Here is a 56,559-nt window from a genome sequence, read left to right on the forward strand (position 1 = left end):
TACTGATGTAAACGGAAACATTTCTTCTCAAACGGCGACGGTAACGGTTGAAGATAAAGTTGCGGCAGTTGTTGCTACAAAAGATATTACAGTTCAATTGGATGCTACAGGAAATGCGACAATTGCTCCTGCTGACGTAAACAATGGATCGACTGATGCTTGTGGAATTGATTTATTGGAATTAGACAAAACTTCATTTACTTGCGCCAATGTCGGAGCCAACACAGTTACTTTGACCGCTACTGATGTAAACGGAAACGTTTCTTCTCAAACGGCGACAGTAACAGTTGAAGATAAAGTTGCTCCAGTTGTTCTTACAAAAAACATTACAGTTCAACTTAATACTACAGGAAATGCATCGATCGTTGCGGGTGATATAAACGCTGGTGCAACGGATGCTTGCGGAATCGCTACTTTAAGTGTCTCGCCTAATGTATTTACTTGTGCGAATGTCGGAGCCAATACGGTTACTTTGAAAGCGACAGATGTAAACGGAAATGTTGCTACTCAAACAGCGACGGTAACTATTGAAGATAAAGTTGCTCCAATTGTTTTGACAAAAAACATCCCGGTTCAATTGGATGCTTCTGGAAATGCATCGATAACTGCAGCTCAAATAAATAATGGATCAACTGATAATTGCGGAATTGCTTCAATCAGTTTAAGTAAACTTACTTTTAGTTGTGCCAATGTAGGAGCTAATACGGTTATTCTGACTGTAAGAGATGTCAAAGGTAATGTAGCAACGGCTTCTGCGGTGGTAACGGTTGTTAATACATTTGGCGACAATGATTCTGATGGAATCAAAGACAATTGTGATGATGACGACGACAATGATGGAGTATTAGATGGTAATGACAACTGTTCTTTAATAGCGAATGCGAATCAAGCGGATAACGACCAAGACATTCTTGGTGATGTTTGTGATGATGATGATGACAATGATGGAATTCTAGACACGGTAGATAACTGTCCGATGACTTACAATCCCAATCAGGAAGATCGCGATCATGATGGTCTGGGGGATCTTTGTGATTTGATCGAGATTAATGTAGCAGAGGCTGTAACTCCAAACGGAGATGGAGTTAATGATACTTGGGTTATTTACAATATCGAAAATCATCCTAACTCAATGGTACGCGTTTTCAATCGTTGGGGAACAGAGGTTTTTTCTGCCAGAAATTACCAAAATGATTGGGATGGTCATAGCAAAAACAATAGCCAGTTGTTACCTGAAGGAAGTTCGTATTATTATCAAATCGATTTTGAAGGTGATGGTACAGTAGATAAAGAAGGTTGGATATACATAAACAGATAGTCGTAAAATAAGAAAACGAAAGACATGAAAATAGTTAAAAATATATTGGCAGGAGCACTGCTGCTTTTAAGTAGTGCCCTTTTCGCTCAGCAGGAAAGTACTTTTACCATGTACAGGTATCATATGAATATGATAAACCCAGCTTATGCGGGAGTGGATGGTGAAACGGTTGTTACGGGTTCGTTCCGAAGACAATGGACAGGAATCAAGGATGCGCCAGAATCTCAGGCAGTTTCTTTTGGTACAAATGTGGGGAGTAATTTAGGATTAGGGATTTCTATGGTTAGGGATAAAACGTTTATCGAAAAACAAACCATGTTAGGAATTGATTTTTCGTATAAGTTAAAAATGGATGAGACCATGGACTTATACTTGGGATTTAAAGCAGGAGGTAATTTTTACGATGTAAATACATCGGGACTTCAAACTTATTTGTCGCAATCTGATCCTGCCTTGGAATCTATGAATCATTTTAATCCCAATGTAGGTGTAGGGGCTTTGTTAAAAAACGAAAAATTCTTTGTTTCGCTTTCTGTACCCAGAATATTAAATACGGAAAGAGCTAAAAATGAGGATGGATATGCTTCTGTAGCAACTGACAGACCCCATATTTACATGAGTGGAGGATATGATTTTAACTTGAACTCAGATGCGTCTTTGGTATTAAAGCCTTCATTTATGCTAAGATATGTTAATGGCGCCCCAGTCTCTATCGATATTAACTCGATGATTCAGATTCAAAATAATTTTGAAATTGGAGCTATGTATCGAACTGATGAAGCCTTTGCGGGCATAGTTGATTTCACAATAAGCAAGCGCATGATGGTAGGTTATGCTTATGAGGTAAGTACCAGAACAGAATTGGCAAGCGCAAAAAACACAAATGAATTTTTTATTCGCTTTAAGTTTTAATAAGACTATCAAAAAAAAACTTTTGAAATAGTCTTTATTTTGTCAGTCTAATTTAAAAACAGAAGGGGGTTGTCTATTTATTAGGCAGCCTCTTTTTTTTGAACGGTTACCCAAGTTGTTTAAATTGGAGAGAAAGGGATAGTTAATGCTATTTTATTTTCTTCAAAATTTCTCGAGCTACTGCTTTATAGGCTGCCGAATGATTTGTGTAATTTTGTTCAAGAATAATTTGTAGTTCAGGATGAATCCAATCAAAATACTTTCCTAATACGTATAAGGTTCGGATAGAATAGCATTTTGAGGCCACTTTAGTGTCGTTTATTAACCAGTCAAAGCAGGTTTCCGTAATTTTTTGCAGATGATTTTCTGAAAGTTGTATTTCTTTGTTTTTGAAATGAGAAGTCACCAGAAGCTGACAAATTTTCGCCATCGGTCGAATCGCACTTTCGTCTTTTAGTTTTCCAATGTTTTCGCAATAAAAATCCATGTACGGTTGCAACCATTTTAACTTTTCATAAGATACAAATTCTAAAATCCAACAGGCTTTATGCGAATTTTTATCAGAAACAGTAAAACAAATTGTAATTAACTCGTCAAGAAAATTCGGATTCTCTAAAATATGGTGTGCTATTTTTAGTCGGGTTTCTCTGTACGCTTTAAGGGAATCAAGGTTTTTTTGTAATTCAGTAGGCATCTCTCTTATAATTTGATTTAAAAATACAAATTTAGGATCAAGTATCAATTGTCAAATCCGAATTCTGTATCTTTGCCCATTATTTTAAACACGAAAATAATGATACAACTTCTCGATAAACAATTTGTTCCGTTTATTTCTGCTAAAGAAATTGAATTTGCCATCGCAAAAATGGTGGCACAAGTTGAAGACGATTTTGCTGATGAAACACCGGTATTTGTTGGGGTATTGAATGGCGCTTTTATGGTAGTTTCTGATTTCATGAAACTGTATACAAAACCATGTGAAGTCTCGTTCATAAAAATGGCATCATATGAGGGAACTTCTACAACAAACGAAGTAAAACAATTAATAGGGCTGAACCAGGATTTGACCGGGCGCTCTGTTATTATAATAGAAGATATTGTAGATACCGGGAATACTTTAGTAGAATTGAAAGCATTATTCAAAAAACAAAATGTTAAACATTTCAAAATAGCGACACTTTTTTTCAAACCGGAAGCATACACAAAAGACATAAAAATAGATTATGTTGGGATTAGAATTCCAAATAAATTTATTGTTGGCTACGGCTTAGACTATAATGGACTAGGAAGAAATTTACCAGAAGTATATAAATTGAAAGAGTAAAAGTTAAGGGTTGAAAGCACATAACACCTAACAGAAAACACATAACAAAAAAACGCATAACACATAACTTTAAAAAATGACTAACATTGTTTTATTTGGAAAACCAGGAGCAGGTAAGGGAACTCAAGCAGAGTTTTTGAAGGAAAAATACAAATTAACACATATATCCACCGGTGATGTATTTCGTTTTAATTTAAAAAACGATACAGAACTAGGCAAACAAGCAAGAATATTCATGGATGCTGGCGATTTAGTGCCGGATGAATTGACAACAAAAATGCTAATTGATGAGGTAAATAAACATCCGGATACAAACGGAATTTTGTTTGACGGGTATCCAAGAACAATTTCACAGGCCGAAGCTTTAGACGCATTTCTTACTTCAATAGGTTCTCAAGTTGCTGCAACAATTGCGCTTGAAGCAGATGACGAAATTCTAGTGCAACGCTTATTGGAAAGAGGGAAAACAAGTGGTAGAGTTGACGATCAAGATGCAGAAAAAATCAGAAATCGCTATCAGGAATACAATGAAAAGACAGCTCCTTTAATGAATTATTATCAGGAGCAAGGGAAATTTCACGCAGTAAATGGAATAGGTTCCATTGCTGAAATTACCGAAAGAGTGAGCAATGTGATCGATGGATTAGAAGCAAAAGTTAAGGGTTAAGGGTTATGCGGGTGAAAAACGCATAACACATAACGCATAACACCTAACTAATAAAAAAAAAATTGGAAATACTAATTATATTTTTTCTAATACTATTAAATGGGGTTTTCTCTATGTCAGAAATCGCATTGATTTCGGCACGGAAAAACAGATTAGAGACCGCAGCAAAAAAAGGAAATAAAAGTGCTAAAATCGCATTGGATTTGGCCAATTCGCCAAACAAATTTTTGTCAACGGTACAAATAGGAATGACGCTTATAGGAATTCTTACCGGTATATATAGTGGTGCTAAAATAACTACCGATGTCGAAACCTTTGTTAGTGGATTCGAAATGCTAAAACCTTATGGACATCCTATTGCAGTAGGAATAGTAGTGGTAATTTTGACTTTTTTCTCCTTGGTTTTAGGGGAGTTGTTGCCAAAAAGAATTGGTTTGAATCATCCGGAATCTATTGCAAAAGCGGTTGCAATGCCTATGAAAATAGTTTCGATTATTACAGCTCCATTTATTTGGATGTTGACTCATTCGACCGACTTTTTGTTGGGTATTTTAAAAATAAAACCTACATCGGATGGTAAAGTTACCGAAGAAGAAATAAAAGCGATTATCAAAGAAGGGACAGAAGGTGGAGAAGTACAGGAAATAGAGCAAGATATTGTAGAGCGCGTTTTTCATATTGGAGACCGAAAAATAAACTCATTGATGACGCACAGGAAGTCGGTGGTTTTTTTACCTTTGCATTCTGATAAAGAACAGGTTAAGGAATTTATGCTCAAAGAATTACATTCTATTTACCCAGTTTACGGTAAAAATTATGATGATATTGTTGGAGTCGTTAATCTGAAAAATATTTTTGCCCATTTTGAAAACGAAAACTTCATTTTGGCTGATATAATGACCGAAGCTCCTTTTATGATGGAGCAAACTACCGCTTATATAGCCTTAGAAAACTTCAAAAAAACAGGTATTCATTATGCATTTGTCTCTGATGAGTATGGCGTTTTTCAAGGTGTAATCACTCTGAATGATATTCTGGAAGCCTTGGTTGGTGATGCTTCAGAATTTTATAAAGATGATTTCCAGCTGATTGAAAGAGAAGATGGAACATGGCTGGTTGACGGGCATTATTCACTGCATGATTTCTTGACTTATTTCGAATTAGACGAATTAAGGAATGATTACGAAGTAACCACGGTGAGTGGATTAATAATGACGGAACTGTCTCATATTCCAAAACAAGGAGAAAAATTGATTTGGCAAAAATTTGAGTTAGAAGTCATCGATATGGATGGAGTGAAGATTGATAAAGTGATGGTGAAAGCACTTAAATAATTAATAATAAAAATAGAGGACAGGAGACTGATAGCTTTTTGAATTTTTTCAATCTGAAATCCGAAATCTGAAATCTGAAATTAAAAAAAATGACTGAAGGGAATTTTGTAGATTACGTTAAAATATATGTTTCTTCCGGAAAAGGAGGAAAAGGATCTACGCATTTGCATAGAGAAAAGTTTATTGAAAAAGGTGGACCAGATGGGGGAGATGGTGGTCGTGGAGGACATGTTTATCTTGTAGGAAACAAAGGGCTTTGGACATTGTTTCATCTTAAATTTGCGCGTCATATTAAAGCTGGGAATGGTGGAGATGGTAGTGGTGACAGAAGTACAGGTGCTGATGGTGATGATAAATACATCGAAGTTCCGCTAGGAACGGTAGTAAAAGATAAAGAAACCGGAGAAATATTATTTGAAATTACCGAAGATGGTGAAAAACAAGTACTTTCTCGCGGAGGAAAAGGTGGTTTAGGAAACTGGCATTTTAGAAGTTCAACTAATCAAACACCTAGATATTCACAGCCTGGATTACCTGGCTCAGAAATGGATGTGATTTTAGAATTAAAAGTGTTGGCTGATGTAGGTTTGGTAGGTTTTCCTAATGCAGGAAAATCAACGCTATTGTCAGTATTGACTTCAGCTAAACCAAAAATTGCAGATTATCCTTTTACGACCTTAAAACCAAATCTTGGAATTGTAGCGTACAGAGATTTTCAATCTTTTGTAATTGCAGATATTCCCGGAATTATAGAAGGAGCTGCCGAAGGAAAAGGGTTGGGGCATTATTTCTTACGTCATATTGAACGTAATTCAACGTTACTTTTTCTAGTTCCTGTTGATACTCCGGACATCAAAGCGGAATATGATATTTTGGTAAACGAATTGACAAAATACAATCCGGAAATGCTCGACAAAGAGCGTTTGTTGGTCATTTCAAAATGCGATATGCTTGATGATGAGTTAAAAGCTGAGCTAAAAGTAGAACTAGATGTTGCTTTCAAAGACATTCCTTATATGTTTATTTCTTCTGTTGCGCAACAAGGTTTGACAGAGTTGAAAGACAAATTATGGAAAATGTTGAATGATTAACATTTTAAATTTTTATACAAACAGGTGTTCTGAAAAGAGCGCCTTTTTTTGTTTTTATAAGTGTTGTTTACTGTTATAAGTGTCAAATAAAAATTGCAAGGTTTCAGGGATGTTATTGGCTTGTATCTTCGGGTATTTTATAGCGGAATCAAGCCAATTCCCTATTATTAAATAAAAATCATCTCCAACATCATAAAGAACAGGAACACCCATTTTTTTGAGCGCTGCTGCATTGCATTCTTGTTCATAATGCTTCCGAATGGGAATCGAAAGTATTTTTTTTTCTAAATACAATGCCTCAGCAGGCGTTTCAAATCCTCCGCCGGTAATAATTCCTTCGCAATTGATGAGACTTTTATTGAAGTACTCTTGATTAACGGGGAAATAAGTAACGTTTTTTATCGTATGTTTGGTTTGCACATCATTCAAAAACCAATGAAAATGGAAGTTTGGAAGTTTGTTGAATGCTTTTTCTAAACAATCCTTTTGAAAAGAAGGTAGATAAACGGTAATATGGCCTTTGTTTTTTGGTACTGCATTTATGATTTCATCTTTAATAATTGGAGGAAGTATAAAGGAGTCGTATTTGTCAAAATGCAATCCAATATATTGTGGAGAGGGTGCATAATGTTTCAGAATCATTTCTCCCATAATGCTCTTTTTTTCAGGTCTGGGAGTCAAAGGGGATATAAAACTTGCCTGATGTCCAAATTGTATTGAATGTACCTTTTGTAATTTGCAAGCCAAAGAAGTAATCGAATCAAAATCATTGATGACCACGTCATAGTTTTTAAGCGGTAAAGAATTCGCGTCTTTATATATTTGTTTTGGTTTGATGTTTTTGGCAATATCCCAGTAATTCAAACCGCCACATTTACTATAATGCAGGCTGCAACCCTCGCTTTTGAATTTTATAGGTAAATTGACATCCAGACTGGCATTGTTACCACTCATGAAAAAATCAACTTCGCCAAATTTTTGCAGATAAGGATATAGTTGTATCGCTCTGCTGATGTGACCATTGCCCGTTGCCTGAATGGCATAAAATATTTTCATGTGATTTTATTTAGAAAGAAGGCATTTAAAATAGCTAGGATAAGATTTTGATAACAATATTATTGATGATTTTGTCTTCGTTGCTCCCATGATTTCCGGTAATGTAAATAAAACGGATTTTTTGATTTGACATTTTTATGATTTGTCTCAATACATTCATGTGTGATTCTGGAAAATAGCTTTTGCTAAAACTCCACATATCGATAATATCCCCATTTAAAACCAGCATTTTTGGTTGAATTGATTAAAATATAGCAGTAATTCTTTAGCTTGACAGCCGTATGTTCCTAAGTGTACATCGCTAAATACAACTAAAGGAATTTTTATCTTTTTTTTCATAATTTGTTTTGGCCAAATTAATCACTCTATGTTATGATACTGTTTCTTGTTTATTATTATTTCTCTCAGTATTATTTTGTTTGTTCACTTTTTTATGAATAAAAAAATCTGTTTAATACTTCAAAATTTCCTTATTTTTGGACAATGAAACAGATTCTTTATTTATTTTTATTCCTACCGGTTATGATGTGGGCACAATCTGATTTTGACAGAGCAGAAAAACTATATAAGGCTGATAAAATAGATCGGGCCGAGTTGGTCTTTGAATCTGTATTGAAAACAAATTCTTCAGATTTGAAAACAATAGAATATTTAGGAGATATTGCGGGTTATTATAAATCATGGGATAAAGCTGTTATTTATTACAAAAAGCTGAAAGTTTTAAAACCATCAGAGGCTAATTATCATTATAAATATGGTGGCGCTTTAGGGATGAAAGCCAAAGAATCGAATAAATTTAAGGCGCTTGGAATGATTGATGAAGTCAAAGGCTCTTTTGAAAAAGCCATAAGCCTTAATCCAAAACACATTGAATCGCGTTGGGCTTTGATAGAAATATACATTCAATTGCCAGGAATTGTAGGAGGAAGTGAGTCTAAAGCAATAAAATATTCAAATGAATTATTGCGATTGTCTCCAGTTGACGGTTATTTGTCAAGAGGTCATATTGAAGAATATTTTAAAAGATATAGAGTTGCGGAACAACAGTATAGAAAAGCTATACTTGCAGGAGGTTCAAAAACAAGTTATCAAAAGTTAGCTAACTTGTACAAGAACAAAATGAGGGAGCCTGAAAAAGCAAAAACAGTCTTAGAATCATATAATAATAAAGTTCAGGGGAGATTTAATTGATCTTGAATACAACAACCTTAAACCAAAATAATTAGAATGCGTACACATTTTATAGCTATTGGCGGAAGCGCCATGCACAATCTGGCTTTAGCACTACACAACAAAGGATATCAAGTTACAGGAAGTGACGATGCGATTTTTGAACCATCAAAATCAAGATTAGACAAAAAAGGGATTTTACCTCCAGCATTAGGCTGGTTTCCTGAAAAAATAACGTCAGCTATTGAAGCGGTAATTCTTGGGATGCATGCAAAAGCTGATAATCTTGAATTATTAAAAGCACAAGAATTAGGGTTGAAAATATACTCTTATCCTGAATTTCTTTACGAACAATCCAAAAACAAAACACGTGTTGTCATTGGCGGTTCTCATGGAAAAACGACGATAACTTCTATGATTTTACATGTGATGCATTACCACGATATAGCGGTTGATTATATGGTTGGCGCGCAACTGGAGGGTTTCGATACGATGGTGCATCTTACGGAAGAGAATGATTTTATCGTTTTGGAAGGGGATGAATATTTGTCTTCGCCAATTGACCGAAGACCCAAATTTCATTTGTATCAACCAAATATTGCCCTAATTTCAGGGATTGCGTGGGATCATATTAATGTTTTTCCAACGTATGAGAATTACGTAGAACAGTTTGAAATTTTTATTGGTAAAATTACCAATGGTGGGATCCTCGTTTATAACGAAGATGATGCTGAAGTAAAAAGAGTGTCCGAAGCTGCTACGAACCCAATTCGAAAACTAGCATATCATACTCCAAAATATGCTGTTAATGATGGTGTGACACTTCTAGAAACACCCGAAGGTGATATGCCAATTGAAGTTTTTGGAGCACATAATCTTAATAATTTGGCTGGTGCCAAATGGATTTGTCAAAATATGGGAGTTGATGAAGCTGATTTTTATGAAGCTATTGCCAGTTTTAAAGGCGCATCAAAACGATTGGAAAAAATTGCTGAAAGCAAAACAAAAGTGGCCTATAAAGATTTTGCCCATTCACCAAGTAAAGTTGCCGCAACTACAAAAGCGGTAAAAGAGCAATATCCAAACAGAACTTTGGTGGCTTGTTTAGAATTGCATACCTATAGCAGTTTGAATGCAGAATTCCTGAAAGAATATGAAGGAGCATTAGAGTATGCCGATAAAGCGGTAGTTTTCTATTCGCCCGATGCAGTAAAAATCAAACAGCTTGAAGAAGTTACGTACGAACAAATTGCTAAATCTTTTAATCGTGAAGATTTAATTATTTATACCAATCCAAAAGATTTCAAAGACTATTTATTCAACTTGAATCTTGAAAATTCGGCTTTGTTGTTGATGAGTTCCGGTAATTATGGCGGATTGAACTTTGATGAAGTAAAAGAATTGGTAAAGTAAAAAGTGATATGAATGACACTATAAGAATTTCTAAAACTACAAGTGAAAATCCGGACTTCATTACTCTCATCACAGCATTAGATAAAAGTTTGTGGGAGCGTTATCCGGAATTAAAAACAAATTATTGGGGTAATAATATCATTGAATTAAATCTGAATGTTGTTGTTATTTATTTGGAGGACAAAGCAGTGGCTTGTGGTTGCTTTAAAAAATACGATAAAAATGCAATTGAAATAAAGCGTATGTTTGTTTCTTCTGAAGCTCGAGGAATGGGTTTGGCTCAAAAGATTTTGCAAGAATTAGAACTTTGGGCACATGATTTAGGATATTCGTTTTCTGTTTTGGAAACATTACACAAACAAAAGGAAGCCATCGCTTTATATCAAAAAACAGGATATAGTATAGTTGATAATTACGAACCTTATGTGGGTTTAGAAAATAGTATTTGCATGCGAAAACAAATTTAAACACAAAATCAATGGCTGAAAATTTCTTTTTCCCTATAACGAATTGGTCTGAAGATGACAAGCCGCGTGAAAAACTAATGCTGAAAGGCAAAAGTATTTTGAGTGACGCTGAATTGATTGCCATTTTGATTGGTTCAGGAAGCAGAAACGAATCGGCGGTTGATTTGAGTAAAAGGATTTTAGCAAGCGTAGAGAATAATTTGAATGCGTTAGGGAAATTATCCATTTCGCAATTAATGAATTTCAAAGGAATTGGGGAAGCGAAAGCAATTTCCATTATTGCTGCTTTAGAATTAGGAAGACGAAGAAGGGCTGAAGATGCGGTGGAATTAATGAAAGTTACTTCCAGTAAAATAATTTTCGAAATCATGCAGCCTATTATTGGTGAATTGCCACACGAGGAATTTTGGATCATTTATTTGAATAATTCGAATAAGGTTATTTCGAAGTCCCAATTGAGCAAAGGCGGAATCACCGGAACTTTAGTAGATGTTCGCATCGTTTTTAAAACGGCACTTGAAATGGGCGCGACTGGATTAATCTTGTGTCATAATCATCCTTCGGGAGCTTTGATTCCAAGTGATACGGATAAACAGATTACAAGAAAATTAAAATTGGCAGGCGATAGTTTAGAAATAAAAGTTTTAGATCATTTGATTGTGACTGAAACTAATTATTTTAGCTTTGTTGATGAAGGAATATTTTAAAAATTAAAATGAAGCATACTATAATAACTGATGTTTTCTTTGATTTAGATCATACACTTTGGGATTTTGATAAAAATTCAGAGTTGACATTTGAGACTATTTTTAATAAAAGTCATCCCGCAATTGAGACTAAAGTATTTATTGAAAAATATGTGCCGATAAATCAAGAATGTTGGAAGCTATATCAATATGATAAAATCACGCATGCTGAATTGCGTTACAATCGATTGAAATATTCTTTTGATGCTCTTGATTATTCGATTTCTGATGAGGAAATTGATGCTATAGCAAATGATTATATTCGTTTTTTACCCGAAAACAATCATCTTTTTGATGGAACAATTGAAGTGTTAGACTATTTGAATCAAAAATATAATCTCCATATAATTACTAACGGATTTGCCGCGGTTCAATACAAAAAAATAAATAATTCTAACATCGGGAGTTATTTTCAAACCATCACAAATTCTGAAATGGCTGGAGTAAAAAAACCAAATCCCATTATTTTTGATTATGCTTTAGATTTGGCCAAAACCAAAAAAGAGAACAGCATCATGATAGGGGATAGCTTAGATGCAGATGTTCAGGGTGCTCTTGACTCCGGATTAGATGCTATTTTTTTTAATGAAAGTAAAATACAGGTTGAACAGCATATTAAACAAATTAATCATTTATTAGAACTTAAAAAATATTTATAAAGATGAAAAAACAATTCCTATTCTTGTTACTATTGATTGTTAGTTATTCCTACTCTCAATCTGTAAACGATTACAAAGCGGTAATAATTCCAGTTAAATACGATTTCCTTAAAAGCGAAAATCAATATCGATTGACAACAATGACTAAGTTTAATCTAAATAAAGCAGGTTTTGTGTCATTCTATGCCAGTGAAACTATGCCCAGTGAATATAATGACAGATGTAATTTATTGTATATTGATGTGGTAAAAGAAAGTGGCTTTTTGACGACTAAGCTTTTTATAACGATGAAGGATTGTTATGGCAAGATAATTTTCCAATCCATAACCGGAAAAAGTAAGGAAAAGGAGTATCAAGTCGCTTATACCGAAGCGTTGAACGAAGCCTTCCGGTCTCTTTATGAGTTGAAATATAAATACAACGGAAGTGCGACCGTGAAAGTTCAATCTGCTATACAACCGGAAGTTGTTAAACCGATGCCAGCTCCTGTTGCTGTAGTTGCGAATGTGGTAAGTGAGTCCGTTGTAGTTAATACTGTACTTGCGGATTCTAATTTGCTGTATGCACAACCTACGGCTACTGGTTTTCAATTAATCGATAACACGCCAAAAGTTATTATGAAGTTATTAAAAACCTCTCAGTCGAATTCCTTTATCGCAATTAAAGACACGGTTCAAGGGTCATTAATTCTAAAAGACAATCAGTGGTATTTTGAATATTATCAAAACGATAAATTAATTTCTGAAAAAGTAGCCGTTAAGTTTTAGACTTCAGAAATCTGTTATCGAAAATAGTTTCATAAAAAAATGTCTTGAGAAATCAAGACATTTTTTTATGGGATTTAATACCCGTATTTATCTTTCCAACGGTTTTTAAGAAATTCCCGGATGCTATTTTCTCTAGAGTTGTTTCCAGGGACATATATTGGGGTTTTGCTTAGCGCTTCAGGTAAAAATTCCTGTTCCGCAAAATTATTGGTGTAATCGTGCGAATATTTGTATTCTTCACCATAGCCTAATTCTTTCATTAATTTTGTTGGTGCATTGCGTAAATGAATAGGAACCGGTAAATCCCCAGTTTGTTTAACAAGTTGTTGAGCCGTTCCGATGGCTAAATACGAAGCGTTACTCTTGGGCGAAGTCGCGAGGTAAACGGTGCACTGGCTCAAAATAATTCTACTTTCAGGATATCCAATTGTAGCAACAGCCTGAAAAGTATTATTAGCCATAATAAAAGCCGTTGGATTAGCATTTCCTATATCTTCACTGCTTAGAATAAGCATTCTTCTGGCAATAAATTTTACATCTTCGCCGCCTTCAATCATTCGGGCTAGCCAATAAACAGCGCCATTAGGATCACTTCCTCTAATTGATTTTATAAAAGCGGATACAATGTCATAATGTTGTTCACCGGTTTTGTCATACAAAACGGTGTTTTGTTGTACCAAAGCGAAAACACGATCATTTGTGATTAAAATTTCGTCTTCATTAGACGCATTTACGACAAGTTCAAAAATATTTAATAGTTTGCGTCCATCACCACCGGAAAGTCTCAGTAGGGCTTCTGTTTCGCTTAAAACAATATTTTTTGTAGACAAATAACTGTCTGTTTTCATAGCGCGTTCCAGCAGAGACTCTAAATCTTGTTTGGTAAAAGCATTCAAAATATAAACCTGACAACGGGATAGTAATGCGGGAATAACTTCAAAACTGGGATTTTCTGTAGTGGCGCCAATAAGTGTAATCCAACCTTTTTCTACTGCTGCCAGCAGGGAATCTTGTTGCGATTTGCTGAAACGATGAATCTCATCGATGAATAAAATAGGATTTTTAGCAGTAAATAAACCACCGCTTTGCTTCGCTTTTTCAATCACGTCACGAATATCTTTGACACCCGAATTGATGGCACTCAAAATATAAAATGGTCGTTTTGATTCTTGTGCAATAATTTGTGCCAAAGTTGTTTTTCCTGTTCCGGGTGGTCCCCAAAAAATTAATGACGGAATAATTCCTTTTGCAATTTGTTGCGTCAATGAGCCATTTGGTCCTACAAGATGGGATTGACTGATGTAGTCTTCTAATTTTTGTGGTCGTATGCGTTCTGCAAGTGGTGCTTCCATAACGTAAAATTACTGTTTTTTTTTAATCTGAACTTGTCTGAGATTGTCAAAATTTGTTTTGATAGGAGCTATTTCTCCCGAAGCTTCGGGATACACTATATCTTTTGTATCTCGTTGAAAAAACGAGATATAAAAGGCCCTTTCTCCCGAAGCGTCGGGACTGGGCTAGGCAATCGTATTAAAAAATGCATTTTCAGTTTAAATATGACAAAATAGCATTAAATTGCTTTTGGAGAAGTTTTTGAATTAAGACTTGAACATAAAACTTCACACTATTCATGGAAAAGCATTTTAAATTTACCAATTCAGTTATTGGACTACCTCTTTTTTTTGTGGTATTGCTGTGGTTTGTTTTTTGGCTCGAAATACGATTTGATTTTGACTTTGTGCAAAATGGTATTTATCCAAGAACTTTTTCAGGTTTACAAGGTGTTTTTCTAAGCCCATTTATTCATGCTGATATGGAGCATCTTTATAATAATTCGATTCCTTTGCTGATTTTATTGGCAGCTCTGCAATTTTTTTATGCGGATCAATCGATAAGAGTTATTGGATACGGAATTTTAATATCGGGATTTATTACTTGGGTTATTGGCAGAGATAATTACCACATAGGGGCAAGCGGATTAATTTATGTCCTCTTTAGCTTTGTTTTTTTTAAAGGCATACAAACTAAATACAATAGATTGGTAGCTTTGTCACTAGCCGTAATTGTTGTTTATGGAGGCTTGGTTTGGTATGTTTTTCCTAGTCCTGAGATAACAGGAAATAAATCTGTTTCTTGGGAAGGCCATTTGGGAGGATTACTTACGGGATTTTTTCTTTCGTTGGTTTATAAAACTCCGGAGTATAAGAAAGTCATTAAGTATGATTGGGAACACCCGGATTTTGATGCTTCAGAAGATAAATTTATGCAGCGATTTGATGCCAATGGAAATTTTGAAAATATCCCAAAAATTGAAGAAAATGAAGAACAGCAGGAATTTCCATCCTATTACACATCTAATTTTCCAGTAGATTATGAGATTGTCACAGATAAAAAAAATGAATCAAAACCGGAGTCTTGATTCATTTTCAGTAAGGAGTTTAGAGGGTGTAAGAGCCTAAAAATCTAAGAAGTCCAGCAATCTAAGATCGTTGTCTTACCGCTTCATATAAAAAAGCACCACAAGCTACTGATACATTCAATGAACCAATAGTTCCAAACATTGGAAGTTTAGCCTTCTCGTCAACAATTTTAAGAACTGATGGATTTACGCCACGGTCTTCCGACCCCATAATGATTGCAACGGGTTCGTTTAGATTAATATCATAAATATTTTGATCTGTTTTCTCGGTAGCTGCTACGGTTTTTATACCGCTTGCCTGTAAAAGAAAAATAGCGTCCTTGATGTGTTCTACTTTACAAATTGGAATGTTGAATACTGCTCCGGCAGATGTTTTTACAGTATCGCCATTAACAGGAGCTGAGCCTGCTTTTTGAACAATTATACCATTTACGCCTGTGCATTCTGCAGTTCTGATGATAGCACCAAAATTACGGGCATCTGATATTTGGTCTAAAATCAAAAACAGTGGTTTTTTTCCATTTTCGATTACCGATTCTATCAAAGATTCTAAGTCAAAAAAGGAAATGGGAGAGACAGTTGCCACAGCACCTTGATGATTATTAGGGGTCAATCTGTTCAGTTTTTCAACAGGAACATAAGAAAAGTTAATATTACCACGCTTCATCACTTTCATCAAGTCTTTCATCAGTTCGCTGCTTGCTTCCTTTTGAATATAAACTTTGTCTACCGTTGCGCCCGCTTGTATTGCTTCAATTATTGCTCTAATCCCGAATATTTGATGTTCTTTTTCCATGGTGCAAAGATATAAAAAAACCACCACTTTTTAGGTGGTGGTTTTTAGATTTATTTTGTAAATTCTATTAATTGTGTACTGGTGTTTTTGTAACCATTGTAGGAATTGGACTAGGCGTGTTTGGATTCGCATTAATCTCTACCTGCGGATATAAAAATCGTTCCGGAGTTCCTGCATTACCTGGTTTCAATTGTATTCCTGCCATGTTGTTTGATCTTCCAAAATCATTAAAGCTTTCGTAGTTACCCATAAAGTAGATGTATCTTTCTTGGAATATTTCTCTTAATAAGGCATTCTGAGCTGTAAGAGTTCCAGATACATTCTCCATTCCTGTAGGAGCAAAATCTAGAGCAGTATAAGCAGCATAACTGAATGTTTCGCTATCATAACCTGCATTTATTACCCCTATTGAATAACCAGTATTTAGCAAAGCTCTGTAATTGTTATAAGAAGTTAAACCTGTTGCAAATGAAGTTCTTGCGTCCGATTCGGCAATAATCAATAACATTTCTCCGTAAGTAACCATCGGCATTGGAGAATCACTACCAAATTTACCTTTTTCCATTTCTGTAATAGGATCTGGTGAAAAATAGTCTGTACTGTAAATATTTAATCCGTAAGGAGAAAAGTATTCCTCATTATATGTAAAAGCATATCTTGCAGATTCATCCGTTTTTGCATTTCCTCTGTATAAAGCTGCGGATGGGTCAAGAAGTCTGGCAGCGTAGCTGTCACCTGACATATAATCATCCCTGTCATAAACTAAGAAAGAATAAAAAGGATTAAAATCTTGGTAACTGGCGTTTCCAAATTTTGCTTTAAAATCATCATCAGCATTGTCGATACCTAATAAAGCATTTGCTTTTGCTTTTGGATAATCTTTCACATGAAGATAGAATTTTGCCTTAAGCGAATAAGCCAATTTGATCCATTTTGAAGCATCTCCAGCATAATATATGTCTTTGTCAGAAGGGATTCCTTTTCCTAAAGTTGAATTAAGATTCACAATGGCTTGATCCAAAAGTGTCTGGATATTACTGTAAATCGTTGCCTGTGCATCATATTTAGGGGTAAGATTCTGTCCGGTGATATCTAACTCTGAATATGGAGCATCTCCCCATAAAGAAGTAACAGTTCCCATACAATGCGCTTCAATGACCTGAGCAGCACCTTTTAGATTAGGGTTTACTTCTTGTCCCGCTTTTAATTGGGTTAACTTGGCTTGAGCAATACAGTTTACATAAGCGTTATTCCAGCTATCATCAAATCCTGAGGCAGTTGAAGTGTTCCAGTCGTTTAAAGCAATATATTGTCGGTTTTCTCCATTAGCCTGATTAAGCCAAATCATTATTTCTCGGGTATTTGAACTTGTTTGGAAAAACTGATTAGCCAAAAGTACACCTTGAAATAAGTTTCTAGCATCGGCATCCGTTAAATTATCAGGATCTACATTCATGTCGTCCACATAATCGGTACAACTAAATAGGGTTGTGAGCAGTAAGCATAAACTTGCTGTTTTTATAAATATATTTTTCATGTTTTAGAATTTTAAGTTTACACTAAAGATAAGTGATTTAGAGTTTGGACTATTGAAATACTGTAATCCTCTTCCGTTTGAACCTCCTGTAAGATTGGTTTCCGGATCTTGTCCCAAATCTTTAGCTTCGGTCCATAACCATAAGTTTCTTCCCGTTCCAGAAAAAGTAATACTTTCAACTCCAATTTTAGAGTTTTCAAACTTCAATAAATAAGACAAAGTTAATTCTCTCCATTTTACCCAAGAAGCTGATTTGACAAATTGTTCCCCAACCGGACCGAAACCACCACCAACGCTTGAATACCAAGACTGGTCAAGTAAGACTGGTCCTGCCCCAAAATCACGAATATTTCCTCTTATGGTTCCTGCTGGGATTGTTGCTCCGGCATAATTTTTTAAAGGTGTTGTTAGGGTTGCCTCATTTGCAGTTTCCCAAGTTCTACCGAAGTTGGTTAAGGCACCGTTTGTGCCATCCCATAACTGACCTCCTATGGAAGCATCAAATAAGGTACTCAATTTGAAATTTTTATAAGAAACAGATGTTCCTATTGCTCCTCTCCAGTCTGGATTAGGATTCCCTATTACGCCTTCAGCATTGGCAACTGTTGGAAAGCCATTTGCATCTAATATCATTGCTCCATTTGCGTCTCTGTCAAACTTTCCGCCCCATAGAACACCAAGTGGTTGACCAAGGACAGCACGTGACGATGAACCTGTAAAACCATTTAAGAATAAAGATTCTGTACCTTCTAATTTAGTCACTTCATTCGTGTTTTTACTCCAGTTACCAAAAATAGTCCATTGTACGGCTGAATTGGAAGAGAGAATGTTAGCGTCGAAATCCAGTTCAATTCCTTTGTTTTGGATAGTGGCAAAATTACCATAAAGACCACTAAAGGTAGAACTGCCGTTTAAAGGTACGTCAACAAGTAAATCTTTGGTTTCATTTGAATAGAATGTACCTGAAAGTTTTATTCTTCTGAAAAATTCTAAGTCAGCACCAATTTCAAACTCTGTTTTTATCTCCGGTTTCAAGTTAGGATTTCCTTTAGTTGCAGCTCTTTGGAATGAACCATTATAAACTCCAGAATCATAGCTTGGTCCCCATCCTTCTGTTCCCACAGCGGAGTTGAAATAAGTAGTTCCGGCATAAGGTCTTGGAATAGAGGCGATTTGTCCGTATGTTAGACGTAGTTTTCCATCAGTAAGTGTTTCGCTTTTTAAATTTTTAGCAAACTTATACCCAAGCTCTGCAGTTGGATAAAAATACACTTTCATATTTGGATCATAAGAAGAAGATGTCTCAAAACGTCCTCCTAAAGTCAAGAATAAATATTCTTTGTAATCAAATGCTGTAGAGAAATAAGCACCACTCAATTTTGAATACGTTCTGTCTAAAAAGGTTGTTTTGTCGTTGATCAATGCATTGTCGTATGAGAATGTATTAGAATCAATTAAAAAGTTTTTATAAGAACCACCTCTTTGGTCGTATTTTGTTTCTGCAAAATTGAAACCTGCCAGATAATCAAGTCCTATGTTTTCGTTAACTTTTAAATTTCCTAACGCCATAAAATCAACGTTATATTGCTGGAAGTCCGTTACACTTTCACTAGCGCTACCATTTCCTGCGTTTTCAGAAGAATTTATCGGGAATAAGGTAGCTCTTTTGTCGCTATAACCGTCTAAACCAACCCTTGCTAGCAAGGATAACCAGTTATTTACATCATGTTTTAACTCGAAACCGGCAATGTATCTGTCAACAGTATTGGGATTTTTTTGTACATCGGTTGTCCAAAGAGGATTGTTGTAACTTGGGTTTAAATCTCCGTCAAAAGTACCGATTTCTTGTCTGTAAGCTCTGTGGCTGTTGAATGAAGGAACTCCAGTGGCATCATAATAAGTTCCGATATAGTCAGAATTGTCAAAATCTGCAGGGGTTCTATAAAGACCTAGAAAAAGTCCGCTAGTGTTAGAACCTGTTTGTATTCTGTTGGAATTAACAGCTGAATAGCCAAATTTACTTTTAAAACTAGTTTTATCTCCAATTTTAGATTCAGATGTAAAGTCTAAACTGGTTCTTTCGTAATCAGAATTTCTAATGATACCATCTTGTTTAGTGCTTCCTATACCAAGATAAAAATTGGTGTTTTCTCCACCGCCACTAATACCAATATGATTGTCTAATGAAAAACCATCTCCAATTACTGAATCCATGTTTGAATCGTTGTAATTAGCGGTGCTTTGTTTGCCTCCATTTGCAACAGGGTAAATTATTTTACCGCTATTAGAAACAAAATAAGGTCCAGTAGTTTTATAGATGTCGTTTCCGGTTCGGGTAGATATTTTGCCTCCAAAGGAATTGGCGTTATTTCTTATTCTTCTGCCAGTAGCAGGGTTTATTTCACCAATGTTTTTGTCATTTATACCTTGTCCGAATCGATCTTGAAGATCCATCTTAATATTCACTTTGTCAAAGGAAACACTTGAGTTTATATCAACAGAAATTTTTCCTTTCTTTCCTTTTTTTGTTTTAATAAGGACAACTCCGTTTGCGGCTCTATAGCCCCAAAGAGCGGCAGCTGAAGCGCCTTTCAATACTTGTACAGATTCAACGTCATTCGGGTTGATATCATTCATTCTGCTTTGTTGTCCCACACCGTCTACAGTACTTCCGAGCTCATCACTAGAGATAGGAATACCGTCAACAACAAATAAAGGTTGCGTTGATCCTGTAATAGAATTTTGTCCTCTAATTTGAATATAAGCGCCAGACCCAGGATCACCTGAACTTGAAACAATACTAACACCGGATGCCTTGGCAGATAATCCTTTTAAAAGAGATGTTTCTCCTGAATTTGTAAGTGCTGTGCCTTTTACTTTAGAATAGGCTGAAGCATTTTGGTTTTTCTTTACTTCAACCCCTAATACGTTTATTACAACTCCTTCAAGTTCTACAGAATCATCTTTCAGTTTGATGTTTAAGTTAGCTGAACTAGCTGTAACTTCTTGGGTTTTCATTCCAATGTAGCTAAAAATCAAGACTTGGCTTGATGTTGCTTTGATGGAATATTTTCCGTCAAAATCAGTTTGTGTCCCGGATTTAGTTCCTTTCACTAATACACTCACGCCTGGTAAAGGCAATCCTGCATTATCAGAAACAACACCTGAAACAGCTCTTTCTTGCGCAAAGGTTAGTTGCGCCATAAGTACTACTAGTAATACTAAGATCCCATTGAACTTTAGTTTCATTTTTAAAAATTTTGAATTAGTGTGACAAAACTCTTAATAATTTGTTAACTTTCCTAATAAATGAAACGCTAATTTTCATTGTGATTAAAATTTAACATTATAACAAATATGGATAATAGTGTTATAAATTTCTATTTGTTGGTTGTGGGTGCTGCCATTTGCTATAGCAAGTCTTAGTAAGCCGTTTTTTGTTTGTAGCCCAAGTCCTAGTCCGATGCCTAGAAGTTTTTTGGTGTTGTCTGTTTGTTCTTTGCCAGATTTGTTCTTGTAGATACAGTAATCTAAAATGGAGTGAACGTAGAGATTAGGAGAGAGTATGTGTCGATATTCTGTAAGTATTGAGGTTGTAAAGTAAGCTTGTAAGCTATTTTCAGCAAAGCCTCTTATGCTGTTGAATCCTCCAAAACGAAAAAGTTCATTTATGATGTACTTGCTGCTTTGTAAATAATAATTCTGACTATTTATATTGATTATATTCTTTTTATTCAAGTTAAAGTTATGAGTGGCTTGAATGTTTAAAAAAAACTGATTGCTTTTCGTGGTGTTTTCTGACTGATTGTTAATTTCTCGTTTTCCGGTTCCGGCGGTTATTAAAAAAATTGATTTTATTGGAAAAGTAAAATTAGCTAAGTCAGGTTTTATATAATTAAAAGTGGACGTTACAAAGGAATTGCTAAAATCGCTTATCGAAGTGTCGGTTGAATTTTGAATGTCACTTGATTCTGTGGTTTGGTATCCTAGATAAAATCGTGTGTTGTAATTTGTAAAGTAGCTTAAGTCAATTGCTGTTTTTGTGTTCTGGAAAGTGCTGTCTTGTCTGAATAATTGAATTTGTGCTTTTAATCCTACTGGGGTTTTGAGTAAATAAGGAAGCTCAATGCTGGCATTAAATGTTTTTTGATCGTTTCCATCGCTTTTCCAGTAAACAGATAATTGTTCTCCAGAGCCTAAAATATTTTCTAGCTTTACGTCTAAGTAGCCATTTAGAGTTATTTTTTTATTTTCATTATTGGAGAACCCAATAAATCCGTCAAAAGTATTAGATTTTTTTTTCTCAAGATATACGTAAACTTTCGTTGTGTCTTTTGTAAATAAAATTTCAGGATATTTCACTTGGCTAATAAATCCAAATTTTTCAAAATCATTATAAATTTCACTTACTATTTTTTGATTAAAAATGCTGTTTTTATATTTTCTGTTGATTTGTGCTAAATGTCCACTGGGAAATTTGTTTGACCGGTTATTTTCTGCGTAATTTATTGTGATGGAGTTTAGTGTTCTTTTTTCGTTTGATTCCAGTTTTAAATCAGCGTAAATTTCAGTATCGACTCTTTTAAGGTTTATTAGTTTTAATTTTGCTAATGCGAATCCGTTTTGTTCTAATTTTTGAACGGTTTGTTTTAGAAAAGAATCAATTTCTATATAAGGCAATACTAAAGTGTCCTTTTTTTTGTCTGGGTCTGCGGGGTTGTTAAGTAGATTATTTGTACCTATATATATATGTATTGATTTTACTTTTTTGCCTAATATGAAATTTGCTACATAACTTGAGTCTTTTTTTTTAGTGAATCCATGTGTGGTATTGTCTATATAGCCTATTTCGGATAATTTTTCAGAAACTCTGTTTATCTCTTCGCTAATTGATTTCGTGTTTTTGTGTTCTGTGTTGTATTTTAGAGAATCTATAGTTTTTGTTTCTAATGAATTGCTTCCGGTTATCAATAATCGAAAATTTTGCGCAGAACAATTAAGGCAAAAATTCAGAAAGAATAGTAAAATAAAAGTGGATTTCAAATGAGTATGTGTTTTTAATAAATGTAACGCAAATATCTATTGTTTGTGATAAAAATCAAATGATAAAATAATCTTATTGAAAATTAATAGATTAACGTTTGTAGAGTAAAAAATATTTTCTACATTTGCAACCCCGTAAAAAGCGGGAATTTAATATAATAAGAAATTTTTAGTATTAATTATGCCAACAATTCAACAATTAGTAAGAACAGGAAGAACTCAGATAACTAAGAAGAGTAAATCGGTTGCTTTAGATTCTTGTCCTCAAAGAAGAGGGGTTTGTACGCGTGTTTACACTACAACACCAAAAAAACCAAACTCTGCAATGCGTAAAGTAGCGCGTGTACGTTTGACAAATGGTAATGAAGTGAATGCTTACATCCCTGGTGAAGGACACAATTTACAAGAGCACTCGATAGTATTAGTTAGGGGTGGAAGGGTAAAAGATTTACCAGGAGTTAGATATCACATCGTTCGTGGTGCGCTTGATACGTCAGGAGTAGCAGGAAGAACGCAAAGAAGATCTAAGTACGGAGCAAAACGCCCAAAAGAAGCAAAAAAGTAATTTAAAACGTTAAGAGTTAGAGGTTAGGAGTTAGGAGTTAGAGGTTGGATACGTAAGTTGAAAGCGCATAACGCATAACATTTAACGGATAACCTATAACTTTTTATTAAAAAAAAGACATGAGAAAAAGAGCGGCAAAGAAAAGACCACTTTTACCAGATCCAAGGTTTAATGACCAACTGGTAACACGTTTTGTGAACAACTTAATGTGGGATGGAAAAAAATCGACAGCGTTTAAAGTATTTTATGATGCAATTGACATCATTGAGTCTAAAAAACAAGATGCAGAGAAACCATCATTAGAAATTTGGAAAGATGCGTTAACCAATGTTATGCCTCACGTAGAAGTACGTAGTCGTAGAGTAGGTGGAGCTACATTTCAGATTCCGATGCAAATTCGCCCAGATAGAAAGATTTCTATGGCAATGAAGTGGTTAATTCTTTATTCTAGAAGAAGAAATGAGAAGTCTATGGCTCAAAGGTTGGCTTCAGAATGTTTAGCTGCGGCTAAAGAAGAAGGAGCTGCTGTTAAGAAAAGAATGGATACTCACAAAATGGCAGAAGCTAACAAAGCATTCTCTCACTTTAGATTTTAATTCTTAAGAAATGGCTAGAGATCTTAAATATACAAGAAATATAGGAATTGCTGCTCACATTGATGCTGGTAAAACAACAACAACGGAGCGTATATTGTTCTATACAGGAAAATCACACAAAATTGGTGAAGTACACGATGGTGCTGCAACAATGGACTGGATGGCACAAGAGCAAGAAAGAGGTATTACAATTACTTCTGCGGCTACAACTTGTGAATGGAATTTTCCTACTACACAAGGTAAAGTTTTACCTGAAACATTGCCTTATCACTTTAATATTATCGATACCCCAGGACACGTTGACTTTACAGTTGAAGTAAACCGTTCTTTGCGTGTACTTGATGGTTTGGTTTTCTTATTTAGTGCTGTTGATGGTGTTGAGCCACAATCAGAAACTAACTGGAGATTAGCAGATCAATACAGAGTGCCACGTATTGGATTCGTTAATAAAATGGACAGACAAGGTTCTAACTTTTTGATGGTTTGTCAACAAGTAAGAGATATGTTGAAATCAAATGCAGTTGCAATCACTTTGCCAATTGGTGAAGAAAATGATTTCAAAGGTGTTGTAGATTTAGTTAAAAATCAAGCTATAGTATGGCATGAAGAAGGTTTAGGGGCAACTTATGATATTGTGCCTATTCCGGAAGATATGCTTGAAGAAGTTAAAGAATACAGATCGATTCTTATTGAAGCAGTAGCTGATTATGATGAGACTTTGCTTGAAAAATTCATGGAAGATGAAAACTCTATTACAGAGGAAGAAATCAACATTGCATTAAGAGCAGCTGTAATGGATATGGCTATCATTCCTATGATTGCTGGTTCTTCTTTCAAAAACAAAGGAGTTCAATTCATGTTAGATGCGGTATGTAAATACTTACCGTCTCCAATGGATAAAGAAGGTATTCAAGGGATTCATCCTGATGATGCTGATTTATTAGAAGAAGATCAAACTAAAATTTTGCGTAAGCCAGATGTTAAAGAGCCATTCGCTGCTTTAGCTTTTAAAATTGCTACTGACCCATTCGTAGGTCGTTTAGCTTTCTTCCGTGCTTATTCAGGACGTTTAGATGCAGGTTCTTATGTTTTGAACACGCGTTCAGGAAACAAAGAAAGAATTTCTCGTATCTACCAAATGCATGCTAACAAGCAGAACCCAATCGAGTATATCGAAGCAGGTGATATTGGAGCGGCAGTTGGATTTAAAGATATCAAAACTGGAGATACATTGTGTGATGAAAAACACCCAATTATTCTTGAGTCTATGAAATTCCCTGCGCCGGTAATTGGTATTGCAATTGAGCCTAAAACTAAGGCTGACGTAGATAAAATGGGTATGGCTTTGGCTAAATTAGCGGAAGAAGATCCTACTTTTACAGTTAGAACAGATGAGGCTTCGGGTCAAACTATTATCTCTGGTATGGGTGAACTTCACTTAGATATCTTAGTTGATAGAATGAGACGTGAATTCAAAGTTGAAGTAAACCAAGGTGAGCCTCAAGTTGAATACAAAGAAGCTTTTACTAAGAAAGCACAACATAGAGAGACTTACAAAAAACAATCTGGGGGTCGTGGTAAATTTGGTGATATCGTATTTATACTTGAACCGGCAGATGAAGTTGACGGTAAAGCTCCAGTTGGATTGCAGTTTGTAAATGCAGTAAAAGGTGGTAACGTTCCTAAAGAATATATTCCATCAGTTGAAAAAGGTTTTAGAGAAGCTATGAAAACGGGTCCTTTAGCAGGATACCAAGTAGATAGTTTGAAAGTAACTTTATTAGACGGATCTTTCCACCCGGTGGATTCTGATGCACTTTCTTTTGAGCTTGCAGCAAGAATGGGGTATAGAGAGGTAGCTAAAGCAGCTGGTGCTGTTATATTAGAGCCAATCATGAAAATGGAAGTGATTACACCAGAAGAAAACATGGGAGATATCGTAGGTGATATCAACCGTCGTAGAGGTCAGGTGAATGATATGGGTGATAGAGCTGGTGCAAAAACCATCAAAGCAGATGTGCCATTATCTGAAATGTTTGGATACGTTACTACGTTAAGAACACTTTCATCAGGTAGAGCAACATCTACTATGGAATTTTCACACTACTCTGAAACGCCTTCTAATATTTCGGAAGCAGTTATCAAAAAAGCAAAAGGAAACGCATAATCTTTAAGAAAATGAGTCAAAAAATCAGAATAAAATTAAAATCTTACGATCACATGTTGGTAGACAAGTCTGCTGAGAAGATTGTAAAAACGGTAAAAAGTACCGGTGCAGTTGTTACAGGACCAATTCCATTACCGACACACAAAAAACTTTTTACAGTTCTACGTTCTCCACACGTTAACAAAAAAGCGAGAGAGCAATTTGAAGTAATGTCATACAAGAGATTAATTGACATTTATTCATCTTCGTCAAAAACTATTGATGCTTTGATGAAACTTGAATTGCCTAGCGGTGTTGAAGTAGAGATCAAAGTTTAAATAGCTTACTAGTAAGAAAAGGGCGCTGTTTTTAAGCGAAAAATATTTTTTTGGTTTGTGTGTAAATAAGTTATACTTTTGCACCACTTTAAAAAAATAGGATTCGGTTAAAAGCTGCGTTCTATATTTATATTTAATAATTAATAATTAATATTTATGTCTGGGTTAATTGGTAGAAAAATCGGCATGACTAGCATTTTCGACGAGAACGGGAAGAATATTCCTTGTACAGTAATCGAAGCTGGACCATGTGTTGTTACCCAAGTCAGAACCAAAGGTGTTGACGGGTATGAAGCGTTGCAACTTGGTTTCGATGACAAAAACGAGAAACATTCCACAAAAGCGGCTTTAGGTCACTTTAAAAAAGCGGGAACTGTAGCTAAGAAAAAAGTCGTTGAATTCCAAGATTTCGCAACAGAGCAAAAATTAGGAGATCTTATTGATGTTTCTATTTTTTCTGAAGGAGAATTTGTAGATGTACAAGGTGTGTCTAAAGGTAAAGGTTTTCAAGGGGTTGTAAAACGTCACGGTTTTGGTGGTGTTGGTCAAGCAACTCACGGTCAACACAACCGTTTAAGAGCGCCGGGTTCTGTAGGAGCTTCTTCTTATCCATCTAGAGTATTCAAAGGAATGCGTATGGCTGGACGTATGGGAGGAGACAATGTAAAAGTTCAAAACCTTAGAGTTTTAAAAGTAGTGGCTGAAAAGAACCTACTTGTTATTAAAGGATGTGTTCCTGGTCATAACAACTCTTATGTAATCATTCAGAAGTAATGGAAGCAAAAGTATTAGATTTCAACGGAAAAGATACTGGAAGAAAAGTTCAACTTTCTGATTCAGTATTTGGTATAGAACCAAACAATCACGCAGTATACCTTGATGTTAAGCAATATCTTGCTAATCAAAGACAAGGGACGCACAAAGCTAAAGAAAGAGCTGAAGTAGCGGGAAGTACACGTAAGATTAAAAAACAAAAAGGAACTGGTACTGCTCGTGCGGGTAGTGCAAAGAATCCATTGTTTAAAGGTGGTGGAACAGTTTTCGGACCAAGACCAAGAAGTTATTCATTCAAATTGAATAAAAGCTTGAAACGTTTGGCTAGAAAATCTGCTTTCTCAATCAAAGCAAAAGAGTCGAATATTATCGTTCTTGAAGACTTTAATTTTGAAACGCCAAACACTAAAAATTTCATTAATGTTTTGAAAGCTTTAGAGTTAGAGAATAAAAAATCCCTGTTTGTGTTGGGTGATGTAAATAAAAATGTATATTTGTCGTCACGCAATTTAAAAGGCTCTAGCGTTGTAAGTAGCTTAGAATTAAGTACTTACGCTATATTAAACGCTAATAATTTAGTGCTTTTAGAGAGCTCTTTGGAGATAATTGAAGAAAATTTAAGTAAATAATAGGATATGAGCATCATAATTAAGCCTATAGTAACGGAAAAAGTAACCAAAGAAAGTGAAGTTTTAAACCGCTTCGGATTCGTTGTTGACAAAAAAGCAAATAAAGTGCAAATTAAGAAAGCTGTTGAAGCTGCTTATGGAGTAACTATTTTGAGTGTTAACACGATGAACGTAAGACCGGATAGAACTACAAAATACACTAAAAGTGGTTTAATCAGTGGAAAGACGAATGCAATTAAAAAAGCAATTGTTCAAGTACAAGAAGGAGAAACAATTGATTTTTACAACAATATCTAAGATAAAATGTCAGTAAGAAAATTAAAACCTATTACCCCAGGTCAGCGATTTAGAGTTGTGAATGGTTATGACGCCATTACAACTGATAAGCCGGAACGCTCTTTGATAGCGCCGATAAAAAACTCTGGTGGTAGAAATAGTCAAGGAAAGATGACCATGCGTTATACGGGTGGTGGTCACAAGCAGAGATATCGTATCATTGATTTTAAACGTACAAAAGAAGGAATTCCTGCGACGGTTAAATCAATCGAATACGATCCAAATCGTACTGCATTTATCGCTTTGTTAGCTTATGCTGATGGGGAGAAAACGTATGTTATTGCTCAAAACGGATTGAAAGTTGGTCAGAAATTAGTTTCTGGTCCAGAATCTCAGCCTGAAATTGGTAATACTTTACCTTTAAGTAGAGTTCCACTTGGAACTGTAATTTCTTGTATCGAATTGAGACCAGGTCAAGGAGCTGTAATCGCTCGTTCAGCTGGAACATTTGCTCAATTAATGGCAAGAGATGGAAAATATGCAACAATTAAAATGCCTTCTGGGGAAACAAGATTAATCTTGTTGACTTGTTCGGCTACAATTGGAGCGGTTTCTAATTCAGACCACCAATTAGTTGTATCAGGAAAAGCTGGTAGAACAAGATGGTTAGGTAGAAGACCTAGAACAAGACCTGTTGCAATGAACCCTGTCGATCACCCAATGGGTGGTGGTGAAGGACGTTCTTCTGGTGGACATCCACGTTCAAGAAATGGAATACCAGCTAAAGGTTATAGAACTCGTTCTAAGAAAAACCCGAGTAACAAGTATATCGTAGAACGTAGAAAGAAATAATAAGATATGGCACGTTCATTAAAAAAAGGACCTTTCGTTCATTATAAGTTAGACAAGAAAGTTCAAGAAAACATCGCAGGTGGAAATAAAGGAGTGGTTAAGACATGGTCTAGAGCTTCTATGATTACTCCAGACTTTGTTGGGCAAACTATCGCAGTTCATAACGGTCGTCAATTTGTACCAGTTTACGTAACAGAAAACATGGTAGGTCACAAATTAGGAGAATTTTCACCAACTAGATCTTTTAGAGGTCATGCTGGAGCAAAAAATAAAGGTAAAAAATAAGAAGCAATGGGAGTTCGTAAAAGAGAAACAGCAGATGCAAGAAAAGAGGCTAATAAGTCACTAGCCTTCGCAAAGTTAAATAACTGCCCTACTTCACCTAGAAAAATGCGCTTAGTAGCAGATCTAGTAAGAGGTCAGAAGGTAGAAAGAGCACTTAACATCTTAAGATTCAGTTCTAAAGAAGCTTCAAGAAAATTAGAAAAATTGGTTTTATCAGTAATTGCCAACTGGCAAGCTAAAAACCCTGAAGCTAATATGGAAGAAGCTGGTTTATTTGTTAAGGAAATCCGTGTTGATGGTGGAATGATGTTGAAAAGACTTCGTCCAGCACCACAAGGAAGAGCACACAGAATTAGAAAACGTTCTAATCACGTAACAATCGTGCTTGGAGCTATCAATAACACACAAAGCAATTCTTAAGCAGCATGGGACAAAAGACAAATCCAATTGGAAATAGACTTGGTATCATCAGAGGATGGGACTCAAACTGGTATGGTGGAAATGATTACGGTGATAAACTTGCCGAAGATCACAAAATCAGAAAGTACATCCATGCTCGTTTATCAAAAGCTAGTGTATCAAAAGTAATCATCGAGAGAACTTTGAAACTTGTAACCGTTACTATCACTACTGCCAGACCTGGTATCATTATCGGAAAAGGTGGACAAGAGGTAGACAAGTTGAAAGAAGAACTTAAGAAAATTACTGACAAAGAGGTTCAAATCAACATCTTTGAAATTAAAAGACCTGAACTTGACGCGTATCTAGTTGCTACAAGCATCTGTCGTCAAATCGAAAGCAGAATTTCTTACAGACGTGCAATCAAAATGGCTATTGCTGCTTCTATGCGTATGAACGCTGAAGGTATCAAAGTTTTGATTTCTGGTCGTTTGAATGGTGCTGAGATGGCTCGTTCGGAAGGTTTCAAAGAAGGTAGAATTCCTCTATCAACTTTCAGAGCTGACATTGATTATGCACTTGCAGAGGCTCATACTACTTATGGTAGAATGGGAATCAAAGTGTGGATCATGAAAGGTGAAGTTTATGGAAAGAGAGATCTTTCTCCGCTTGCTGGAATGGACAAAAAACAATCTGGTGCTGGTGGTAAAGGTGGTGATTCTCCTAGAGGAGACAGAAAGCCTTTTAATAAAGGTGGAAAACCAGACGCTCGTAAACGAAAGTAAATTTTTAAACTAAAGAAAAATGTTACAGCCTAAAAGAACAAAATACCGTAAGGTACAAAAAGGTAAAATGAAAGGGAACTCTCAAAGAGGACATGAACTTTCTAATGGAATGTTTGGTATTAAATCTGTACATGAAGATGGAATGTTCTTAACCTCTCGTCAAATCGAAGCTGCGCGTATTGCTGCAACTCGTTTTATGAAAAGAGAAGGACAATTATGGATCAAAATATTTCCAGACAAACCTATCACTAAGAAACCTCTTGAGGTACGTATGGGTAAAGGTAAAGGTGCAGTTGAGTATTGGGCTGCCGTTGTTAAACCCGGAAGAATTATGTTTGAAGTTGGAGGAGTACCTTTGTCAGTTGCAAAAGAGGCGTTACGTCTTGCAGCTCAAAAGCTTCCAGTAAAAACTAAATTCGTCGTTGCTAGAGATTTCGAAGCATAATCTATATTATATTATGAAACAATCAGAAATAAAAGATCTTTCTGCAGCGGAGTTGCAAGAAAAACTTAGCCAGACTAAGAAGGCATATGCCGACCTAAAAATGGCTCACGCTATTTCTCCAATTGAGAACCCACTTCAAATTAGAAGTGTAAGAAGAACAGTTGCAAGATTAGCTACGGAACTTACTAAAAGAGAGTTGCAATAATTGTAATCTGCTGAAAGATGGAAGAAAAAAGAAATTTAAGAAAAGAAAGAGTTGGTGTTGTAACTTCAGACAAGATGGATAAATCTATCGTAGTTGCTGAAGTGCGTAAAGTAAAACACCCATTATACGGTAAGTTCGTGTTGAAAACTAAAAAGTATCACGCACACGACGAAAATAACGACTGTAACATTGGAGATACTGTAAAGATTAGCGAAACTCGCCCTTTAAGTAAAACAAAATGTTGGAGATTAGTTGAAATCCTAGAAAGAGCTAAATAATTATGGTACAACAAGAATCAAGACTAAAAGTAGCAGATAACACGGGAGCAAAAGAAGTTTTAACTATCCGTGTTTTGGGAGGTACCAAAAGAAGGTATGCCTCTGTTGGAGACAAGATTGTAGTTTCTATCAAAGATACAGCACCTAACGGAAGCGTTAAAAAAGGAGCTGTTTCAACTGCAGTTGTTGTACGTACCAAAAAAGAAGTAAGAAGAGCCGATGGTTCATACATCAGATTCGATGACAACGCATGTGTGTTATTGAATGCTGCTGGTGAAATGAGAGGAACTCGTGTTTTTGGTCCGGTAGCAAGAGAACTTCGTGAAAAACAATTCATGAAAATTGTATCATTAGCACCAGAAGTGCTTTAATTCGTTTTAAGATGATAAAGCTAAAAATAAAATCAGGTGACATCGTAAGAGTAATTGCTGGAGACCATAAAGGTGCTGAAGGTAAAGTATTACGTGTGTACCGTGAGAAAAACAAAGCGATTGTTGAAGGTGTAAACATGGTTTCAAAACATACGAAACCTAGTGCAAAAAGCCCTCAAGGTGGTATCGTAAAGAAAGAAGCTTCTATACAAATATCTAATATTTCTTTAATTGATCCTAAAACTAAGGAAACAACTAGAGTTGGTATTAGAGTAGAAGGAGATAAGAAAGTAAGATTTTCAAAAAAATCTAATCAAGTACTATAGTAATGGCGTATATACCTAGACTAAAAGAAGAATATAAGAGCAGAGTAATCGCTGCTCTTAAAGAGGAATTCGGATACGTAAACGTAATGCAAGTTCCAAAATTGGAAAAAATCGTTTTAAGTAAAGGAGTTGGTGCAGCTGTATCTGATAAAAAACTAATTGACTATGCAGTTGATGAGTTGACAAAGATCACTGGACAGAAAGCAGTATCTACTATTTCAAAGAAAGACGTTGCGTCATTCAAATTGAGAAAAGGGATGCCTATTGGAGCAAAAGTTACTTTGCGTGGAGAAAGAATGTATGAGTTTTTAGATAGACTTATTACTTCAGCTTTACCACGTGTAAGAGATTTCAGTGGTATTAAAGCTACTGGTTTTGATGGAAGAGGAAATTATAACCTTGGTGTTTTGGAACAAATCATTTTCCCAGAAATTGATATTGATAAAGTAAACAAAATTTCAGGTATGGATATTTCTTTCGTAACTACTGCAAAAACAGATAAGGAAGCAAAATCATTATTGGCTGAACTAGGTTTACCTTTTAAAAAGAATTAAGACATGGCTAAAGAATCAATGAAAGCCCGCGAGGTTAAGAGAGAAAAAACAGTAGCTAAGTATGCTGAGAAAAGAAAAGCTTTGTTAGAAGCTGGAGATTTCGTAGGTTTGCAAAAGTTACCAAAAAATGCTTCGCCAGTTCGTTTGCACAATCGTTGTAAACTAACAGGTAGACCAAGAGGGTATATGCGTCAATTCGGTCTTTCACGTGTTACATTTCGTGAAATGGCAAATAACGGATTGATACCAGGTGTTAAAAAAGCATCTTGGTAAAATTCAATTATGAATTATAAATTACGAATTACATTTTAAATGTAATTCGTAATTTGAAATTCGTAATTATAGAAATTTATAAATTGGTTTCAGGTTCGATGAATAGTTTGTCGAAAACCAAAACCGCAAATTAATACACATGTATACAGATCCTATTGCCGATTATTTGACAAGAGTTCGTAACGCAGTGGCTGCAAACCACAAAGTTGTTGAAATTCCTGCATCTAATCTAAAAAAAGAAATAACAAAGATCTTATTTGATCAAGGTTATATCTTGAGTTACAAATTTGAAGACAACGCTGTTCAGGGTTCAATCAAAATTGCTTTGAAGTATGATAAAGATACTAAAGAGTCCGTAATTAAAGATATCCAAAGAATTAGTAAACCAGGTTTACGTAAATATTCAGGTTCTTCAAACATTCCTAGAATCCTTAACGGATTAGGAATTGCTATTGTTTCTACTTCTAAAGGTTTAATGACTGGAAAGAAAGCTAAACAATTGAATGTTGGTGGCGAAGTAATTTGTTACGTATACTAATTTTAAAGACTATATAAGATGTCAAGAATAGGTAAAAGCCCAGTAACAATACCAGCTGGAGTAACTGTTTCAGTTGCTGATGGTATTATTACGGTAAAAGGAAAAAATGGTCAACTAACTCAGGAGTTTTCGGACGTAACTGTAACAGTTGAAGGGGATCTAGTTCAAGTAGATAGATCTTCTGATCACAAAGACCAAAGAGCAAAACACGGTTTGTACAGATCTTTAATCAATAACATGATTATCGGTGTAACAGATGGTTTTACTAAGTCATTAGAATTGGTAGGAGTTGGTTATAGAGCTTCAAATCAAGGACAAAAACTTGATTTAGCACTTGGTTACTCTCACAATATAGTTTTAGAAATTGCTCCAGAAGTAACTTTAGAAACTATATCTGAAAAAGGTAAAAACCCTATCGTTAAATTAACATCATTTGACAAACAACTTTTAGGTCAGGTAGCTGCGAAAATCAGAGGTTTCCGTAAGCCTGAGCCGTACAAAGGAAAAGGTGTTAAATTTGTAGGTGAAGTATTAAGAAGAAAAGCAGGTAAATCAGCTTAAAAAATAAGATTATGTCATTAACAAAACCTGAAAGAAGACAACGAATTAGATTCAGAATTAGAAAGACAATTAGTGGTACTGCTACTAATCCAAGACTATCTGTATTTAGAAGTAACAAAGAAATTTACGCTCAACTTATTGATGACGTAAACGGAGTTACTTTATTGGCGGCTTCTTCAAGAGAAAAAGAAATAGGTAACGGTACGAACATTGAAGTTGCTACAGCAGTTGGAAAACTAGTTGCTGAAAAAGCTTTAAAAGCTGGGATAGACGTAGTAACTTTCGATAGAGGAGGTTATTTATATCACGGACGTATTAAATCATTAGCAGAAGGCGCAAGAGCGGCTGGACTTAAATTCTAATATAGTATGTCTAATAGTAAATACAAGAATGTAGAGTTAGTAAAACCAAGTGGTCTTGAATTAAAAGATCGTTTGGTAAGTGTAAATCGTGTTACTAAGGTTACAAAGGGTGGTAGAGCTTTTGGTTTTTCTGCTATTGTAGTTGTAGGTGATGAAAATGGAGTGGTTGGACACGGATTAGGAAAATCTAAAGACGTTTCTGAAGCAATTGCGAAAGCAGTAGAAGATGCTAAGAAAAATTTAGTGAAAATTCCTTTGAATGGTCAATCAGTTCCTCACGAACAAAAAGGTAAATTTGGTGGTGCACGTGTATTCTTAATTCCTGCCTCTCATGGTACAGGAGTTATTGCTGGTGGAGCTGTTCGTTCAGTTCTTGAATCAGTAGGAATTCATGATGTATTATCTAAATCTCAAGGATCTTCAAATCCTCACAACGTGGTAAAAGCAACTTTTGATGCTTTATTACAAATGAGAAGCGCTTATACTGTTGCAAAACAAAGAGGTGTTTCTTTAGAAAAAGTTTTTAAAGGTTAATTCAAGGAAATTATGGCTAAATTATTAGTAAAACAAGTTAGAAGCAAAATCAACTGTCCTCTTACTCAAAAGAGAGGATTAGAAGCTTTAGGTCTACGTAAAATGGGACAAGTTGTAGAGCATGATTCAAACCCTACAATCCTTGGGATGATAAATAAAGTTAAACACTTAGTTTCTGTTGAAGAAGCTAAATAACAAATACTGTTATGAATTTAAGTAACTTACAACCTGCTGAAGGTTCTACACACAATCAAAATAAAAGATTAGGTAGAGGAGAAGGTTCTGGAAAAGGTGGTACTTCTGCAAGAGGTCACAAAGGAGCAAAATCTCGTTCTGGTTATTCTAAAAAGATTGGTTTTGAAGGTGGGCAAATGCCACTTCAAAGACGTGTGCCTAAGTTTGGTTTTACAAACATCAATCGTAAAGATTACGAAGGTGTAAATCTTGATACACTGCAACTTTTAGTTGATAATGGTGTTATTAAAGATACTGTTGATATGACAGTTTATGTTGCTAATCGTTTAGCTACTAAAAATGAAATCGTTAAGATTTTAGGTAGAGGTGAATTGACAGCAAAATTAAAAGTAACCGCTCACAAATTTACTGCTACTGCAAAAGCTGCTATTGAAGCTGCTGGTGGAGAAGCTGTAACAATGTAATTTTTCAATTAATATGAAGAAATTTATTGAATCAATAAGTAATGTTTGGAAAATCGAGGAACTGAAAAATAGAATCCTAATAACATTGGGTTTACTTTTAGTGTATCGTTTTGGGGCTCAAGTAACCCTGCCAGGTATTGATGCTACACAGTTAGGTAATTTAGCTGGGCAAACTAAAGAAGGAATTGGTTCAATTCTTGACATGTTTACTGGAGGTGCATTTTCTCAAGCTTCTGTTTTTGCTTTAGGAATTATGCCTTATATTTCTGCTTCTATTGTTGTTCAGTTAATGGGAATTGCGATTCCTTATTTGCAAAAACTTCAAAGTGATGGAGAAAGCGGTAGAAAAAAGATTAATCAAATTACTCGTTGGTTGACAATAGGAATTACTTTAGTTCAAGGTCCAACTTACATCTATAATTTATATAGAACATTACCTAGTAATGCATTTTTATTGGGATTCAATTCATTTGAATTCTTATTTTCTTCAGTTGTTATTTTAGTTACAGGGACGATTTTTGCCATGTGGTTAGGAGAAAAAATTACTGATAAAGGAATTGGAAATGGTATTTCTTTGTTAATCATGGTTGGAATTTTGGCTAGATTACCTCAGGCTTTTATTCAAGAGTTTACAACAAGAGTTACCAATAATAATGGTGGACCGATGTTGTTGGTTATTGAAATTATCATTTGGTTATTAGTTATCATTTGTTGTGTGTTATTGGTAATGGCGATCAGGAAGATTCCTGTTCAATATGCCCGTCGTACAACATCAGGTGATTTTGAACAAGACATGTTGGGTGGAAACAGACAATGGATTCCTTTAAAGCTTAATGCTTCTGGGGTTATGCCGATAATTTTTGCGCAAGCAATTATGTTTATTCCAGCAGCCTTAGCAGGTTTGTCTAAATCAGATGCATCACAATCAATCGTTGGCGCTTTTAGTAATATGTTTGGATTTTGGTATAATTTTGTATTTGCAACTTTAATAATTGTATTTACTTTCTTTTATACTGCAATCACAGTTCCTACTAACAAAATGTCTGATGATTTAAAGAGAAGTGGTGGTTTTATTCCGGGTATCAGACCAGGAGTTGAAACTTCTGATTATCTTGACAAAGTGATGTCCTTGATAACTTTTCCAGGATCTTTATTTCTTGCTTTGATAGCTGTGTTCCCAGCAATTGTTGTGAGTCTTATGGATGTTCAACAATCTTGGGCAATGTTTTTTGGAGGTACTTCATTAATAATTATGGTTGGAGTTGCCATAGACACGATGCAGCAAATCAATTCATACTTGTTGAATAAACATTATGATGGTTTGATGAAAAGTGGTAAAAATAGAAAAGCAGTAGCTTAATTTATGGCAAAACAATCAGCAATAGAACAAGACGGATCTATCATTGAAGCATTATCAAATGCTATGTTCCGTGTAGAGTTAGAAAATGGACATATTGTAATCGCCCATATATCTGGAAAAATGCGTATGCATTACATCAAATTATTACCTGGTGATAAAGTGAAACTAGAAATGAGCCCTTACGATTTGTCAAAAGCAAGAATTACTTATAGATATTAAAGGATATTCAAAATGAAAGTTAGAGCTTCAGTAAAAAAGAGAAGTCCCGAGTGCAAAATTGTGCGAAGAAAAGGGAGATTGTACGTAATAAACAAAAAGAATCCTAGATTTAAACAAAGACAAGGATAATTATGGCAAGAATAGCAGGGGTAGATATCCCAAAAAATAAGAGAGGTGTTATAGCACTTACCTATATCTTTGGATTAGGAAAAAGTAGAGCTGTTGAGATTTTAGAGAAAGCTCAAGTTAGCCAAGATAAAAAAGTTCAAGATTGGAATGATGACGAGATCGGAGCAATCCGTGAGGCGGTATCAACTTTTAAAATTGAAGGAGAATTACGTTCTGAAGTTTCTTTAAACATCAAACGTTTAATGGATATTGGATGTTATAGAGGTATCCGTCATAGAACTGGTCTTCCTTTAAGAGGACAAAGAACTAAAAACAACTCTAGAACAAGAAAAGGTAAGAGAAAAACTGTTGCCAACAAGAAAAAAGCAACTAAATAATAAGTAATATGGCTAAAGCAACTGCAAAAAAACGTAAAGTTATCGTTGAATCAACGGGAGAAGCTCATATTTCTGCTACTTTTAACAATATCATCATTTCTTTGACAAACAAAAAAGGTGAAGTTATTTCTTGGTCTTCAGCTGGTAAAATGGGTTTTAGAGGTTCTAAAAAGAACACTCCATACGCAGCCCAAATGGCAGCAGAAGATTGTAGTAAAGTAGCTCTTGAAGCTGGACTTAAAAAAGTAAAGGTGTATGTAAAAGGACCAGGAAACGGACGTGAGTCTGCTATCCGTTCTTTGCATAACGGTGGAATTGAAGTGACTGAGATTATCGATGTTACTCCAATGCCTCACAATGGATGTCGTCCTCCTAAAAGACGTAGAGTTTAATTATATATTTAAGTATAACTAGGTAGAACATACGATTAGCGAAGGATATGACCTGAATTCATAATCTCTACCTTAATTTAATTTTTAGAAATGGCAAGATATACTGGTCCAAAAACTAGAATTGCTCGTAAATTTGGCGAAGCAATCTTCGGAGATGACAAATCTTTCGAAAAAAGAAATTACCCACCTGGACAACACGGGATGGCTAAAAAAAGAGGTAAAAAATCTGAATATGCAATCCAGTTAATGGAAAAGCAAAAAGCTAAATATTCTTACGGAATTTTAGAAAAACAATTCAGAGGTTTATTCAAAAAAGCATCAGCTACTAAAGGTGTTACTGGTGAAGTTCTTTTACAATTGTGTGAAGCAAGATTAGATAACGTAGTTTTTAGAATGGGTATTGCTCCTTCTAGAAGAGGCGCTAGACAATTAGTTTCTCACAGACACGTTACCGTTAACGGTGATGTAGTAAATATTGCTTCTTACCACCTTAAGCCTGGTGATAAAGTTGCTGTTCGTGAAAAATCTAAATCATTAGAAGCTATCGAACGTTCTTTATCTAATTCAAGTCATGTTTATGAATGGATTACTTGGAATAATGATATCAAAGAAGGTACTTTCGTTTCTGTACCTGCGAGACTTCAAATCCCAGAAAACATTAAAGAACAATTAATCGTAGAGTTGTACAACAAATAATAATTGACTTAGTCGAAATTTATGGCAATATTTAATTTTCAGAAGCCCGATAAAGTTATCATGATCGATTCAACCGATTTTGAAGGTAAATTTGAGTTTAGACCTTTAGAACCTGGATACGGATTGACCGTTGGTAATGCACTTAGAAGAGTTTTGCTTTCAGCATTAGAAGGTTATGCAATTACATCTGTTCGCATTGAAGGTGTAGATCATGAATTTTCTACTATCTCAGGAGTTGTTGAAGATGTTACCGAAATTATTCTTAATCTAAAACAAGTGCGTTTCAAACGTCAAATTGAAGATATAGATAATGAATCAGTTACTATTTCTGTTTCAGGTAAAGATCAATTAACAGCTGGTGATTTTCAAAAATTTATTTCAGGTTTCCAAGTTTTGAATCCAGAACTTGTTATCTGTAATTTAGACAGTAAAATCAAACTGAATTTCGATTTAACTATCGAAAAAGGTAGAGGATATGTTCCTGCTGAAGAGAACAAAAAACAGAATGCTGCAATTGGAACTATTTTTACTGACTCAATTTTTACTCCGGTAAAAAATGTGAAGTATGCAATTGAAAACTTCCGTGTAGAGCAAAAAACAGATTACGAAAAATTAGTTTTTGAAATAAAAACGGATGGTTCTATTAATCCAAAAGACGCTCTTACTGAAGCTGCCAAAGTTCTTATTCACCATTTCATGTTGTTTTCTGACGAAAGAATTACACTTGAGGCTGACGAAATTGCACAAACAGAATCGTATGATGAAGAGTCATTACATATGAGACAATTGCTTAAAACTAAGCTTGTTGATATGGATTTATCTGTGAGAGCATTAAATTGTTTGAAAGCGGCTGAAGTTGATACACTTGGTGATTTAGTATCGTTCAATAAAAATGACCTAATGAAATTCCGTAATTTTGGTAAAAAATCTTTAACTGAACTTGATGAACTTGTTGCAGTTAAAAATTTAAACTTCGGAATGGATTTGGCAAAATACAAACTAGATAAAGAATAATCTAAGCCGCAAGGTTTAAATTTACATAGCAATGAGACACGGAAAAAAATTCAATCACTTAAGCAGACAGACTGCACATAGAAAATCTATGTTAGCTAATATGGCTTGTTCTCTTATCGAGCACAAACGTATTAACACTACTGTTGCTAAAGCAAAAGCGCTTAAACAATTTGTTGAGCCGCTTATAACAAAATCTAAAGCTGATACGACTCACAATCGTCGTATCGTTTTTGCTTACTTACGTAGCAAATATGCCGTAACTGACTTGTTCAGAGACGTAGCTGCTAAAGTAGGAGACCGTCCAGGTGGATACACTCGTATCATTAAAGTTGGAAATCGTTTAGGAGATAATGCTGATATGGCAATGATCGAATTAGTAGATTTCAATGAACTTTACAATGGTGGTAAAAAAGAAGTTAAAAAAGCAAAAAGCCGTCGTGGTGGTAAAGCTAAGAAAGATGAAGCTACTGAAGCTCCAGCTGCCGAAACTGAAACACCTACAGAGACTGCTGAATAATTATGAAAATAATCATTCAATAAAAATCAAGGATAAGCTATTTATAGTTTATCCTTTTTTTTTGATTTTTTCGGAGCAAGAACCTTGGGATTTAATGGCGTATTGTCCTGCTTCCCGATAACTATCGGGACACTGTATCTTTTGCTTTTAAAGAAAAGCAAAAGGATGCGTCCTGACGCTTCGGAATCATCAGGGCTAGATTAGAACATTTTTATTTTACAATAAATTTCAAAAACTTGCATCCATTGCTTTAAAGGATTAAATTTGCACAATATTTAACTACAGATGAAACGAGCTTTGCGAGTTCCATGAGACTATTAAAAAAATAATAGAAATCAACGAATGAAATATACAACACGACAAAAAGCAATTCTTCTATTAAGTGACGGAACCATATTCCATGGTAAATCTATTGGAATCAGTGGAACCACTTTTGGAGAAGTTTGTTTTAACACAGGAATGACAGGTTACCAAGAAATATTTACTGACCCCTCTTATTTTGGACAGTTAATGGTAGCGACCAATGCCCATATTGGAAATTATGGAGTGAATGAGAAAGAAATTGAATCAGATAGCATTAAAATTGCTGGATTGGTTTGTAAAAATTTTAGCTTCAATTATTCTCGTGAAGACGCACAAGGGAGTTTAGAAGACTATTTTATTAAACAAAACCTGATCTGCATATCTGATGTAGATACGCGTGCTCTGGTAAGTTACATTCGTGATAACGGAGCGATGAATGCAGTAATTTGTACGGATGAAACTTCAATTGAAGATCTAAAAATTGCATTGGCAAAAGTTCCAGACATGAATGGGTTGGAATTAGCTTCTAAAGTATCAACTAAGGAACCGTATTTCTTTGGTGACGAGAATGCAACCTATAAGATTTCCGCTCTCGATTTAGGAATTAAAATGAATATTCTTCGTAATCTTGCCAAAAGAGATTGTTACATCAAAGTATTTCCTTTTGATTCTTCTTACCAAGATTTAGCTGCATTTAAACCAGATGGTTATTTTTTATCAAACGGACCTGGTGATCCAGAGCCACTTTCTGGTGCTATTCAAGTTGCAAAAGAAATCCTTGAAAACGATAAACCTTTATTTGGAATCTGTCTTGGACATCAAGTAATTGGTTTGGCAAACGGAATTTCGACTTATAAAATGTTTAACGGTCACAGAGGAATCAATCATCCTGTAAAAAACATCATTACCGGAAAAGGGGAAATCACTTCTCAAAATCATGGTTTTGCCGTTGACAAAGAAGAATTGGATAACCATCCTGATTTAGAAATTACACATCTTCATCTAAATGATGGAACGGTTGCCGGTATGCGTATGAAAAACAAAAATTGTTTCTCAGTTCAATACCATCCGGAAGCAAGCCCGGGACCACATGATTCTTCTTATCTTTTCGATCAATTTATTGCGAATATAAAAGGTTAAAATTGGAATAACTTCCAAGATTAGATATTTAAAATAGTAGGGTTTGACTTAATTAAAAGTCAAACCCTTTTTTTATAAGTTATGGTTACATTCCAAAAGGATATGTTTCGGGAATTTGGTTTCCATCCGGTTGGATGTGTATGGGATGTAATGCACTTGTTTCGTCTAGAAAAATAAAGGCATCGTATCTTTTGGGTAATATTGTTGGGACATAATTCCCGAATCTTTCGTGTTCCGGATTATAAACAACTCCTATTGCACGATGTCCTATATAGGAAGAAAGGCACTTTTCGTCCTTTACGTTATTCATTAATAACAATTTATTTTTTCCATTGCTTGCAAGATGAAAAGCATGTTCCCAGCTTCCCGCAACAGCTTCAGGAACTTTTATTTTTCGCATGGAATCACCCCATTCTCTTCCGGCAACGACACTTCCTTTGTAAGATCCAAATCCTACGGCAACAACTCCTTCAGTCAAATGTTGTTCTCTTACTAGCTGACCTACATTTACCATTCCTTCGGAAGCCATTTCTGTAGCACGGGCATCGCCAATGTGGGTGTTGTGTTCCCAAACTATTATTTTTGCATCCTTTCCATGAAATTTCATAAGGCGTTGTATGGTGGAGACCATGTGTTCATCTCGAATATTCCAAGAGGCCGAACCCCTTTTTATCATAGCGCGATAATACTTTTCGGCATTTCTGGCAATGAATGCATTTTGTTCTGTGCTAAAAACATTTTCAGCATCATGATTGTAGTTGGGGACATTTTTTATGATTTCCGTAAGCATGTGCAAGATTTCTTTTTCGCATAATTCCGGAACGTATGAAGAGGCTCTGGCGTAAGATTGTCCTTCGTCTTTATTGTAGGGCTCAAAACATTTCATGGCTGTTTTTGCAATTGCGAGTGCTTTTGGATCATTTTTTTCTAAATATTGAATGATCGAATGCATAGATTCTCTGAAACTGTATACATCCAATCCGTAAAATCCGATTCTTTTATCTGCCGGAAAATTTTCGTTGTAAACCTTCAGCCAATCTATGAATGCTGCTGTTTCCCAATTTGCCCACATCCAAGTAGGCCATCTATTAAATTCATTCATCACGCTAAAGATGTCTTTCCCGGAATCTAAATATCCTTTTGCATATCGATTTAAACGATAGCAATCCGGCCAATCTCCTTCAACTCCTACAAATGAGAATCCTTTTTCCTGAATGAGTCGTTGTGTTATTTTAGCTCTCCATGTATAATATTCATGCGTACCATGGGAGGCTTCACCTAAAAGAACATATTTTGCATCTCCTATATGGTCAATTAATGGGTTTAAATCTTCCGTATTTTCCAATGGAGTGGCTGTTCTGTTTAATAAAGCTACAATTTCACTAGAATTGATTAAATTGTTACGATTTTCTGAAGCTTCCATCACATTTTTATTTTTTAATTTAGAAATTGAATTGTCAAAACTACTAACTAAGAAAAACACAATATAAAGTATATTTTTTGGTTTTTAAAAAATCACATAAATTTAATGTATATAATTGATAATCAAGTATTTTGCATCAATTTGTTTGTTGGAAATAATTTGTTTTAAGATGAGATTCGTATCATTAAGTTTTAGTCCATGTGATACACGTTTCTTTAATTAGATTTTAATGGAATTAAAAAAAAATAACAGATAATGTAAAAATAAATTCTTAAAATAATTTAAATGTTTTGCTTGTGAAAAAATTATAACGTTTTCGTTAATAACATTCATTATTTTCATAAAATCATTCCAAAAGATAGAATATATTTGTATTTTAAAATTTAAAATTTTAGTATATGAGTATTATTATCAAAATTCACGCAAGACAAATTTTCGATTCAAGAGGAAATCCTACAATAGAAGTAGATGTAATTACAGACAATGGTGTTTTAGGAAGAGCAGCAGTACCATCTGGAGCCTCAACTGGAGAACATGAAGCGGTTGAATTACGTGATGGAGGAAAAGCATTTCTTGGAAAAGGAGTTTTGAATGCAGTGAAAAATGTTAATACTGTTATTTCTGAAGAACTTTTAGGTGTTTCTGTTTTCGAACAAAATCTTATTGATCAAATGATGATCGATTTAGATGGTACTCCAAATAAATCAAACTTAGGAGCAAATGCAATTTTAGGTGTTTCATTGGCTGTGGCAAAAGCGGCTGCTAATGAATTAGGATTGCCATTATACAGATACGTAGGTGGCGTTTCTGCAAACACATTGCCAGTGCCAATGATGAATATCATCAATGGGGGATCACATTCTGATGCGCCTATCGCGTTTCAGGAATTCATGATTTTCCCTGTGAAAGCAACTTCTTTTTCACATGCGATGCAAATGGGAACTGAAATTTTTCATAGTTTGAAAAAAGTGTTGCATGATAGAGGACTTTCTACTGCTGTAGGTGATGAAGGTGGTTTTGCGCCAAATCTAGCTGGAGGAACTGAAGATGCTTTAGATACGATCAAAAAAGCGGTAGAAACTGCAGGTTATACTTTTGGAGATGAAATCATGATCGCTTTAGATTGTGCTGCTGCAGAGTTTTATGTAAATGGTAAATACGATTATTCTAAATTTGAAGGGGAAACTGGTAAAGTTAGGTCTTCTGCTGAGCAAGTAGAGTATTTAGCCGAATTAGTTGCTAAATATCCAATCATTTCTATTGAAGATGGAATGGATGAAAATGACTGGGATGGATGGAAATTGCTTACGGATAAAATTGGAGATAAAGTACAATTAGTTGGGGATGATTTATTTGTTACCAATGTAACACGTTTGTCTACTGGTATCGAAAAAGGAATCGCTAATTCAATTCTTATTAAAGTAAACCAAATTGGAACTTTGACTGAAACTATTGCGGCTGTTAATATGGCTAAAAATGCAGGATATACTTCAGTAATGTCACACCGTTCAGGAGAGACAGAAGACAATACAATTGCAGATTTAGCAGTAGCGTTAAACTGTGGTCAAATTAAAACAGGTTCAGCTTCTCGTTCTGATCGTATGGCAAAATACAATCAATTATTAAGAATTGAGGAAGAATTGGGAAATACAGCTTATTTTCCTGGTAAAAATGCTTTCAAAATCAAATAATTTCTTACGATATTTTTATTTAAAGCCATTCACGTATTGTGAGTGGCTTTTTTTTACAATATTTAACAATTTCATTGTGGTATTCTCTTTTTAATTAGTGTTTAATTCCCTAGATTTGATAAATTATTATTTTAAAAGTTTATTTTCAATTTTATTATGTCAAAAATAGCAACATTAGAAATTGATGGTAAAAAATTTGAACTGCCGATCATTGTAGGAAGTGAAAATGAAGTTGCCATTGATATTAACAAATTACGTGATTTATCAGGTGTAATTACACTTGATCCAGGTTATAAAAATTCAGGTTCTTGTACCAGCGAAATCACTTTCCTAGATGGTGAACTTGGAATTCTACGTTACAGAGGATATTCGATTGAAGATTTAGCAGAAAAAGCAGATTTTTTAGAAGTATCTTACCTTTTGATTTTTGGTGAGTTGCCAACTGTTAAGCAGTTAGCGCAGTTTGAAACTGATATCAGAAAATACACTTTGGTCAATGAAGAAATGAAAAACATCATTGATGGTTTTCCTAAAACAGCTCATCCAATGGGTGTTTTAGCAGCTTTGACAAGTGCGTTGACGGCATTTAACCCTAAATCGGTGAATGTTGAGAATGAAAAAGAAATGTACGAGGCTGTATGTAAAACTATGGGTAAATTCCTGGTTATAGCAACTTGGACGTATAGAAAAAGTATGGGATATCCTTTGAATTATTATGATAATACTAAAGGATATGTAGAGAATTTTATGCGTTTAATGTTTGAATTGCCTACAGAACCTTACACAGCAAATCCCGTTGTTATTGATGCATTGGATAAATTATTCATCCTTCACGGAGATCATGAGCAAAACTGTTCTACATCTACCGTTAGGATGGTAGGTTCCTCTCACGCAGGATTATTTGCTTCAGTATCTGCTGGAGTTTCTGCACTTTGGGGTCCATTACACGGAGGAGCAAATCAAGCCGTGCTTGAAATGTTAGAAGAAATCCATAGAAATGGAGGGGATGCTGATAAATATATGGCTAAAGCCAAAGATAAAAATGATCCTTTCCGATTGATGGGATTTGGTCATAGAGTCTATAAAAATTTCGATCCAAGAGCAAAAATCATCAAAAAAGCAGCTAATGAAGTTTTAGCAACTTTAGGAGTTGAAGATCCAATTCTTGCAATTGCCAAGAAATTAGAAGAGTCGGCTTTAGAAGATGAATACTTCAAATCAAGAAATTTATATCCTAATGTAGATTTCTATTCTGGAATTATTTACAGAGCATTAGGAATTCCTACGGATATGTTCACCGTAATGTTTGCCATAGGTCGTTTACCGGGTTGGATCGCACAATGGAAAGAAATGCGTGAAAATAAGGAGCCTATCGGAAGGCCGAGACAAGTTTATACAGGGCACCCTTTGAGGGATTTTGTGCCGACAGATAAAAGATAAAATCAGTTTAAAAAGCTTCACTAATTAGTGAAGCTTTTTTTATATTTGCCAAAAGCTAAAAATACATGTTAGAATTAAATATAAAGAATGAAACTTCGAGGCTTAGAGCAGTAGTTCTGGGTTCGGCAGTTAATAATGGACCTACGCCAAAGGTTGAAGAAGCCTATGATCCAAAATCATTGGAGCATATTTTAGCAGGCACCTATCCGCAGGAGCAAGACATGGTGAATGAAATGGAAGCATTTAACACCGTGCTGAAAAAATATAATGTGACAGTTTATCGTCCGGAAATGATTGAAAATTACAATCAGATATTTACAAGAGACATTGGTTTTGTAATTGATGATGTTTTCGTAAAATCGAATATTTTGCCAGATAGAGAGCGAGAATTAGATGCTATTCAATATATAATTGACCAAATTAACCCTAAAAAAGTAGTGCGTCCTCCGGAGGAAGTTCACATAGAAGGAGGCGATGTCATGCTGTGGAAGGATTATATTTTCATTGGAACCTATAAAGGAAGTGACTACAAAGACTACATTACTGCACGAACGAATGTGCAAGGAGTTCGATATATTAAAGACTTATTCCCAAATAAAATTGTTAAAGAGTTTGATTTGGTAAAATCTAAAATTGAAGCTCGTGACAACGCATTGCATTTGGATTGTTGTTTCCAACCGGTGGGGAATGATAAAGGGATTATCTACAAAAATGGATTCCGTGAAGAAGCAGATTATTTGTTTCTGGTGAATCTTTTTGGAAAAGAAAATCTATTTCATATTACCAGAGAAGAAATGTACAATATGAATTCCAATATTTTTTCTATTGATACTAATGTTGTCGTTTCTGAAAGAAACTTCACAAGACTTAACAATTGGTTGCGTGCAAACGGTTTTGTGGTTGAAGAAATTCCATACGCAGAAATTGCAAAACAAGAAGGATTATTACGATGTTCTACCTTACCTTTAATTAGAGATTAATTTTGATATAGAGACGCCGTAGAGACACACTGCAGTGCGTCTCTACAAAAACAAAAAATAAAACATGAAACAGACAACAAATTCCATATTGATGATTCGCCCGGTTGCGTTTAGAATGAACGAACAAACGGCAGTTAATAATTATTATCAAAAAGTAGTAGACGGACTTTTACCTGCAACCGTAAATGCCAAAGCGCAACAAGAATTTGATGCTTTTGTCGAAAAACTAACAGCAGTTGGGGTTGATGTTACAGTTGTTGATGATACGTTGAATCCAGATACTCCTGATAGTATTTTTCCAAACAACTGGATTTCTTTTCACGAGAATGGTGATGTAGCTTTATATCCAATGTTTGCAGAAAATCGTCGTGAGGAACGTCGCGAAGATATTTTGGATATCCTGGAAGATAAAGGTTTTGTGATTAACAATATCGTTGATTATACATCGGCTGAAGAAGATGGGTTTTTCTTGGAAGGAACAGGAAGTTTACTTTTGGATAGAACCAACGCAAAAGCGTATTGCGCTTTGTCTCCTAGAGCTGATGAAGAATTATTTATAGAATTCTGCGAGGATTTTGATTATGCACCAGTGATTTTTGAAGCTTTTCAAACTGTTGATTCCGAACGAAAACTGATTTATCATACCAATGTGATGATGTGCTTGGGAGAAACTTTTGCGGTAATTTGCGCAGATTGTATCGATGATAAGAAAGAACGTAAAATGGTTCTGGAGAATCTAAAAGAAAACGGCAAAGAAGTTATTTTAATCACCGAAGCCCAAATGAACAATTTTGCAGGTAATATGCTTGAAGTTCGTGGAGCAAATGATAAACGATATTTGGTTATGAGTGCAGCTGCACATCAAAGTTTGACTCCAAAACAAATTGAGCAATTAGAAAAACATGCTGAAATTTTGAGCTCAAGTTTAGATACGATTGAAGCTTGTGGCGGAGGAAGTGCCAGATGTATGATGGCGGAAATTTTCTTGCCTAGAAATTAATTTTTTCACTCTGGGCAAAGTCTAAATTCTTTGCCCGGATTAAAATATTTATGCTAAATTCCCCTTTATAATATTGATAATTGCACTTACAATATATTGTATTCCTATTGCAATTACAATGAAACCTACAATTCTTGATATCGCTACAATTCCAGACGCTCCAAGTATTTTTGCCAAATAATGGGCGCTTTTAAGGATAATGAAAATTGCAACCGCAATGGCAAGAATAGCAATTGAAGAAATGATAATCTCCATAGTTGTATTGTGTTCCTGATAAAATGCAATAAGTAAAGAAATAGAGCCAGGTCCGGCAAGCATAGGGATTGCAAGCGGAGTCAAGGCAATATCATTTCTTTTTTGCGCATCAGTTTCAGCTTTTTTATTGATTCCTCTCTTTTTATTAAACTTTCCTGAAAGCAAGGAAAATCCGGAACTTACAATGATAATTCCGCCAGCAATTCTTAGCGCATCGATACTGATTCCAAAAAAGATTAAAACATATTGACCTATAAAAAACGAGACGATAAGAATAATAAATACATTTATCGCCGTCCATAAAGAAATTCGGGAACGTTCCTTTTTGGTGTCATTTTGTGTAAGTCCTACGAAAATAGGAACGGTACCAATAGGGTTTAATACCGAAAAAAGTGCGACAAACAGATAAATAAATAGATCCATATTTTGTTTTTAAGATTGTAAAAATACTCTTTTTTTACTTTTTAATGTTAGGGTAATGTTTTTTCTTGCTTTTGTAACTAAACCTAATAATTGCTGAACTCATGGACCTTTTTCATTACTTTTGCAAAATATAATTACAGAAAATGATAAAAAATAAAAAAACATTAGTTCTTGGAGCTTCAACAAAGCCAGTTAGATATTCTTTTGTAGCGATTGAAAAGTTAGTTGAAAAAGGACATTCCGTTCTTGCGATTGGTCAAAACGCAGGGGAAGTAGCCGGAATAAAAATCCAGACTAAAGCTATCCCACTAAAAAATATCGACACGGTCACTCTTTACCTAAATCCTTTGCGTCAGCGTGATTATTATAATTATATCGTTGAGGCACAACCAAAACGTGTTATTTTCAATCCGGGTACTGAGAATCCTGAGTTCTATCAATTGTTGAAATTAAATGACATCAAAGTCGAGATAGCTTGTACGCTAGTTATGTTGGCAACAAATCAATATTAGTTTTTTGGAGCTATCCCGATAGCTATCGGGACCAGCTGTCCGCTATATCTTTCCCGTCCTGAATTTGTTTCAGGATCCTAAAACAAGTTCAGGACGGGAAAGGATGTCGCTGCCTCCCGATAGTTATCGGGAGGGCTAAAACTAAAATCGGGTTCCAGATGTGGCATTCTTGCTAATCAATAACAATCCAAGAAAAGTGATTAGCCCGTTTACGATTATCAATTCGTTATCGAAAACATATCCAAAAAACAATGTTTTAGAATTTTCGCTGATAAAGTAAGTTACAGCCGGAGATAATAAGCATATAATTGGAACAAATTTGTCTTTGACCGTTTTTGATTTTACAAACAATCCAAAACAATACAATCCCAAAAGCGGGCCATACGTATAGGATGCAACCCTAAAAATCATTCCTACAACAGAGCTATCATTGATGGCATTAAAGAAAATAATGACCAGAAACATTAGAAACGAAAAGGCAATATGTACAAAATGCCTGGTTCGCACCACATTTGGTTTATTTAGATTTTCTGCTTTATCCATTCCTAAAAAATCCACACAAAACGAAGTTGTTAATGCTGTTAATGCGGAATCCGTTGTCGCAAAGGTAGCCGCCGTTAATCCTAACAAGAAAATAATGGATGGAATCAGTGTCAAATGGTTAAAGGCAATTTCAGGGAAAAGTAAATCGGTTCTTGGTTTCCCGGTAACTAAGTCGGTTGGAACTTCTATTCCGTTTTTATTGGCATAGATATAAAGTAAAGCACCTACGCTAAGGAAAAAGATATTGATAAGTACAAATATTCCGGTGAACGTAAACATGTTTTTTTGTGCTTCGCCAATGTTCTTGCAACTCAGGTTTTTCTGCATTAAATCTTGATCCAAACCCACCATGGCAATGGTTACAAAAATTCCTCCCAGAATTTGCTTTACAAAATGGAATTTATTGGATACAAAATCTTCGAAGAAGAATACTTTAGAATAATTGCTGTTTTTTACTTCTTCAAAAGCTTCAAAAATATTCAAATTCAAACTTCTGCAAATAAAGAAAATCGTTAAAAAGACAGAAGAAACTAAGAAAAAGGTTTGTAAAGTATCAGTAATAATTATTGTTTTCAAGCCGCCTCGATACGTGTAAGCAAATATCAAACCCAGTGAAATTAAAACCGTAACTGCAAATGGGATTCCGTAAAAGTCAAAAACAAAACGTTGCAAAACAATCACAACAAGATACAATCTGAATGCAGATCCAATTGTTCGGCTAATCAGGAAAATAGTTGCGGCAGTTTTATAGGAATAAATTCCTAATCGGTGTTCTATATAACCATAAATTGAAGTTAGATTCATTCGATAATACAGCGGCAGCAATACTTTTGCAATAATGACGAAGCCAATGGCATTACCTAGAACAAACTGAAAATATTTGAATTGCTCCCCATTTGGAGAGCCCACTTCTCCCGGGACTGAAATAAAAGTCACTCCGGAAAGTGCTGTTCCAATCATTCCAAAAGCAACTAAATACCATTTGGAATTTTTATTGGCTTTAAAAAAAGCATCATTTCCGCTGTCTTTTTTGCTTACAGCATGAGAGATGTAAAATAAAATTCCAAAATAAACGATTATAAGTATTAGAATAGTGCTGGGAGTCATTTTGTATAAATATTGTTTGGACCAAATTACATAAATAATCTTCAAATTTTCAAATTTTCTATTCCGTACGTTCGGGACAAATTAACTACTTTTGCTGTTATGGAATTTTCTTCGAAATTAATAGAAAAAGCAGTGAATGAAATGTCTCAGTTACCAGGAATTGGTAAACGAACGGCACTGCGATTGGTGTTGCATTTATTAAAACAGCCCAAAGAGCAAACGGGCTTTTTATCACAAGCCTTAGTCGCTATGCGTGAGGATATTAAGTATTGTAATAGTTGTCATAATATTTCGGATAGTATATTGTGTGAAATTTGTGCAAATCAGAGCAGAAATCATCAAATCATTTGCATTGTGGAGGATATTCGTGATGTAATGGCAATTGAAAATACAGGTCAGTTTAGAGGGATTTATCATGTTCTTGGAGGTAAAATTTCCCCTATTGATGGGGTTGGGCCTAGTCAGTTAAACATAACGACTTTAGTCGAGAAAGTGAAGTCAGGTAATGTCAACGAAATAATTTTTGCGTTAAGCTCCACAATGGAGGGCGACACCACTAATTTTTACATTTATAAACAAATTGCTGATTGTGAAATAATCATGTCTACAATTGCAAGAGGGATTTCGGTGGGGGATGAGCTGGAATATGCTGATGAAGTTACCTTGGGAAGGAGTATCTTGCAAAGAGTTCCTTTTGAAAAGTCGTTTAAAAACAATTAATCCATTTAATGAATAGTGATGCTTTTTAAATCGTAAATGAAAAGCTATATTTGTTGTTAAAAATATTGAAAATGAGCAAATCCGTACTCTGTTTGTTATTAGTTATTAGCGTGTTGTTTTCTTCTTGCATTCCAACTCAAGATTTAATTTACCTTCAGAAAAAAAATAATTCAGATGGTGAAACTATGATTGCGGCTGTTGAGTCAAAACCATACCGATTGCAAACTAATGACGTTTTGAGTATTACCATAAAAGCAATAGATCCAAAATTGGTCGCTATTTTTAGTCCTTCCAGTGAAGGCGCTGCAGCTGGTAAATCAGAGTCAGGATTGTATTTTGACGGTTTTACGGTTGATGATCATGGTAATATAAGGATTCCGGTTTTGGGGGAATTAAATGTGATTGGCTACACGTTGGATGAAATCAGGGTTAGAGTTGAAAAGCAATTGTTAGCAGAATATTTTAATAAGGAGGCTAGTATTTTTGTAACGGTGAAATTAGCGGGTTTTAGATATACCATCAATGGAGAAATAGGAGGTCCGGGTACAAAAACACTGTTTCAAGAACAGGTAAATGTAATGGAAGCTATTGCAAATGCTGGGGATATTACCATTACTGGGGATAGAAAAGCAGTTACAATTATGCGAAAAACACCAACTGGAGTTCAAATGCAGGATTTAGATCTTACGGATATAAATGTGATGAAATCACCTTATTTTTATTTACAGCCAAATGATTATATTTATGTAAAGCCACTTAAGCAAAAAACTTGGGGAACTGGAAAAACAGGAATAGAATCTTTGGGAACAATCATTACATTGTTGTCTTTAGCTACAACTACTTTTTTACTATTAAAAAATTAAAACAGCGCTCAAAAGATGTTAGATATAAAAGATTTTTCGATTTTTGAAAACCAAGTAAGCTTTGACTTTAAGGGGTTTTTAATAAAAATCGGGAGTTATTGGAAGTGGTTTTTGATAAGCTTATTGATCACTTTTACGATTGCCTATCAAGTAAATATTCGTAAAGAAAAAATTTACGGTATGGAAACGCTTATTGCTGTAAAAGAAGAAAGTAATCCTCTTTTTACCTCAAATACGAGTTTGGTCTTTAATTGGGGTGGTACTTCGGATCAGGTTCAGACGATATCAACTACATTGCAATCCAGATCTCATAATGAGTTGGTGGTAGATAAATTACAATACTATATTAATTACTTAGTTCAGGGGAAATACAATCTTGAAGATGCTTATGGAACAGTTCCATTCTATGTAAATATCGATAAATCAAAAGGGCAATTAGCGGGAAATCTAATTGGAATTAAATTTATAAGTGAAAATGTTTATGAGGTCAGAATTCCATTTAAAAACCAAAATGTTTCAGTACTAACCTATTCAAATAACACATACAGTAATACAGCAGTAGAAACCGGAGATTTTGTAAAAAGATATAAGGTTGGCGAAAAAGTTTCTTTACCTTTTTTAAATTGGAAATTACAAATAAAAGATAATCCTGGTTTTTATAAGGGAAATGAATATTTTGTTCAGTTCAATGATTTTGATGGAACTGTCTCTGGATATAAAGGGATAAACGTTAAATCGGATGATAAAGGGGGCTCAATAATTACCTTGGGTATGCAAGGGACTAATAAAGCCAGAATGGTTGAATATTTAAATTCGACTGTTAAGATGCTGATAAAAAGACAATTGGATAGTAAGAATCAGTTTGCGACTAATACGATAGCGTTCATAGACAGTACATTGGTTACTATGGAAGCTCAATTAAAAGAGACGGGCAATGAGCTGAAATCCTTTAGAAAAGATAAAAATATCTATGATATAGAAGAAGGTGGAGCAAAGTTTTCCGAAAAGATTTTGGAATTTGATGTTAAGAAAGACGAAGTCAATCGTAAAATGGCGTATTATAATTCATTAAAATCATACTTGAAAAACAGTGTGAATTATGCTAAACTTCCAGCACCATCAGTGGCGGGAATTGAAGATCCAAATATTGTAGTGAATGTTTCCAAATTAATTGCATTGTCTACCCAAAGATCCGAAATGGCTTATGCTGTAAAGAGCGATAAAATATTCAAGGATTTTGACAATCAAATGGAGGCAGTCAAAAATGTTTTATTAGAAAATATAGCAACAGCCAAAGCTTCTCTTCAGTATGATTTAGCTATGGTGAGCAGTAAAATAAATGAAACGGAAAGTACTATAAAACAACTTCCGGAAGATCAACAAGAGCTCATTAAAATCAAAAGAAAATATGATTTAAGTGATAATATTTACAGTACATTTCTTCAAAAAAGAAGTGAAGCAGATATTGTTAAAGCAGCAAATTTATCAGATATTCATTTTATTGATCCGGCTAAGGATGTTGGAGGAGGACTTATAGGGCCAAAAACATCAGTTAATTATGTATTGGCTTTATTTCTGGGAATACTTTTTCCGTTGATTTTTGTGTTTGCCATTTTCTTTATCAATAATTCAATCCAGAACACAGAGGACATCAGTAAAATGACAAAAATTCCTTTAATAGGTGTTGTTGGAGTTAATAAAGAGAATACGAATTTAGCTGTTTATGATAGGCCTAAATCAGCTTTATCTGAATCTTTTAGAGCCATTCGTTCTTCACTTCAGTTTTTGTATAAGCAACAAAATCTAGATGGTGCTAAGACTTTGATGATTACATCCTCTGTCAGTGGTGAAGGAAAGACATTCTGTTCGATAAACATCGCTACCGTATTTGCACTTAGCGGAAAAAAAACAGTTGTTATTGGTCTGGATTTAAGAAAACCGAAACTGTTTACTGAATTTAATTTATCCAATGAAGTTGGAGTAGTCAATTATTTGATAAAACAAAAGACGATTGACGAAATCATAAATCATACTCATATCCCTTTTCTTGACGTTATTTTATCAGGACCAATTCCGCCCAATCCGGCTGAGATGATCATGAGTGAAGGAATGGGAGCGTTAATTGAAGAGTTAAAGAAAAAGTACGATTATATTATATTGGATACGCCTCCGGTCGGTTTGGTGTCGGATGCGCTGGAGCTGGCGCAATATTGCGATGTTACCCTGTATATAGTAAGGCAGAATTTTACTAAAAAAGACATGATTACGCTGTTAAACAACAGGGTGAAACGCGGGGAGTTGAACAATACCAGTATTATTTTGAATGGTTTAGAGAATAAAGCAAAATATGGTACGGGTTATGGGTACGGTTATGGGTACGGCTATGGTTATGGCACGTATGCCAATGGATATTATGAAGAGGATAAACCTAAAAGTATTTATCAAAGAATAGCACAGAAAATATTGAAAAAATAAACGAAGTAATTGATTTAAAAACAAGAATAGATGAAAATAGAAACAAAAAGTTCCGTTTTAATTACAGGAGGAGCAGGATTTATAGGTTCTAATCTTTGTGAATATTTTTTATCTGAAGGCTATAAGGTCGTTTGTTTGGATAATTTTGCAACAGGCTACAGACATAATTTAAAAGACTTTATAAATCATCCGAATTTTAGTTTGATAGAAGGTGACATTCGTAATGCAACAGAATGTCAAAATGCAGTGCAAGGAGTAGATTATGTTTTACATCAGGCGGCTTTGGGCTCTGTTCCACGCTCCATCAATGACCCTGTTACTACGAATGACGTAAACGTTTCCGGGTTTTTAAATATGCTGGTTGCGGCAAGAGATGCAAAAGTAAAACGATTCATATATGCGGCGAGTTCTTCCACGTATGGGGATTCGGAAGCTTTGCCTAAAGTTGAAGAAGTAATTGGGAAGCCACTGTCTCCTTATGCCATAACAAAATATGTTAATGAGTTATATGCTGAAATCTTTAGTAGAACCTATGGTTTAGAGACAATTGGGTTGCGTTATTTTAATGTTTTTGGTCGAAAGCAAGATCCTAACGGAGCATATGCAGCGGTCATTCCCAAATTTGTAATGCAATTGATGCAATTAGACAGTCCAAAAATAAATGGTGATGGTAATTATTCCCGTGATTTTACTTACATCGATAATGTGATTCAAATGAATGAGTTGGCCATGCTGACAAAAAATCCAGCTGCAGTAAATACAGTTTATAATACCGCTTATGGAGATAGGAATACTTTGAATAATTTAGTAGATTATTTAAAAGAATTTTTAACTGAATATGATAAAAGAATCGATAGTGTCAAAGTAGAATATGGCCCAAATAGAGCGGGAGACATTCCACATTCTTTGGCTAGTATTGAAAAAGCCAAATCCTTATTGGGATATAATCCAAAATATTCCATGCAAGAAGGATTGAGAGAAGCTGTGGAATGGTATTGGGATAATTTGCGTTAGGGAGTTAAGGGTTATGAGTTAGGGATTGTGAGTTAGGAGTTATGAGTTAGGAGTTATGAGTTAGGAGTTATGATTTTCTGAGTAAACGAGAACCGAAAAAAGAGAATAGAAAAGATATATAAATTGAAATTAGAATACATGAAGATCACAAAAATTTGTTGCATTGGCGCAGGATATGTAGGAGGACCGACGATGGCTGTTATTGCTCAAAAATGCCCCCAAATACAAGTTACAGTAGTAGACTTAAATGAAGAGCGAATTACTGCATGGAATGATGAAAACGTAGATGATATCCCAATTTATGAACCAGGTTTAAGCGAAATAGTTGCCGAAGCCAGAGGGAGAAATTTATTTTTCTCTACCAATGTAGAAAAAGCGATAGACGAAGCTCAAATTATATTTATCTCGGTTAATACGCCTACCAAAACCTATGGAAAAGGGAAAGGTATGGCGGCTGATTTGAAATATATTGAGTTGTGTGCCAGGCAAATTGCCA

The 56,559-nt window shown here is 35.0% G+C and carries 67 protein-coding genes (1 of these 67 only partly in view); 56 read left to right on the forward strand and 11 right to left on the reverse strand.

Translation table 11 applies throughout. The features are described from left to right. Positions 1-1,318 (forward strand): gliding motility-associated C-terminal domain-containing protein (locus ACNQGX_RS11435; protein WP_417976377.1); only part of this gene is annotated, 1,318 nt, incomplete at its 5' end. A 24-nt stretch (positions 1,319-1,342) separates the two neighbouring features. Next, positions 1,343-2,230, forward strand: coding sequence for a PorP/SprF family type IX secretion system membrane protein (locus ACNQGX_RS11440; protein WP_417976379.1), 888 nt, complete (start codon positions 1,343-1,345; stop codon positions 2,228-2,230). Positions 2,231-2,378: 148 nt separating this feature from the next. Here ACNQGX_RS11440 and ACNQGX_RS11445 read toward each other — a convergent pair whose 3' ends face one another. After that, complete coding sequence (locus ACNQGX_RS11445; RefSeq protein ID WP_417976381.1) at positions 2,379-2,924, reverse strand: hypothetical protein; 546 nt, start codon at positions 2,922-2,924, stop codon at positions 2,379-2,381. 99 nt (positions 2,925-3,023) lie between these two features. Here ACNQGX_RS11445 and hpt point away from each other — a divergent pair, with 99 nt between their 5' ends. From hpt to obgE, 4 genes are all read left to right on the forward strand, one after another. Further along, positions 3,024-3,554, forward strand: a complete 531-nt coding sequence (hpt, locus tag ACNQGX_RS11450) for a hypoxanthine phosphoribosyltransferase (protein ID WP_417976383.1) — start codon at positions 3,024-3,026, stop codon at positions 3,552-3,554. Between the two features lie 76 nt (positions 3,555-3,630). Then, positions 3,631-4,221, forward strand: a complete 591-nt coding sequence (locus ACNQGX_RS11455) for an adenylate kinase (RefSeq protein ID WP_417976385.1) — start codon at positions 3,631-3,633, stop codon at positions 4,219-4,221. Positions 4,222-4,283: 62 nt separating this feature from the next. Further along, positions 4,284-5,555: a hemolysin family protein gene (locus ACNQGX_RS11460; RefSeq protein ID WP_417976387.1), complete on the forward strand. Its 1,272-nt coding sequence runs from the start codon at positions 4,284-4,286 to the stop codon at positions 5,553-5,555. 89 nt (positions 5,556-5,644) lie between these two features. Further along, positions 5,645-6,646 carry a GTPase ObgE gene (obgE, locus tag ACNQGX_RS11465; protein WP_131916989.1) on the forward strand — a complete coding sequence of 334 codons (1,002 nt, stop codon included), beginning with the start codon at positions 5,645-5,647 and terminating at the stop codon, positions 6,644-6,646. A 54-nt stretch (positions 6,647-6,700) separates the two neighbouring features. Here the strand turns inward: obgE and ACNQGX_RS11470 are convergent, their stop codons facing one another. Together ACNQGX_RS11470 and ACNQGX_RS11475 are read right to left on the reverse strand one after the other, a co-directional pair. Further along, positions 6,701-7,702, reverse strand: a complete 1,002-nt coding sequence (locus ACNQGX_RS11470) for a glycosyltransferase family protein (RefSeq protein WP_417976390.1) — start codon at positions 7,700-7,702, stop codon at positions 6,701-6,703. A gap of 34 nt (positions 7,703-7,736) precedes the next feature. Continuing rightward, positions 7,737-7,931 carry a hypothetical protein gene (locus ACNQGX_RS11475; RefSeq protein ID WP_417976392.1) on the reverse strand — a complete coding sequence of 65 codons (195 nt, stop codon included), beginning with the start codon at positions 7,929-7,931 and terminating at the stop codon, positions 7,737-7,739. A gap of 254 nt (positions 7,932-8,185) precedes the next feature. On the opposite strand from ACNQGX_RS11475, the gene ACNQGX_RS11480 reads away from it, so the two are divergent. The 6 genes from ACNQGX_RS11480 to ACNQGX_RS11505 are packed head-to-tail and all read left to right on the forward strand — an operon-like array spanning position 8,186 to position 12,924. After that, the gene (locus ACNQGX_RS11480; RefSeq protein ID WP_417976394.1) at positions 8,186-8,893 is read left to right on the forward strand and encodes a tetratricopeptide repeat protein; all 708 of its coding nucleotides are present in this window, start codon (positions 8,186-8,188) and stop codon (positions 8,891-8,893) included. A 36-nt stretch (positions 8,894-8,929) separates the two neighbouring features. Further along, positions 8,930-10,285 carry a UDP-N-acetylmuramate--L-alanine ligase gene (locus tag ACNQGX_RS11485; protein ID WP_417976395.1) on the forward strand — a complete coding sequence of 452 codons (1,356 nt, stop codon included), beginning with the start codon at positions 8,930-8,932 and terminating at the stop codon, positions 10,283-10,285. Between the two features lie 8 nt (positions 10,286-10,293). Beyond that, complete coding sequence (locus tag ACNQGX_RS11490) at positions 10,294-10,752, forward strand: GNAT family N-acetyltransferase (RefSeq protein WP_417976397.1); 459 nt, start codon at positions 10,294-10,296, stop codon at positions 10,750-10,752. Between the two features lie 11 nt (positions 10,753-10,763). Beyond that, on the forward strand, positions 10,764-11,459 hold the full coding sequence (radC, locus tag ACNQGX_RS11495) for a RadC family protein (protein ID WP_417976399.1): 696 nt from the start codon (positions 10,764-10,766) through the stop codon (positions 11,457-11,459). A gap of 8 nt (positions 11,460-11,467) precedes the next feature. Beyond that, positions 11,468-12,157, forward strand: a complete 690-nt coding sequence (locus ACNQGX_RS11500; protein ID WP_417976401.1) for a YjjG family noncanonical pyrimidine nucleotidase — start codon at positions 11,468-11,470, stop codon at positions 12,155-12,157. Between the two features lie 2 nt (positions 12,158-12,159). Continuing rightward, positions 12,160-12,924, forward strand: coding sequence for a hypothetical protein (locus ACNQGX_RS11505; protein ID WP_417976403.1), 765 nt, complete (start codon positions 12,160-12,162; stop codon positions 12,922-12,924). A gap of 74 nt (positions 12,925-12,998) precedes the next feature. Here the strand turns inward: ACNQGX_RS11505 and ACNQGX_RS11510 are convergent, their stop codons facing one another. Beyond that, positions 12,999-14,276 (reverse strand): replication-associated recombination protein A, encoded by a 1,278-nt coding sequence (locus tag ACNQGX_RS11510; protein WP_417976405.1) that lies wholly within the window; start codon positions 14,274-14,276, stop codon positions 12,999-13,001. Positions 14,277-14,554: 278 nt separating this feature from the next. Between ACNQGX_RS11510 and ACNQGX_RS11515 the strand changes: the two genes are divergently transcribed. Next, positions 14,555-15,343 (forward strand): rhomboid family intramembrane serine protease, encoded by a 789-nt coding sequence (locus ACNQGX_RS11515; protein WP_417976407.1) that lies wholly within the window; start codon positions 14,555-14,557, stop codon positions 15,341-15,343. Positions 15,344-15,404: 61 nt separating this feature from the next. Here the strand turns inward: ACNQGX_RS11515 and rlmB are convergent, their stop codons facing one another. From rlmB to ACNQGX_RS11535, 4 genes are all read right to left on the reverse strand, one after another. Beyond that, entirely contained in the window at positions 15,405-16,139 is a 735-nt protein-coding gene (gene rlmB / locus ACNQGX_RS11520; RefSeq protein WP_417976409.1) for a 23S rRNA (guanosine(2251)-2'-O)-methyltransferase RlmB, read from the reverse strand. A gap of 67 nt (positions 16,140-16,206) precedes the next feature. Beyond that, on the reverse strand, positions 16,207-17,676 hold the full coding sequence (locus ACNQGX_RS11525) for a SusD/RagB family nutrient-binding outer membrane lipoprotein (protein WP_417976410.1): 1,470 nt from the start codon (positions 17,674-17,676) through the stop codon (positions 16,207-16,209). Between the two features lie 3 nt (positions 17,677-17,679). Continuing rightward, the gene (locus ACNQGX_RS11530; protein ID WP_417976412.1) at positions 17,680-20,925 is read right to left on the reverse strand and encodes a SusC/RagA family TonB-linked outer membrane protein; all 3,246 of its coding nucleotides are present in this window, start codon (positions 20,923-20,925) and stop codon (positions 17,680-17,682) included. Between the two features lie 84 nt (positions 20,926-21,009). Beyond that, complete coding sequence (locus ACNQGX_RS11535) at positions 21,010-22,647, reverse strand: BamA/TamA family outer membrane protein (protein WP_417976414.1); 1,638 nt, start codon at positions 22,645-22,647, stop codon at positions 21,010-21,012. 253 nt (positions 22,648-22,900) lie between these two features. Between ACNQGX_RS11535 and rpsL the strand changes: the two genes are divergently transcribed. The 33 genes from rpsL (at position 22,901) to carA (ending at position 41,617) form a co-directional block, all read left to right on the forward strand. Further along, positions 22,901-23,284, forward strand: a complete 384-nt coding sequence (gene rpsL, locus ACNQGX_RS11540) for a 30S ribosomal protein S12 (protein ID WP_007136570.1) — start codon at positions 22,901-22,903, stop codon at positions 23,282-23,284. Between the two features lie 119 nt (positions 23,285-23,403). After that, a complete protein-coding gene (rpsG, locus tag ACNQGX_RS11545) occupies positions 23,404-23,880 on the forward strand; it encodes a 30S ribosomal protein S7 (RefSeq protein WP_035668130.1) in 477 nt (158 codons plus the stop codon). A 10-nt stretch (positions 23,881-23,890) separates the two neighbouring features. Further along, positions 23,891-26,047, forward strand: coding sequence for an elongation factor G (fusA, locus tag ACNQGX_RS11550; protein ID WP_417976418.1), 2,157 nt, complete (start codon positions 23,891-23,893; stop codon positions 26,045-26,047). Between the two features lie 11 nt (positions 26,048-26,058). After that, positions 26,059-26,364 (forward strand): 30S ribosomal protein S10, encoded by a 306-nt coding sequence (rpsJ, locus tag ACNQGX_RS11555; protein ID WP_011963470.1) that lies wholly within the window; start codon positions 26,059-26,061, stop codon positions 26,362-26,364. Positions 26,365-26,520: 156 nt separating this feature from the next. Then, complete coding sequence (rplC, locus tag ACNQGX_RS11560; RefSeq protein WP_035619642.1) at positions 26,521-27,138, forward strand: 50S ribosomal protein L3; 618 nt, start codon at positions 26,521-26,523, stop codon at positions 27,136-27,138. Further along, the gene (rplD, locus tag ACNQGX_RS11565; protein ID WP_091173690.1) at positions 27,138-27,767 is read left to right on the forward strand and encodes a 50S ribosomal protein L4; all 630 of its coding nucleotides are present in this window, start codon (positions 27,138-27,140) and stop codon (positions 27,765-27,767) included. Before rplC ends, rplD begins: the two co-directional genes overlap by 1 nt. 6 nt (positions 27,768-27,773) lie before the next feature. After that, a complete protein-coding gene (gene rplW / locus ACNQGX_RS11570) occupies positions 27,774-28,064 on the forward strand; it encodes a 50S ribosomal protein L23 (RefSeq protein WP_035668124.1) in 291 nt (96 codons plus the stop codon). Positions 28,065-28,070: 6 nt separating this feature from the next. After that, the gene (gene rplB / locus ACNQGX_RS11575; RefSeq protein ID WP_035668122.1) at positions 28,071-28,895 is read left to right on the forward strand and encodes a 50S ribosomal protein L2; all 825 of its coding nucleotides are present in this window, start codon (positions 28,071-28,073) and stop codon (positions 28,893-28,895) included. A gap of 6 nt (positions 28,896-28,901) precedes the next feature. Further along, the gene (gene rpsS, locus ACNQGX_RS11580; protein WP_007136562.1) at positions 28,902-29,180 is read left to right on the forward strand and encodes a 30S ribosomal protein S19; all 279 of its coding nucleotides are present in this window, start codon (positions 28,902-28,904) and stop codon (positions 29,178-29,180) included. 6 nt (positions 29,181-29,186) lie between these two features. Further along, positions 29,187-29,600, forward strand: a complete 414-nt coding sequence (gene rplV, locus ACNQGX_RS11585; RefSeq protein ID WP_035668120.1) for a 50S ribosomal protein L22 — start codon at positions 29,187-29,189, stop codon at positions 29,598-29,600. A 5-nt stretch (positions 29,601-29,605) separates the two neighbouring features. After that, positions 29,606-30,364 (forward strand): 30S ribosomal protein S3, encoded by a 759-nt coding sequence (gene rpsC, locus ACNQGX_RS11590; RefSeq protein ID WP_035668118.1) that lies wholly within the window; start codon positions 29,606-29,608, stop codon positions 30,362-30,364. A gap of 19 nt (positions 30,365-30,383) precedes the next feature. Further along, complete coding sequence (gene rplP, locus ACNQGX_RS11595) at positions 30,384-30,809, forward strand: 50S ribosomal protein L16 (RefSeq protein WP_007803637.1); 426 nt, start codon at positions 30,384-30,386, stop codon at positions 30,807-30,809. Between the two features lie 13 nt (positions 30,810-30,822). After that, positions 30,823-31,014: a 50S ribosomal protein L29 gene (gene rpmC / locus ACNQGX_RS11600; protein ID WP_035668115.1), complete on the forward strand. Its 192-nt coding sequence runs from the start codon at positions 30,823-30,825 to the stop codon at positions 31,012-31,014. Between the two features lie 17 nt (positions 31,015-31,031). Continuing rightward, entirely contained in the window at positions 31,032-31,292 is a 261-nt protein-coding gene (gene rpsQ / locus ACNQGX_RS11605) for a 30S ribosomal protein S17 (RefSeq protein ID WP_131917004.1), read from the forward strand. 2 nt (positions 31,293-31,294) lie between these two features. Continuing rightward, positions 31,295-31,663: a 50S ribosomal protein L14 gene (rplN, locus tag ACNQGX_RS11610; RefSeq protein ID WP_026717863.1), complete on the forward strand. Its 369-nt coding sequence runs from the start codon at positions 31,295-31,297 to the stop codon at positions 31,661-31,663. An 11-nt stretch (positions 31,664-31,674) separates the two neighbouring features. Beyond that, entirely contained in the window at positions 31,675-31,989 is a 315-nt protein-coding gene (rplX, locus tag ACNQGX_RS11615) for a 50S ribosomal protein L24 (protein ID WP_035668111.1), read from the forward strand. A 2-nt stretch (positions 31,990-31,991) separates the two neighbouring features. Beyond that, positions 31,992-32,543, forward strand: coding sequence for a 50S ribosomal protein L5 (gene rplE, locus ACNQGX_RS11620; RefSeq protein ID WP_131917005.1), 552 nt, complete (start codon positions 31,992-31,994; stop codon positions 32,541-32,543). A gap of 3 nt (positions 32,544-32,546) precedes the next feature. Beyond that, a complete protein-coding gene (gene rpsN / locus ACNQGX_RS11625; protein WP_007136553.1) occupies positions 32,547-32,816 on the forward strand; it encodes a 30S ribosomal protein S14 in 270 nt (89 codons plus the stop codon). Positions 32,817-32,955: 139 nt separating this feature from the next. After that, positions 32,956-33,354: a 30S ribosomal protein S8 gene (rpsH, locus tag ACNQGX_RS11630; protein ID WP_131917006.1), complete on the forward strand. Its 399-nt coding sequence runs from the start codon at positions 32,956-32,958 to the stop codon at positions 33,352-33,354. A gap of 18 nt (positions 33,355-33,372) precedes the next feature. Continuing rightward, the gene (gene rplF, locus ACNQGX_RS11635; protein WP_417976421.1) at positions 33,373-33,915 is read left to right on the forward strand and encodes a 50S ribosomal protein L6; all 543 of its coding nucleotides are present in this window, start codon (positions 33,373-33,375) and stop codon (positions 33,913-33,915) included. 11 nt (positions 33,916-33,926) lie between these two features. Beyond that, positions 33,927-34,277: a 50S ribosomal protein L18 gene (gene rplR / locus ACNQGX_RS11640; protein WP_039110219.1), complete on the forward strand. Its 351-nt coding sequence runs from the start codon at positions 33,927-33,929 to the stop codon at positions 34,275-34,277. A 6-nt stretch (positions 34,278-34,283) separates the two neighbouring features. Beyond that, positions 34,284-34,811 carry a 30S ribosomal protein S5 gene (gene rpsE / locus ACNQGX_RS11645; protein WP_035668102.1) on the forward strand — a complete coding sequence of 176 codons (528 nt, stop codon included), beginning with the start codon at positions 34,284-34,286 and terminating at the stop codon, positions 34,809-34,811. Positions 34,812-34,823: 12 nt separating this feature from the next. Continuing rightward, positions 34,824-35,006, forward strand: coding sequence for a 50S ribosomal protein L30 (gene rpmD / locus ACNQGX_RS11650; RefSeq protein WP_027310825.1), 183 nt, complete (start codon positions 34,824-34,826; stop codon positions 35,004-35,006). A gap of 11 nt (positions 35,007-35,017) precedes the next feature. Continuing rightward, entirely contained in the window at positions 35,018-35,470 is a 453-nt protein-coding gene (rplO, locus tag ACNQGX_RS11655) for a 50S ribosomal protein L15 (RefSeq protein WP_066081007.1), read from the forward strand. A gap of 13 nt (positions 35,471-35,483) precedes the next feature. Beyond that, entirely contained in the window at positions 35,484-36,830 is a 1,347-nt protein-coding gene (secY, locus tag ACNQGX_RS11660; protein WP_099713440.1) for a preprotein translocase subunit SecY, read from the forward strand. A gap of 3 nt (positions 36,831-36,833) precedes the next feature. Beyond that, positions 36,834-37,049 carry a translation initiation factor IF-1 gene (gene infA, locus ACNQGX_RS11665; protein ID WP_007136545.1) on the forward strand — a complete coding sequence of 72 codons (216 nt, stop codon included), beginning with the start codon at positions 36,834-36,836 and terminating at the stop codon, positions 37,047-37,049. Between the two features lie 12 nt (positions 37,050-37,061). After that, entirely contained in the window at positions 37,062-37,178 is a 117-nt protein-coding gene (gene ykgO / locus ACNQGX_RS11670; RefSeq protein WP_008992256.1) for a type B 50S ribosomal protein L36, read from the forward strand. Positions 37,179-37,180: 2 nt separating this feature from the next. Further along, positions 37,181-37,555 carry a 30S ribosomal protein S13 gene (rpsM, locus tag ACNQGX_RS11675; RefSeq protein WP_091203660.1) on the forward strand — a complete coding sequence of 125 codons (375 nt, stop codon included), beginning with the start codon at positions 37,181-37,183 and terminating at the stop codon, positions 37,553-37,555. An 8-nt stretch (positions 37,556-37,563) separates the two neighbouring features. Further along, positions 37,564-37,947, forward strand: coding sequence for a 30S ribosomal protein S11 (gene rpsK, locus ACNQGX_RS11680; RefSeq protein WP_024981527.1), 384 nt, complete (start codon positions 37,564-37,566; stop codon positions 37,945-37,947). 90 nt (positions 37,948-38,037) lie between these two features. Then, the gene (gene rpsD / locus ACNQGX_RS11685) at positions 38,038-38,643 is read left to right on the forward strand and encodes a 30S ribosomal protein S4 (RefSeq protein WP_091173719.1); all 606 of its coding nucleotides are present in this window, start codon (positions 38,038-38,040) and stop codon (positions 38,641-38,643) included. Between the two features lie 21 nt (positions 38,644-38,664). Beyond that, positions 38,665-39,657, forward strand: a complete 993-nt coding sequence (locus ACNQGX_RS11690) for a DNA-directed RNA polymerase subunit alpha (RefSeq protein WP_039110214.1) — start codon at positions 38,665-38,667, stop codon at positions 39,655-39,657. Positions 39,658-39,688: 31 nt separating this feature from the next. Continuing rightward, on the forward strand, positions 39,689-40,174 hold the full coding sequence (gene rplQ / locus ACNQGX_RS11695; protein ID WP_131917008.1) for a 50S ribosomal protein L17: 486 nt from the start codon (positions 39,689-39,691) through the stop codon (positions 40,172-40,174). Between the two features lie 342 nt (positions 40,175-40,516). After that, entirely contained in the window at positions 40,517-41,617 is a 1,101-nt protein-coding gene (carA, locus tag ACNQGX_RS11700) for a glutamine-hydrolyzing carbamoyl-phosphate synthase small subunit (RefSeq protein ID WP_417976424.1), read from the forward strand. A gap of 85 nt (positions 41,618-41,702) precedes the next feature. On the opposite strand, the gene ACNQGX_RS11705 is transcribed toward carA, so the two are convergent. Further along, positions 41,703-43,040: an erythromycin esterase family protein gene (locus ACNQGX_RS11705; RefSeq protein WP_417976425.1), complete on the reverse strand. Its 1,338-nt coding sequence runs from the start codon at positions 43,038-43,040 to the stop codon at positions 41,703-41,705. Between the two features lie 398 nt (positions 43,041-43,438). On the opposite strand from ACNQGX_RS11705, the gene eno reads away from it, so the two are divergent. The 4 genes from eno (at position 43,439) to ctlX (ending at position 48,151) form a co-directional block, all read left to right on the forward strand. Beyond that, positions 43,439-44,731, forward strand: a complete 1,293-nt coding sequence (gene eno, locus ACNQGX_RS11710) for a phosphopyruvate hydratase (RefSeq protein WP_417976427.1) — start codon at positions 43,439-43,441, stop codon at positions 44,729-44,731. A gap of 156 nt (positions 44,732-44,887) precedes the next feature. Continuing rightward, a complete protein-coding gene (locus ACNQGX_RS11715) occupies positions 44,888-46,171 on the forward strand; it encodes a citrate synthase (protein WP_131917013.1) in 1,284 nt (427 codons plus the stop codon). A gap of 65 nt (positions 46,172-46,236) precedes the next feature. After that, the gene (locus ACNQGX_RS11720) at positions 46,237-47,151 is read left to right on the forward strand and encodes a dimethylarginine dimethylaminohydrolase family protein (protein ID WP_417976429.1); all 915 of its coding nucleotides are present in this window, start codon (positions 46,237-46,239) and stop codon (positions 47,149-47,151) included. A gap of 64 nt (positions 47,152-47,215) precedes the next feature. Continuing rightward, a complete protein-coding gene (gene ctlX, locus ACNQGX_RS11725) occupies positions 47,216-48,151 on the forward strand; it encodes a citrulline utilization hydrolase CtlX (RefSeq protein WP_417976431.1) in 936 nt (311 codons plus the stop codon). Positions 48,152-48,199: 48 nt separating this feature from the next. Here the strand turns inward: ctlX and ACNQGX_RS11730 are convergent, their stop codons facing one another. Further along, positions 48,200-48,829 carry a MarC family NAAT transporter gene (locus ACNQGX_RS11730; protein ID WP_131917016.1) on the reverse strand — a complete coding sequence of 210 codons (630 nt, stop codon included), beginning with the start codon at positions 48,827-48,829 and terminating at the stop codon, positions 48,200-48,202. A 146-nt stretch (positions 48,830-48,975) separates the two neighbouring features. Here ACNQGX_RS11730 and ACNQGX_RS11735 point away from each other — a divergent pair, with 146 nt between their 5' ends. Continuing rightward, positions 48,976-49,341 carry a CoA-binding protein gene (locus ACNQGX_RS11735; RefSeq protein WP_131917026.1) on the forward strand — a complete coding sequence of 122 codons (366 nt, stop codon included), beginning with the start codon at positions 48,976-48,978 and terminating at the stop codon, positions 49,339-49,341. Positions 49,342-49,482: 141 nt separating this feature from the next. Here the strand turns inward: ACNQGX_RS11735 and ACNQGX_RS11740 are convergent, their stop codons facing one another. After that, the gene (locus ACNQGX_RS11740) at positions 49,483-50,991 is read right to left on the reverse strand and encodes a sodium:solute symporter (protein WP_417976433.1); all 1,509 of its coding nucleotides are present in this window, start codon (positions 50,989-50,991) and stop codon (positions 49,483-49,485) included. Positions 50,992-51,090: 99 nt separating this feature from the next. Here ACNQGX_RS11740 and recR point away from each other — a divergent pair, with 99 nt between their 5' ends. The 5 genes from recR to ACNQGX_RS11765 form a co-directional block, all read left to right on the forward strand. Continuing rightward, positions 51,091-51,711 (forward strand): recombination mediator RecR, encoded by a 621-nt coding sequence (gene recR / locus ACNQGX_RS11745; RefSeq protein WP_417976435.1) that lies wholly within the window; start codon positions 51,091-51,093, stop codon positions 51,709-51,711. 71 nt (positions 51,712-51,782) lie between these two features. After that, positions 51,783-52,574, forward strand: coding sequence for a polysaccharide biosynthesis/export family protein (locus ACNQGX_RS11750; protein ID WP_417976437.1), 792 nt, complete (start codon positions 51,783-51,785; stop codon positions 52,572-52,574). A gap of 15 nt (positions 52,575-52,589) precedes the next feature. Next, entirely contained in the window at positions 52,590-55,049 is a 2,460-nt protein-coding gene (locus ACNQGX_RS11755) for a polysaccharide biosynthesis tyrosine autokinase (RefSeq protein WP_417976439.1), read from the forward strand. 30 nt (positions 55,050-55,079) lie between these two features. Further along, positions 55,080-56,063, forward strand: a complete 984-nt coding sequence (locus ACNQGX_RS11760) for an SDR family oxidoreductase (RefSeq protein ID WP_417976441.1) — start codon at positions 55,080-55,082, stop codon at positions 56,061-56,063. A gap of 138 nt (positions 56,064-56,201) precedes the next feature. Next, on the forward strand, positions 56,202-56,559 hold the 5' end (the start) of the coding sequence (locus ACNQGX_RS11765; protein ID WP_417976443.1) for a UDP-glucose 6-dehydrogenase. 1,034 nt of this gene lie beyond the right edge of the window; 358 of the gene's 1,392 nt are visible here — the first part of the coding sequence; the start codon lies at positions 56,202-56,204; its stop codon lies beyond the right edge, outside the window.

It is taken from the genome of Flavobacterium glycogeni, from assembly GCF_048286775.1.
In the GTDB taxonomy this organism is placed as follows: Bacteria; Bacteroidota; Bacteroidia; order Flavobacteriales; family Flavobacteriaceae; genus Flavobacterium.

Coding starts and splice junctions, on each gene's coding strand:
- ACNQGX_RS11440 (WP_417976379.1), top strand. CDS start 1,343: ATGAAAATAGTTAAAAATATATTGGCAGGAGCACTGCTGCTTTTAAGT.
- rpsM (WP_091203660.1), top strand. CDS start 37,181: ATGGCAAGAATAGCAGGGGTAGATATCCCAAAAAATAAGAGAGGTGTT.
- rpsJ (WP_011963470.1), top strand. CDS start 26,059: ATGAGTCAAAAAATCAGAATAAAATTAAAATCTTACGATCACATGTTG.
- rpsC (WP_035668118.1), top strand. CDS start 29,606: ATGGGACAAAAGACAAATCCAATTGGAAATAGACTTGGTATCATCAGA.
- ACNQGX_RS11500 (WP_417976401.1), top strand. CDS start 11,468: ATGAAGCATACTATAATAACTGATGTTTTCTTTGATTTAGATCATACA.
- rplB (WP_035668122.1), top strand. CDS start 28,071: ATGTCAGTAAGAAAATTAAAACCTATTACCCCAGGTCAGCGATTTAGA.
- rpsH (WP_131917006.1), top strand. CDS start 32,956: ATGTATACAGATCCTATTGCCGATTATTTGACAAGAGTTCGTAACGCA.
- rplQ (WP_131917008.1), top strand. CDS start 39,689: ATGAGACACGGAAAAAAATTCAATCACTTAAGCAGACAGACTGCACAT.
- rpsQ (WP_131917004.1), top strand. CDS start 31,032: ATGGAAGAAAAAAGAAATTTAAGAAAAGAAAGAGTTGGTGTTGTAACT.
- ACNQGX_RS11510 (WP_417976405.1), bottom strand. CDS start 14,276: ATGGAAGCACCACTTGCAGAACGCATACGACCACAAAAATTAGAAGAC.
- rpsK (WP_024981527.1), top strand. CDS start 37,564: ATGGCTAAAGCAACTGCAAAAAAACGTAAAGTTATCGTTGAATCAACG.
- rplX (WP_035668111.1), top strand. CDS start 31,675: ATGATAAAGCTAAAAATAAAATCAGGTGACATCGTAAGAGTAATTGCT.
- ACNQGX_RS11705 (WP_417976425.1), bottom strand. CDS start 43,040: ATGGAAGCTTCAGAAAATCGTAACAATTTAATCAATTCTAGTGAAATT.
- rpsG (WP_035668130.1), top strand. CDS start 23,404: ATGAGAAAAAGAGCGGCAAAGAAAAGACCACTTTTACCAGATCCAAGG.
- rplE (WP_131917005.1), top strand. CDS start 31,992: ATGGCGTATATACCTAGACTAAAAGAAGAATATAAGAGCAGAGTAATC.
- rpmD (WP_027310825.1), top strand. CDS start 34,824: ATGGCTAAATTATTAGTAAAACAAGTTAGAAGCAAAATCAACTGTCCT.
- ACNQGX_RS11720 (WP_417976429.1), top strand. CDS start 46,237: ATGTTAGAATTAAATATAAAGAATGAAACTTCGAGGCTTAGAGCAGTA.
- ACNQGX_RS11530 (WP_417976412.1), bottom strand. CDS start 20,925: ATGAAACTAAAGTTCAATGGGATCTTAGTATTACTAGTAGTACTTATG.
- radC (WP_417976399.1), top strand. CDS start 10,764: ATGGCTGAAAATTTCTTTTTCCCTATAACGAATTGGTCTGAAGATGAC.
- hpt (WP_417976383.1), top strand. CDS start 3,024: ATGATACAACTTCTCGATAAACAATTTGTTCCGTTTATTTCTGCTAAA.
- ACNQGX_RS11485 (WP_417976395.1), top strand. CDS start 8,930: ATGCGTACACATTTTATAGCTATTGGCGGAAGCGCCATGCACAATCTG.
- rplF (WP_417976421.1), top strand. CDS start 33,373: ATGTCAAGAATAGGTAAAAGCCCAGTAACAATACCAGCTGGAGTAACT.
- rpsD (WP_091173719.1), top strand. CDS start 38,038: ATGGCAAGATATACTGGTCCAAAAACTAGAATTGCTCGTAAATTTGGC.
- ACNQGX_RS11445 (WP_417976381.1), bottom strand. CDS start 2,924: ATGCCTACTGAATTACAAAAAAACCTTGATTCCCTTAAAGCGTACAGA.
- infA (WP_007136545.1), top strand. CDS start 36,834: ATGGCAAAACAATCAGCAATAGAACAAGACGGATCTATCATTGAAGCA.
- ACNQGX_RS11490 (WP_417976397.1), top strand. CDS start 10,294: ATGAATGACACTATAAGAATTTCTAAAACTACAAGTGAAAATCCGGAC.
- rpsS (WP_007136562.1), top strand. CDS start 28,902: ATGGCACGTTCATTAAAAAAAGGACCTTTCGTTCATTATAAGTTAGAC.
- ACNQGX_RS11480 (WP_417976394.1), top strand. CDS start 8,186: ATGAAACAGATTCTTTATTTATTTTTATTCCTACCGGTTATGATGTGG.
- ACNQGX_RS11730 (WP_131917016.1), bottom strand. CDS start 48,829: ATGGATCTATTTATTTATCTGTTTGTCGCACTTTTTTCGGTATTAAAC.
- rpmC (WP_035668115.1), top strand. CDS start 30,823: ATGAAACAATCAGAAATAAAAGATCTTTCTGCAGCGGAGTTGCAAGAA.
- carA (WP_417976424.1), top strand. CDS start 40,517: ATGAAATATACAACACGACAAAAAGCAATTCTTCTATTAAGTGACGGA.
- fusA (WP_417976418.1), top strand. CDS start 23,891: ATGGCTAGAGATCTTAAATATACAAGAAATATAGGAATTGCTGCTCAC.
- rplV (WP_035668120.1), top strand. CDS start 29,187: ATGGGAGTTCGTAAAAGAGAAACAGCAGATGCAAGAAAAGAGGCTAAT.
- ACNQGX_RS11455 (WP_417976385.1), top strand. CDS start 3,631: ATGACTAACATTGTTTTATTTGGAAAACCAGGAGCAGGTAAGGGAACT.
- rpsE (WP_035668102.1), top strand. CDS start 34,284: ATGTCTAATAGTAAATACAAGAATGTAGAGTTAGTAAAACCAAGTGGT.
- ACNQGX_RS11750 (WP_417976437.1), top strand. CDS start 51,783: ATGAGCAAATCCGTACTCTGTTTGTTATTAGTTATTAGCGTGTTGTTT.
- rplC (WP_035619642.1), top strand. CDS start 26,521: ATGTCTGGGTTAATTGGTAGAAAAATCGGCATGACTAGCATTTTCGAC.
- rpsL (WP_007136570.1), top strand. CDS start 22,901: ATGCCAACAATTCAACAATTAGTAAGAACAGGAAGAACTCAGATAACT.
- rplO (WP_066081007.1), top strand. CDS start 35,018: ATGAATTTAAGTAACTTACAACCTGCTGAAGGTTCTACACACAATCAA.
- recR (WP_417976435.1), top strand. CDS start 51,091: ATGGAATTTTCTTCGAAATTAATAGAAAAAGCAGTGAATGAAATGTCT.
- ACNQGX_RS11515 (WP_417976407.1), top strand. CDS start 14,555: ATGGAAAAGCATTTTAAATTTACCAATTCAGTTATTGGACTACCTCTT.
- rplD (WP_091173690.1), top strand. CDS start 27,138: ATGGAAGCAAAAGTATTAGATTTCAACGGAAAAGATACTGGAAGAAAA.
- ACNQGX_RS11755 (WP_417976439.1), top strand. CDS start 52,590: ATGTTAGATATAAAAGATTTTTCGATTTTTGAAAACCAAGTAAGCTTT.
- eno (WP_417976427.1), top strand. CDS start 43,439: ATGAGTATTATTATCAAAATTCACGCAAGACAAATTTTCGATTCAAGA.
- ACNQGX_RS11475 (WP_417976392.1), bottom strand. CDS start 7,931: ATGCTGGTTTTAAATGGGGATATTATCGATATGTGGAGTTTTAGCAAA.
- ykgO (WP_008992256.1), top strand. CDS start 37,062: ATGAAAGTTAGAGCTTCAGTAAAAAAGAGAAGTCCCGAGTGCAAAATT.
- rplP (WP_007803637.1), top strand. CDS start 30,384: ATGTTACAGCCTAAAAGAACAAAATACCGTAAGGTACAAAAAGGTAAA.
- ACNQGX_RS11690 (WP_039110214.1), top strand. CDS start 38,665: ATGGCAATATTTAATTTTCAGAAGCCCGATAAAGTTATCATGATCGAT.
- secY (WP_099713440.1), top strand. CDS start 35,484: ATGAAGAAATTTATTGAATCAATAAGTAATGTTTGGAAAATCGAGGAA.
- rpsN (WP_007136553.1), top strand. CDS start 32,547: ATGGCTAAAGAATCAATGAAAGCCCGCGAGGTTAAGAGAGAAAAAACA.
- rplW (WP_035668124.1), top strand. CDS start 27,774: ATGAGCATCATAATTAAGCCTATAGTAACGGAAAAAGTAACCAAAGAA.
- ACNQGX_RS11470 (WP_417976390.1), bottom strand. CDS start 7,702: ATGAAAATATTTTATGCCATTCAGGCAACGGGCAATGGTCACATCAGC.
- obgE (WP_131916989.1), top strand. CDS start 5,645: ATGACTGAAGGGAATTTTGTAGATTACGTTAAAATATATGTTTCTTCC.
- ctlX (WP_417976431.1), top strand. CDS start 47,216: ATGAAACAGACAACAAATTCCATATTGATGATTCGCCCGGTTGCGTTT.
- ACNQGX_RS11525 (WP_417976410.1), bottom strand. CDS start 17,676: ATGAAAAATATATTTATAAAAACAGCAAGTTTATGCTTACTGCTCACA.
- ACNQGX_RS11740 (WP_417976433.1), bottom strand. CDS start 50,991: ATGACTCCCAGCACTATTCTAATACTTATAATCGTTTATTTTGGAATT.
- rlmB (WP_417976409.1), bottom strand. CDS start 16,139: ATGGAAAAAGAACATCAAATATTCGGGATTAGAGCAATAATTGAAGCA.
- rplR (WP_039110219.1), top strand. CDS start 33,927: ATGTCATTAACAAAACCTGAAAGAAGACAACGAATTAGATTCAGAATT.
- rplN (WP_026717863.1), top strand. CDS start 31,295: ATGGTACAACAAGAATCAAGACTAAAAGTAGCAGATAACACGGGAGCA.
- ACNQGX_RS11505 (WP_417976403.1), top strand. CDS start 12,160: ATGAAAAAACAATTCCTATTCTTGTTACTATTGATTGTTAGTTATTCC.
- ACNQGX_RS11760 (WP_417976441.1), top strand. CDS start 55,080: ATGAAAATAGAAACAAAAAGTTCCGTTTTAATTACAGGAGGAGCAGGA.
- ACNQGX_RS11715 (WP_131917013.1), top strand. CDS start 44,888: ATGTCAAAAATAGCAACATTAGAAATTGATGGTAAAAAATTTGAACTG.